This is a genomic window from Streptomyces sp. R-07 (genome assembly GCF_049913175.1).
GTDB lineage: Bacteria > Actinomycetota > Actinomycetes > Streptomycetales > Streptomycetaceae > Streptomyces.
In genome coordinates this window covers 5,307,116-5,361,950 of the sequence record NZ_CP183978.1, presented here as the reverse complement: position 1 = coordinate 5,361,950, position 54,835 = coordinate 5,307,116, and the positions used below count along the sequence as shown (strand labels likewise).

The window sequence follows — 54,835 nt, the reverse complement described above, 5'->3', positions numbered from 1 at the left end:
CCGGGCCCCAGTCGGTATCGTTCCCCGCCACGCTGTCGCGGCTTCGGGTGCCGGAGCTGTCCGTCTCGTTCCAGTCGGCGGCGGCGAGTTCGGACCAGGTGACCCACGTCGTGCCGTGGACATCAGGAGAGCCGCCGTAGGTGGCGTACTCGGTTCGCAGGGCCTCGGACGCGTCAGCCGGAAAGCCCCGTCCTTCGGCCAGGGGGCGGAAGCCGACGTGGTTTCGGATGCCGAAGAGGCAGGCGAGGGCGTCATACGCGTTGCCGTTGTTGAGGAGGAAGAGGTCGATGGCGGTCCACCAGACGGAGTCCTCGTCGTCGGGGCCCCAGAGACGGGCGCCCGGGCGGCACTCGATCATCCCGGCGACTTCGGTGGACATGGTGGGATCGTTCCTGACCGGCACCTGACTCGGCAACCGCATTCGCGTCAGCTTCTGCTTCTGCTTCTGCTTCTGCTTCTGCTTCTGCTTCTGCTTCTGCTTCTGCTTCTGCTTCTGCTTCTGCTTCTGCTTCCAGTGACGTCGTCACCGATTTCGCGCGATTTCTCGAAGACCCCGGAAAGGCACCAGAACTCTGGCCAGTTCCCCGTCCCCCGACCGGCACATCGTCGTCCGGAACGCGGAGCACGGCAGCCCCTTGGAGCAGGGACTCCGCCGCGCGCCGGTCCTGTTCCTACTGCTCCGTCGGAAGTGTGTAGCGGCGCTTCTCCTTCGACGTGGCGCCCAGGCGGTCGTAGAAGCGGATCGCGCTCTCGTTCCAGGCGGGGGTCTGCCACTGGAGTTCCGGGAGGCCCAGGGTGCGGGCCTCGGTGCGGATCGCCGTCATCAGGAGGGGGCCCAGGCCGTGGCCGCGGGAGGTCTCCGTGAGGTAGAGGCAGTCCATGTGGAGGTACTCGGTGCCGTCCCAGGTGGACATCTCCGGAGCGCAGGTGGCGTAGCCCGCGAGGGTGCCGTCGGGGAGGGCCGCGACGAAGCAGCGGAGGCGGGGCGGTTCGGGGCCGAAGAGGAGGCCGCCGAGGCGGTCCGCCAGGCCGGGTGCCGGGGCCGCGGCCTTCTCGTACACGGCGTGCTCGGCGATGAGTTCGACGACCCGGGGCAGGTCCTCGGGGCGTGCGTGGCGTACCTCTGCCCGGCCGGGGGCTTCCTCGCGTTCGGTCATGCGGTCATCATGCACGGTCCCACCGGCAGCGTGGCCGTCGTGCCCTGCCGGCGGAGCCACTCGCGGTACGGGGCCGCCCGCAGGGCCACCTCCCGGTAGGCCGCCGCGAGTTCGGCGTACAGCGCGTCGAGCGGCGCTCCCGGGCGCGCGTACAGCAGCAGCCGGACGCCCAGCGGGTCGCCGCGCAGCGGCCTGATGGCCATGTCCTCGCGCGGGCCCGACGTGGGCTGGCAGGGGGCGACGGCCTCGCCGAGGACGATGAGCGAGGCGGCCGTGTGGTAGTCGCCGTGCAGCAGGGGCGGGTCGATTCCGGCGGCGCCGAGGACCCGTCGGAGACCGTCCCATTCGCCGTCGACGGTCGGGTCGACCATCCAGTGGTCGGCGGCGAGGTCGGCGAGGTCCACGACGGGGCGCCCGGCGGCCGGGTGGTCGCGGGCCATGGAGATGAACTGCGGTTCGCGGGCGACCAGGACCCGGCCCGTGAGGCCCTCGGGCACCCTCAGCGGACAGCCCTCCACCTCGTGGACGAAGGCCACGTCGAGCTGCCCGGTGGCGACCGTGCGCAGCAGGGCGTTGGCGGAGACGTCCACCCGGAGGCCGACGTCCGTGCCGGGCAGCCGCTGTCGGAGGCGGCGCAGCCAGCCCGGCAGCGCCCGGCTCGCGGTGGAGCCGACGCGGAGTCCGGGTCCGTCGGCGCGGGCGACCGCGGCACGGGTCTCGGTGACGAGCGCGGCCATGTCGGCGACCAGGGGGCGGGCCCGGCTGAGCAGGGATCGGCCGAGCGGGGTGGGGCGGCAGCCGGTGCGGCCGCGGGAGAAGAGTTCGGCGCCGAGGGAGTTCTCGATCCGGCGCAGCTGGGTGGTCAACGAGGGCTGGCTCATGCCCAGTTGACGGGCGGCCTTGTGCAGGCTGCCCGTGTCCGCGATGGCGCAGAGCGCGCGCAGGTGTCTCACCTCCAGCTCCATGCCCCGAGGGTAGGGCGGTCACCGGAGTCGCACCAGACGCCCGGAACCCCTCAATCACCTTTGATTCCAAGGGAGTTGAGGGTTGATGCGCCTCGGTGATGCGGTGAGGTTATCGGCGGTTGACATCATCCCGGCGCGGCCCGGCTCCCCCGAGACTCTCCCCGAAACCCCAACAGGAGGAGCCCCCCATGCGTCACCCCAAGGTCCTCACCTCCGTACTGACCGCCGCCCTCGGCCTCGGCCTCGCCGCCTCCCTCGGTACGGCCCCGGCGGCGGCGGTCGGCACGGTCACCGCCGGCAACGCCGCCGTGGCGTACGCCGGTTCCGCCGAGGAGGCCAAGGCCAACCAGGCCTTCTTCGACGCCGTCGTGAAGTCGGTGGCGAAGAAGCGGGCCGCCACCCCGGGCGCGACCGCCGTCACCGTCGTCTACAGCACCGCCAACGCGCCGAGCTTCCGCACGCAGATCTCCCGCTCGGCTCAGATATGGAACAGCTCGGTGGTGAACGTCCGTCTCGTCGAGGGCAGCAACCCTGACTTCGCGTACTACGAGGGCAACGACTCCCGTGGCTCGTACGCCAGCACCGACGGCCACGGCAGCGGCTACATCTTCCTCGACTACCAGCAGAACCAGCAGTACAACTCGACCCGGGTCACCGCCCACGAGACCGGGCACGTCCTCGGGCTCCCGGACCACTACAGCGGCCCGTGCAGCGAGTTGATGTCGGGCGGCGGCCCCGGCACGTCCTGCCAGAACGCCCAGCCGAACGCGCAGGAGAGGTCCCGCGTCGACCAGCTGTGGCGTTACGGCCTCGCCTCCGCGTTCAAGAACTGACCCGCGGTCGCGTACGACGGCCACACGGCCCTGTACGACGCCCCACGCGGCCCCCCGTACGACGGCCACGCGGTCCCGTACGACGACGGCGGCGGCGCCCCCTCCCCGGGGCGCCGCCGTCGGCGCGTCTCGGCTCAGGCCGCCTGGAGGAGCCGGCGGCCGAAGTCCGCACCGGGCGGCAGCTGGCGCCGTACCCGCTCCAGGGCTCCCTCGAAGTCACCCCCGGCGACGCAGGACTCGAAGGCGGCGCCGCCGTAGTGCAAAGTGAGGCTGAGGTCGGCGCGTTCACCGAGCGTCAGCAGGCAGGCCAGCGTGGCCGGCTGGGCGACGCCGTCCACGACGACGGGGAGCGGCAGGTCCCATTCCAGGACACAGCCCGTGAGGGCGCTCCCGCCCTCGTCGGCGGCACCGAGCGCGGCGAAGCCCTCGCCCGCGTACTCGATCCCCCTGATCCGGGTGGCGACGCGCCGCCCGTCGGCCGTGATGACGATCGCTTCCGCGCCGCTGCGGTCCCGGTACCAGCCGGTCCAGACTTCTGTCGACTCCGATGACATGCGCGGACTGTAGCGGTATGACCGGCTCCGCCGCGCGCCCGGTCACCCCGGGGCCGGACTTCTCCCGATCTCGCCGTTCTTGCCGGTCACGTGCGTGGTAGCGGCTTCCGCCCCCTCGTAGAGCGGGCATTCCGGGTTGCCGCAGGGCCGCGCCTCCCACTCCGGCACCCAGGCCCCGAGGACCTTGTGCCGGGTGGCCACCATGCCGAGCGGTTCGCCGCAGGCCGGGCAGTGGCGCTCGGCCAGGGGGTCCCGTGTCGTGCGAGACGCCTCGTCACCCATGCATCCAGGGTAGGTCGCCCCGCACGCGAGCGCTTCCCGCCGCCGGGGGCGGCCCCGCGAGCCCGGCCTGAGGCGGAAGACGGGACCTACCGCTTCCTGGTGTACGTGCGGACGATCACGCCGTTGTCGAAGACGCGGACGCCGCCCAGTTCGAAGTCGCGGGGCTCGAAGCCGGCGCCGAACATCGGCATGCCGGTGCCGTAGACCTGCGGGTAGGTCTTGATGATCAGCTCGTCGATCTCCTCGATGAGCTCGCCCGCGATGGTGGAGCCGCCGCAGAGCCAGACGTCCAGGGGGCCGTCCTCGGCCTTGAGCTCGCGGACGCGGCCGACGAGGTCGTCGGCGATCAGCTCGACGTCGGGGTGGGGCGACTCGGTGAGCGAGCGGGTGGCGACGAACTCGCGCAGGTGGCTGTAGGGGCTGGTGACGCCGATGTCCAGCGCGAGCCGGTACGACCCCAGTCCCTGGATCACCGTGTCGAAGTGCTTGTTGTCGCCGTCGATGCCGAGCATCTCCCGGCCCTGCGTCGGAATGGTCTCCGGGTATTCGGTGCCCATCCAGGCCATGTACGGCCCCTGCGAGTACGCGAACATGGAGCTGGCATCGCCCTCGGGGTCACCGATGAAGCCGTCGATGGTGCAGGCGATGTAGTAGGTGAGCTTGCGCAAACCGGTCCTCTTCGTCCGGGGAAGTGGGCTGCGGACGCAACCACGACAGCTATAGTGCTTCATCTGTAGTGGTTGCGCAAGGCCCTTTTCGCGCAAGACCTCTTCTCGAAGGAGCCCGACGTGGCGAGAAACCCGGAACGCCGTACGGCCCTGCTCGACGCCGCGATCGAGGTCCTGGCGGACGAGGGTGCCCGTGGGCTGACCTTCCGGGCGGTCGACGCCCGGGCGGGGGTCCCCACGGGCACCTCCTCCAACTACTTCAGCGACCGGGACCAGCTGCTCTCCCAGGTCGCCGACCGGATCTTCGTACGGCTGACCCCGGAGCCCGGAGCCATCGACGCCGCGCTGCTGCCGGCGCCCAGCCGCGCCCTGGTCGTCGAGCTGATGCGCTGGCTCGCCCGGCGGATGACGGCCGAGCGCACCTGCTACCTGGGCCTCTTCGAACTGCGCCTGGAGGCCGCGCGCCGCCCGGGGCTGCAGAAGCGGTTCACCGAGGTGCTCCGGGCGGACCTCGACCTGAACATCCGGCTGCACCTCGACTCCGGCATGCCGGGGGACGCGGACACCGTCCGGGTGCTCTACGTCGCCCTCACCGGACTGCTCCTCGACCACTTCACCGTCCCGGGGCTCCTCGGCGACCGGGACCTGGACGACATGATCGAGACCGTCGTCTCCCGGATCGTCCCCGAGGCCTGAGCACCCGCCCCGTGGATCAGCGCGTACGCCGGGTGACGAACTCCGCGAGGGCGAGCAGATCCTCCGCCGCCGCCAGATCCGGGACCGCCTGGGCCAGGTGTTCGACGGCCCGGCCCATGCGCTCGGCCGCCTGGGCCTGTGCCCAGTCGCGTCCGCCGGCCCGCTCGACGGCGTCCGCCGCCGCCCGTACGGCCTCCGCGTCGAGGGCCGGGCGGGCGTACAGCGCGGCCAGCTCCGCGCCGGCGGGGGTGCCCGAGGTGAGCGCCGCCACCACGGGCAGCGACTTCTTGTGGGCGACGAGGTCGGCGCCGGCCGGCTTGCCCGTGCGCTCCGGGTCGCCCCAGATGCCGATGAGGTCGTCGATCAGCTGGAAGGCGAGGCCCGCCTCCCGGCCGAAGGCGTCCATCGCCGCGACCTCCTCCTCCCCCGCGCCCGCGTAGAGCGCGCCGAGGGCGCAGGCGCAGCCGAGCAGGGCGCCGGTCTTGGCGGTGGCCATGGCCAGACACTCGTCGAGGGAGACCTCGCGCGGGTCGCGCTGCTCGAAGGCGCAGTCCGCCTGCTGGCCGGCGCAGAGCTCGATGATGCAGGCGGCGAGACGCGCGGAGGCCGCCGCGGACGCCGGGTGCGGGTCCTCGGCGAGCAGCCGCAGGGCCAAGGCGCTCATCGCGTCACCGGCCATGAGGGCGTCGGGGATGCCGAAGACGGTCCAGGCGGTGGGTCGGTGCCGCCGGGTGGGGTCCTCATCGACGATGTCGTCGTGGAGCAGGGTGAAGTTGTGCGCGAGCTCCACCGCCGCCGCGGCCTTCACGGCCCGGGTCTCGTCGGCGCCGAGGGCGCGGGCCGCCGCGAGGACCAGGGCGGGCCGGATCGCCTTGCCCTGCTGCCCGGCGTCCGGGGTGCCGTCGGCGCGCTCCCAGCCGAAGTGGTACATCGCCACCCGTCGTATGGAGCCCGGCAGGGACTCGACGGTCGAGCGCAGTTGGGGATCGACGGCGGTGCGCGTCCGGTCCAGGAGGGTCACTGCCCCCTGGCCGTCGGTGCCGGCATCCGCGCTGGTCATGGTCACGGTCGTTTCCTTCGCATCCTGCGCGGCGGGTCGGCCGCGGCGATCGGCCACGGCGGCCCTTCGCCGTGACGGGCCGGGGAGCGCCCGGGGGCGGGCGGGTTCGGTGCCCGCCCCCGGGCGCCGGCGGCTCAGCGCCAGCGGCTGACCTCGACGTTCTCCAGGACGCCGAGCGCGTCCGGGACGAGGATGGCCGCCGAGTAGTAGGCGGTGACCAGGTAGGAGATGATCGCCTGCTCGTCGATGCCCATGAAGCGGACGGAGAGGCTGGGCTCGATCTCGTCGGGGAGGCCGGTCTGGTGCAGACCGATCACGCCCTGGTCGGCCTCGCCCGTACGCATGCAGATGATCGAGGTGGTCCGGGCGTCCGAGACCGGGATCTTGTTGCACGGGTAGATCGGCACACCGCGCCAGGTCGGGATGCGGTTTCCCGCGATCTCGATGGTCTCGGGCACCAGTCCGCGCTTGTTGAGCTCGCGGCCGAAGGCGGCGATGGCGCGCGGGTGGGCGAGGAACATCTTGGAGCCCCGGCGGCGGGAGAGCAGCTCGTCCATGTCGTCCGGGCTGGGGGCGCCGTCGTGCGGCTGGAGCCGCTGCCCGTAGTCGCAGTTGGAGAGGAGGCCGAACTCCTTGTTGTTGATGAGCTCGTGCTCCTGGCGCTCGCGGAGCGCCTCGACCGTGAGCCGCAACTGCTGCTCGGTCTGGTTCATCGGCTGGTTGTAGAGGTCGGCGACGCGGCTGTGGACCTTCAGCACGGTCTGGGCGACGCTCAGCTCGTACTCGCGGGGCGAGGCGTCGTAGTCGACGTAGGTGTGCGGGACGACCGCCTCGCCGACGTGGCCGGCGGAGAGGTCGATGGCGGCCTCGCCGTAGGTGTTGGTGCGCTGGTCGGGCATCGACGCCACGCCCGAGAGGTGGGCGGCGAGCGAGCCGGCCCGCTCCGCGAGGTTCCGTACGTCGTCCCGGGTGAGCTCCAGCACCGTGCACGCGGTGGCGGCGCGGGCGGTCCAGTCCCAGGTGGCGTCCTCGCGGACGAGGGCGGACTCGCCGAGGTAGGCGCCGTCGGCGAGGACCCCGAGGACGGCCTCGTCGCCGTAGGGCCCCTCGCCGATCTGCTCGATGCGGCCGTGCGCGAGGAGGTACACCCGGTCGGTGGGGGCGCCCGCGACGGCGATGACCTCGCCCGCCGCGTACTCCCGCTGGGTGCAGCGGGCCGCGAGCTCGGCCAGCGCGCCCTCGTCCTCGTAGCCGCGCAGCGCGGGGAGTTCGCCGAGTTCGGCGGGGATCACCGCGACGCGCTCTCCGGTCTGGACGAAGGTGACGCGGCCGTCACCCACGGAGTAGCTGAGCCTCCGGTTCACCCGGTACGTGCCGCCCTGCACCTGGACCCACGGCAGCGTCCGCAGCAGCCACCGGGAGGTGATCTCCTGCATCTGCGGAGCCGACTTGGTGGTCGTGGCGAGGTTCCGCGCGGCGGCGGTGCCGAGACTCTGCTGCGGCGCCTGCTGCCCCGCGAGGACCTCGTCGCCAACCGAACCAACGGACATGGAACTCCCTCTCGTATGACTGACTTGCGAGAGGAAGCCTTTCAGCACTGAGCGTGTCGGCGCCATTACACATTCGGGTGGGACTGTTCGACGATCTTCGGGGCATGTCACGTGATTTCCATCCGAACAGCGCAGCCCCACCCGTCTCCTGACGTTCTGTCCGGATCGGCTCGCACACGGTCCGAACGGATGGCGGCGGAGCGGCGGACTCCGGTACTCCGGAGGCTCACCCCGTCCTCCGGAAGGAGTCGGTCATGGCCACACCCATGTCCGCGAACAGGTTCCTCCGCGCGCTGCGCGGCGAGGGCCTCGCGGTCGTCCAGGTCGGCGACTGGACCACCCACAACCGCAACCACAAGGGCCCCTGGGGCCCGGTGAACGGTGTGCTGATCCACCACACCGTGACCCGCGGCACCGCCAACACCGTCCGGATCTGCCGGGACGGTTACGAGGCCCTGCCGGGGCCGCTGTGCCACGGCGTGATCGCCAAGGACGGCACGGTCCACCTCGTCGGCTACGGTCGCGCCAACCACGCGGGGCTCGGCGACGACGAGGTCCTCCGGGCGGTCATCGCCGAGCGGCGGCTGCCACCGGACGACGAGGCCACCACGGACGGCAACCGGCATTTCTACGGCTTCGAGTGCGAGAACCTCGGGGACGGCGAGGACCCCTGGCCGAAGGTCCAGCTGGAGGCCATCGCGAAGGCGGCGGCCGCCCTGTGCCGGGTGCACGGCTGGACGCACCGCTCGGTCATCGGTCATCTGGAGTGGCAGCCGGGGAAGGTGGACCCGCGCGGGTTCACGATGGCGTCGATGCGGGAACGCATCGCCGACCTGCTGCGCTGACCTGCCGCACCGACCTGCCGTGCCGGCCCCCGGGCCGCACCAACCTGCTGTGCCGGCCCCCGGGAGGGCGGCGAGAATGGCCGGGTGAACGCGTTCGACCTCTCCCGCCTGCGGCCCCGGCTCCCCTCGCCCCTGGAGCCGGTGGAGGACGAGCGCTTCGCCCGGCGCGGTCTCACGCTGCTGCTGAAGCGCGAGGACCTCATCCACCCCGACCTGCCCGGCAACAAGTGGCGCAAGCTCGCGCTCAACCTGCGCGAGGCGGCCGGCCGGCCCGTGCTCACCTTCGGCGGCGCGTACTCCAACCACCTGCGGGCGACGGCCGCCGCAGGGCGGCTGCTCGGCTTCCCGACGGTCGGGGTGGTCCGGGGCGACGAGCTGGCCGGGCGCCCGCTCAACCCCTCCCTCGCGCGGTGCGCGGCGGACGGGATGCGGCTGGAGTTCGTGGACCGGGCGACGTACCGCGCGAAGAGCGACCCCGGAACGCTCGCGGCGCTCCTGGAGCGGGCCCCCGCGGGCGCGTACGTGGTGCCGGAGGGCGGCAGCAACGCGCTCGCCGTCCACGGGTGCCTGGAGCTGGGCCGCGAGCTCGCCGGGGCGGCGGACACGGTCGCGGTCGCCTGCGGCACGGGCGGCACCCTGGCGGGGCTCGCGGCCGGGCTCTCCCCGGGGCAGCAGGCACTGGGCGTCCCGGTGCTCAAGGGCGGCTTCCTCGGCGGGGAGGTCCGCGCGCTCCAGGAGGCGGCCTTCGGCGGCCCGCGCGGCGACTGGGCGCTGGAGGAGCGTTTCCACTGCGGGGGCTACGCGCGCGTACCCCCCGTCCTGGAGGAGTTCGCACAGGACTTCGAGGCGCGGCATGGACTCGCCATCGAGCGGCTGTATGTCGCCAAAATGCTGTACGGCCTGACGACCCTCGCGGAGGAGGGCGCCTTCCCGGCCGGCACCCGGCTCGCGGCGGTGATCACGGGAGCGCCGGAGGCCGCCGCCGACTAGTCGGTCTCGCGGAACGCCGCGGCCTCCTCCAGGTCGAGGCGGCGGAGCAGGGTACGCATCATCTCGTCGTCGATCCGGCGGGCGTCGCGCAGCTGTACGAAGACCTCGCGCTCGGCCTCGATCATCTCGCGCGAGAGACGCCGGTAGGTGTCGTCCGCGGTCTCCCCGGTGATCTCGTTGACCGCGCCGAGGCGTTCCCACACGGCGTTGCGGCGCCGCTCCAGGACCGTGCGCAGCCGGTCGGCGAGGGGTTTCGGCAGGGCGTTGCGCTCGTCGGTGAGGAGCGCGTCGAGGCGTTCCTCGGCGGCCCGCGAGGCCTCGCTCTGGGCCTGCGCCTCGGCCAGGGTCTCGGCGTACCGGTCCCGTCCGGGGAGCTTCAGGAGCCGGATCAGGGGCGGCAGGGTGAGGCCCTGCACCACGAGGGTGCCGATCACGGTGGTGAAGGTGAGGAAGAGGACGAGGTTCCGGGCCGGGAACTCCGTCCCGTCGGTGACGACGGGGATGGAGAAGGCGATGGCCAGGGAGACGACGCCGCGCATCCCGGCCCAGCCGACGACGAGCGGCGCCCTCCAGTCCACCTCCGGCTCCCGCTCCCGGATCCGCGCGGACATCCAGCGGGGCAGGAAGGTCGCCGGGTAGACCCAGACGAACCGGACGACGACCACGGCGACGAAGACCCCGACCGCGTACCAGGCCGCCTCGCCCATGCCGTACCGGCCGAGTCCCTTGACGACGTACGGCAGCTGGAGGCCGATCAGGGCGAAGACGGCGGACTCCAGGACGAAGGCGACCATCTTCCAGACGGCCTCCTCCTGGAGTCGGGTGGCGAAGTCGACCTTCCAGTTCTTGTGCCCGAGGAAGAGGCCGACCACGACGACCGCGAGCACGCCGGAGGCGCCGACCTCCTCGGCGGCGGCGTACGCGATGAACGGGATGAGCAGGGAGAGGGTGTTCTGGAGGAGGGCCTCGCGCAGATGGGTGCGGAGCCAGTGGATCGGGACCATGAGGATCAGGCCGACGCCGATGCCGCCGATCGCGGCGAGCGCGAACTCCCCCAGGCCGCCGGCCCAGCTGATGCCCTCGCCCACGGCGGCCGCGAGGGCGACCTTGTACGCGGTGATCGCGGTGGCGTCGTTCACGAGGGACTCGCCCTGGAGGATCGTGGTGATGCGGTTCGGCAGACCGAGCCTGCGGGCGATGGCGGTGGCGGCGACCGCGTCCGGCGGGGCGATCACGGCGCCGAGCACCAGGGCGGCGGTGAGCGGCAGGTCGGGCACGAGGACGTACGCGAGCCAGCCCACGGCCACGGTGGCGAAGAGGACGTACCCGACGGAGAGCAGCGCGACGGGCCGGATGTTGGCCCGCAGGTCGAGGTACGAGGAGTCGACGGCGGCCGTGTAGAGGAGCGGGGGAAGGATCAGCGGCAGCACGATGTGCGGGTCGAGGGTGTAGTCGGGAACCCCCGGGAGGTACGAGGCGGCCAGGCCGACGGCGACCAGGAGCAGCGGGGCCGGCACCGGCGTCCTGCGGGCGAACCCGGCCACGGCGGCGCTCGCCGCCACCAGTGCCACCAGTTGTAGTGCGTCCATCCCCGACCCCGTCCCGTGCCGCAACGTAACCTGGCCATCATGAGCGAGTGCCCGCACGTAGCCGAAATGCCGCGCCCCGAACCGGCGCCGCTGGCCGACACCTGTCCCGAGTGCCTGGCGGACGGCACGCACCCGGTCCAGCTGCGGCTCTGCCTGAGCTGCGGGCACGTGGGCTGCTGCGACTCCTCGGCGGGGCGGCACGCGACGGGGCACTTCTCCTCGACCGGGCATCCGGTGATGCGGACCTTCGAGCCGGGCGAGGCCTGGCGCTGGTGCTTCGTCGACGGTTCGATCGTCTGACGGCGCGGACGACCGGTGGCCGGTGCGGGTCGCGGACGGCGGGTGCGGTCACGGGTCGTGCGCGCGGGCGCGGACGGCCGGTGCGGTCACGGACGGTTCGATCGCCCGGACGCTGGGTACGTCACCCCTCCGCGGGTCTCCCGCGGCTGCCGGGGGCGGGAGCGGGGAACCCTCAGTCTTCAGGAGGTCTCCGGGGCTCACGGCGACACGGCAGGATGGATCGCGATAGCGTCACGGCGGACCGCGCAGGCTCCCTGCGTACCGCCCGGTTCGGGGGCCTCTCCCCCGAGCCCCGAATGAGCTTGTGCCACCTTGGAGGTGAGGGTGTCCCAGATCGCAGGCGAGCCCGGGACCCAGGACTTCGTGGAAGTCCGGCTGCCCGCTGCGGGTGCCTATCTGTCCGTGCTGCGTACGGCCACGGCCGGCCTCGCGGCGCGCTTGGACTTCACCCTCGACGAGATCGAGGACTTGCGGATCGCGGTCGACGAGGCCTGCGCCATCCTGCTCCAGCAGGCCGTGCCGGGGTCCGTCCTCAGCTGTGTCTTCCGGCTGGTCGACGACTCCCTCGACGTGACGGTCTCCGCCCCGACCACTGACGGCAGGGCGCCCGAGCGGGACACCTTCGCGTGGACCGTGCTGTCGGCGCTGGCCGGGAAGGTGGAGTCGTCGGTGGCCGAGGACCGTACGGTCTCGATCAGCCTGTACAAACAGCGCGGCGCGGGGCCAGGCCCGGCGTGAGGAGCGGGGACGCGACGGCCGGCATCCCTGAGCAGCAGGCGCGGCCGAACAGGGTCGCTACGGAGCAGGCGGACCAGATGAGCGAGCACGAGCAGCACCACGAGGTTCCCGAGACACCGGGAGTCTCCGAGGCCCCCGCGAGTTCCGAGGGCTCCCCCGAGGCTCCCGAGGCGCGGACCGCCGACGAGGCCGAGGCGGCCCGGGTGGCGGAGAAGGCCGAGGACGGCGACGAGGACGACGAGGGCCCTGACGCCCCCGCCGTTCCGGACCCGCACGACCGGAGCGGCGCCCGCGCCCTCTTCGTCGAGCTGCGCGAGCTGCCCGAGGGCTCCCCGGAGAAGGCGGAGCTGCGCAACCGGCTGGTGCGCATGCACCTGCCGCTGGTGGAGCATCTGGCCCGGCGCTTCCGCAACCGCGGCGAGCCGCTGGACGACCTGACGCAGGTGGCGACGATCGGCCTGATCAAGTCGGTCGACCGCTTCGACCCGGAGCGCGGGGTGGAGTTCTCCACGTACGCGACCCCGACGGTCGTCGGCGAGATCAAGCGCCACTTCCGTGACAAGGGGTGGGCGGTCCGCGTGCCGCGCCGGCTCCAGGAGCTGCGGCTCTCGCTGACCACGGCGACGGCGGAGCTCTCGCAGCAGCACGGCCGCTCGCCGACGGTGCACGAGCTGGCGGAGCGGCTCGGGATCTCGGAGGAGGAGGTCCTGGAGGGTCTGGAGTCGGCCAACGCCTACTCGACGCTCTCCCTGGACGTCCCGGACACCGACGACGAGTCGCCGGCGGTGGCGGACACGCTGGGCGCGGAGGACGAGGCCCTGGAAGGGGTCGAGTACCGCGAGTCGCTCAAGCCGCTCCTGGAGGACCTGCCGCCCCGGGAGAAGCGGATCCTGCTGCTTCGTTTCTTCGGGAACATGACCCAGTCGCAGATCGCGCAGGAGGTCGGCATCTCGCAGATGCACGTCTCCCGGCTGCTGGCACGGACGCTCGCCCAGCTGCGGGAGAAGCTCCTCGTCGAGGAGTGATCCCCGTCAGGCCTCCTGGCCGGGGCGCCGGATGCCGAGCGCCTCGGTCGTGGCCGGGTTCACGAGGAGGACGAGCCCGGTCACGGCGAGGACGGCCAGGACGATGCCGGCCGGGATCATCGCGCTGTTCGCCTGGAGCATCTGCCAGGCGACGGGCAGGGCCAGGATCTGGGTGATGACGGCCGGGCCCCGGCTCCACGAGCGGCGCAGCCACAGGCCGCGGGCGGCGGCGAGCGGGATCAGGCCGAGCGCGACGAGCGTCAGAGCTCCGGTGAGACCGCTGGTGAGGTCGCCGCCGTCGGTGAGGCTGCCCACCAGCATGTACACACCGCCGGCGACGAGCCCGAGGGCCTCGATGCCGGCGACGGCCGCCGCCGCGGCGAGACGGGTGGGCCGGGACCCCTGCTCCGTGCCGCCGCCCTGTTCCGTGCTTGTCTGCTCCGTACCGCTCATGGGGGCAGGGTAGCCGGGGCGCACCGGGGGCGAGGGGTCCGGTATCGGGCAGGCTGGGCTGGGATAGGTACCGCCGGGTAGGTACGCTGGCGCTCATGCGCGCACTTCTCGTGGTCAACCCGGCAGCCACCACCACCAGTGCCCGCACCCGTGACGTGCTCATCCACGCGCTGGCCAGCGAGATGAAGCTGGAGGCCGTCACCACCGAGTACCGCGGGCACGCCCGCGACCTGGGCCGGCGGGCCGCCGACGCCGGGAACATCGACCTGATCGTGGCCCTCGGCGGGGACGGCACGGTGAACGAGGTCGTCAACGGACTGCTCCACGACGGGCCGGATCCGGAGCGGCTGCCGAGCCTCGCGGTCGTCCCCGGCGGCTCGACCAACGTCTTCGCCCGCGCCCTCGGACTGCCGAACGACGCCGTGGAGGCGACCGGCGCCCTGCTCGACGCGCTGCGTGAGCGGCGGACACGGACGGTGAGCCTCGGGCTCGCGTCCGGGACGCCGGGCACCGAGGACGAGGCCGTGCCCGAACGCTGGTTCACCTTCTGCGCCGGACTCGGTTTCGACGCGAGCGTCATCGGCCGGGTCGAACAGCAGCGCGAGCGCGGGAAGAGGTCGACGCACGCCCTCTATCTGCGCCAGGTGGTGCGCCAGTTCCTGGAGGAGCCGCACCGCCGGCACGGCACGATCACCCTGGAGCGGCCCGGCGCGGAGCCGGTCGAGGATCTCGTCCTCTCCATAATCTGCAACACCTCCCCCTGGACCTACCTGGGCAATCGTCCGGTGTACGCGTCCCCGGAGGCCTCCTTCGAGACCGCGCTCGACGTGCTCGGACTGCGCCGGCTCTCCACCCCGGCGGTGGCCCGTTACGGCACCCAGTTGCTCACCTCGACCCCCGAGCGGGGTCCGCGCGGCAAGCACGCCGTATCTCTGCACGACCTGACCGACTTCACCTTGCATTCGAAGGTTCCCCTCCCCCTGCAGATGGACGGAGACCACCTCGGACTGCGTACGAGCGTGACGTTCACAGGCGTACGCCGTGCACTGCGTGTGATTGTGTGAGTGGAAGGGCCCAAAGTCCTTTCACTCGAACGTTTAGGCGCGCATCCACCCCTTAGAAGTACGGCTGTGACCTAGCCGACACCGAGGAATCAAAAAAAACTTTCCGGAAGGGGTTGTATCCGTTGCTGGGGTTTGGGAGTCTCTTCTTGGCGATCGGGACGGCCCGCAACACCGGCCTCCACTGAGAGCCAGAACCCCTCCTCAGTAACAAGGACCACACCAGTTCAGCTGGCAGTCGGCCCTTCCCTTGCGGGGGGATTCGTGAAAGCGTTCACATTCACAAGCAACTCGCACGTAACACTGAGAGAGGTAGCAGCCATGGACTGGCGTCACAACGCCGTTTGTCGTGAGGAAGACCCCGAGCTGTTCTTCCCCATCGGCAACACCGGTCCTGCGCTGCTGCAGATCGAGGAAGCCAAGGCCGTCTGCCGCCGCTGCCCCGTCATGGAGCAGTGCCTGCAGTGGGCGCTCGAGTCCGGCCAGGACTCCGGCGTCTGGGGTGGCCTCAGCGAGGACGAGCGCCGCGCGATGAAGCGCCGTGCCGCTCGCAACCGGGCGCGTAACGCCAGCGCCTGAGCCACCTGCACAGCCTGAGGCACGCGGCGCGTACACCGCGTACGCAATCACCGCCCCCGAGCCGCAGCGCGCAGCAGTAACCCACAGCATTCGAGCCCCGGACCGATTCCCTTCGGTCCGGGGCTCGCTGCTGTGCGCGCCTGTCTCTTTTCCGCGGCGCTTACTTCTGCGGCTGTACGGGAATGTCGAGGACCACCTTCGTGCCGCGCACGGCGCCCGGCAGCATGTCGAAGGAACCGCCCAACTCCCCTTCCACCAGGGTCCGTACGATCTGCAGGCCGAGGTTGCCGGCCCGCTGCGGGTCGAATCCCTCGGGCAGACCGCGGCCGTCGTCCTGGACCGTGATCAGGAGCCGGGCGTCCGACCGGGTCTCGCCACGGACGGCGCTGACCTCGACCGTGCCCTGCTCCCCCTGCGCGAAGGCGTGTTCGAGGGCGTTCTGCAGGACCTCGGTGAGGACCATGGAGAGCGGGGTGGCGACCTCGGCGTCGAGGATGCCGAAGCGGCCGTTGCGCCGGCAGGTGACCTTGCCCGGGGAGATCTCGGCGACCATCGCGATGACCCGGTCGGCGATCTCGTCGAACTCCACCCGCTCGTCCAGGTTCTGGGACAGCGTCTCGTGGACGATGGCGATCGAACCGACGCGCCGCACGGCCTCGTTGAGGGCCTCGCGGCCCTGGTCGGAGTCCATCCGTCGGGCCTGGAGCCGCAACAGGGCGGCCACCGTCTGGAGGTTGTTCTTCACCCGGTGGTGGATCTCCCGGATGGTGGCGTCCTTGGTGATCAACTCGCGCTCGCGACGGCGCAGTTCGGTGACGTCGCGGAGCAGGACGAGTGAGCCGATCCGGGTGCCCTTGGGGCTGAGCGGGATCGCCCGCAGCTGGATCACCCCGCCGTTGCCCTCGACCTCGAACTCGCGGGGCGCGTAGCCGGAGGCCAGCTTGACCAGGGCCTCGTCCACCGGGCCGCGGGAGGGGGCGAGTTCGGCGGTGATCTGGCCGAGGTGCTGGCCGACCAGGTCGGCGGCGAGGCCGAGCCGGTGGTAGGCGGAGAGGGCGTTGGGCGAGGCGTACTGGACGACGCCCTCGGCGTCCAGGCGGACGAGGCCGTCGCCGGCGCGCGGCGAGGAGTCCATGTCGACCTGCTCGCCGGGGAAGGGGAACGTTCCGGCGGCGATCATCTGGGCGAGGTCGGAGGCCGACTGGAGGTAGGTGAGCTCCAGGCGGGAGGGGGTGCGGACGGTCAGCAGGTTGGTGTTGCGGGCGATCACGCCGAGGACCCGGCCCTCGCGGCGCACGGGGATGGACTCGACCCGCACCGGGACCTCCTCGCGCCACTCCGGGTCGCCCTCGCGGACGATCCGGCCCTCGTCGAGGGCGGCGTCGAGCAGCGGGCGCCGGCCGCGCGGCACCAGATGGCCGACCATGTCGTCCTGGTAGGAGGTGGGGCCGGTGTTGGGCCGCATCTGGGCGACGGAGACGTACCGCGTGCCGTCGAGGGTCGGGACCCAGAGGACGAGGTCGGCGAAGGAGAGGTCGGAGAGCAGCTGCCACTCCGACACCAGCAGGTGGAGCCACTCGAGGTCGGAGTCGCTCAGGGCGGTGTGCTGGCGGACGAGGTCGTTCATGGAGGGCACGGTGCGAGCGTACCTGCGGAATTGCAGGGGCGGTGAACCTGGATCTCCGGGGCTCCGTGTTGGAGGATGGGCCCGGAAACACCGCGTTCCTGTGGATGGACAGACAAGAATGGTCTAGTCCACAATGAATGCAACAGAACCTCCATCCTCCCCGCACAGGAGGATGGAACGAGGTACCCGACGCTCTCTGCCCTGACTGCGTCGGCACCTCCCACACGGCCGAGGGACCGCACACCCCCGGCCGGGAAGCTCCGGGCTGCGGTGCCGGGCGGGCTGAGGGTCCCGCCAGGCGCCGCGGCCCGCGGGTGTTTCCGGGGGCTCTGCGGGTGCGCTCCGGGCCTTTCCTGGATCCCCTCCGGGGCTCATTCGGGGCTTCTTCCGGGGCTTTTCCGGGGTCTCCCCCCTCCCCTCCCCCTCCTCAGGGCGTCGGCCAGGCTCGCATCGCCGCCTCCGCCACCGCCGTCAGCTCCTCCGCCGTCGCCCCGTCGCGGGCCTGCAGGGACATGCCCTGGAGGACGGCGCCGGTCAGGCGGGCCAGTGTGCGCGGGTCGGTGTCCGGCGGGAGCTCGCCCGTCTCCACGTCACGCCGGATGTGGTCCTCGAACGCGGCCAGATTGCTGTTCCGCCGGGCCCGCAGGGCCTCCTCGACCTCGGGGGTCGAGCAGTTCACGGCGGCGGAGATCATCAGGCAGCCGTGCGGGTGCCCGGACTCCGTGAAGAGCACGGCGGCCTCGCGCAGCATGCGCCCCAGGGCGGCGCGGGCGGTCGGCTCCTCGGCGAAGGCGCGGCTGCCGTAGGCCCCGTAACTGAGGGCGTACGCCTCGACGACCTCCTCGAACAGCGTCTTCTTGTCGCCGAAGGCCGCGTAGAGGCTGGGCGCGCTGATGCCCATGGCGCGGGTGAGGTCGGAGACGGAGGTCGTCTCGTAGCCGTGCTCCCAGAAGGCCATCGTCGCCTGCTCCAGGGCCGTGAGCCGGTCGAAGGAGCGGGGGCGGCCGCGCTGTCTCGTCACCATGGAGTGAATTCTATAGCGGCCACTACGGATCATGGGGTACGGTCTTTGCGTAACGACCGCTACAGAAATGAGGGGGGCGTCGCCATGGGCGTGCTCGACGGAAAGCTGGCAGGCAAGACGGCACTGGTCACAGGCGGCAGCCGGGGCATCGGACGGGGGATCGCCGAGCGGCTCGGCCGCGAGGGCGCGCGGGTCGCGGTGCACTTCGGGACGAACGAGGGGGCGGCGAAGGACACGGTCGCCACGATCGAGGCGGCCGGGGGTTCCGCCTTCGCCCTGGGCCAGGAGCTGGGGGTGCCGGGGGACGCGGCGGCGCTGTGGCGGGCCTTCGACGCGCACGCGGACGGCCTGGACATCCTGGTGAACAACGCGGGGATCGGGGCGTCGCAGCCGTTCGCGACGATCGATGACGAGGAGTACGACCGGATCTTCGCGGTCAACACGAAGGCGCCCTTCTTCCTGGCGCAGCTGGGTGCGGAGCGGCTGCGGGACGGCGGCCGGATCATCAACATCTCGACGGGCCTGAGCAGGGCGGCGGCCATGCCGGACCTGATCGCGTACGCGATGTCGAAGGGCGCCCTCGACGTCTTCACCCGCTATCTGTCGAAGGTGCTCGGCCCGCGCGGGATCACGGTCAACGCGGTGGCGCCGGGGATCGTGGACACGGACATCAACGCCGGGTGGCTGCGGGGCAACGAGGAGGCCTGGGCCGGGGCGGCGGCGATGGCGACGCTGGGCGCGGTCGGGACGCCGCCGGAGATAGCGGACGTGGTGGCCTTCCTGGCCTCCGACGACGCGCGCTGGGTGACGGGCGACTGGATCGACGTGACGGGAGGCTCGCTGGCCTGAGCGGACCCGCCGAGGGCGGTCATTGCGGGCCGGCGGGGGCGGTCGGGGGGCGACCGCTGCGGGCCGGCGGGGGCGGTTGGTGCGGGACTGCCGGGCCCGGTTTCCTGGGGTTCGAGTGGCTGGGGGGACGGGTGCGGCCGACGATGGAGGCGGTGCCGTCCGCGGGGCGGAACGGCATGAGGGGAAGGCCTCCCCTCTGCTAGATTTGGACCTAGATTGGTCTATACCACACGGTCCTTCAGCAGCCCCTCACCAGATCGGCAGGCACAGCGTGGAAGTTGTCATCGTCAAGGACGCCAAGGCGGGCGGCGAGCTCATCGCGGACGGCATCGCCGACCTCCTGCGCCGCAAGCCCGACGCGCTGCTCGGCGTGGCCACGGGCTCGACTCCGATCCCGATCTACGACGCCCTTGTCGCCCAGGTCTCCGCCGGCGCCGTGGACGCCTCCCGGGCGCGGATCGCCCAGCTGGACGAGTACGTCGGCCTGCCCGCCGGGCACCCGGAGTCGTACCGCTCCACCGTGCTCCGCCAGGTCGTCGAGCCGCTCGGGCTCTCCCCCGAGGCCTTCATGGGCCCCGACGGCTCCGCCGAGGACGTCCTGGCGGCCTGCGAGGCGTACGACAGGGCGCTGGCCGAGGCCGGTGGCGTGGACCTGCAGATCCTCGGCATCGGCACCGACGGGCACATCGGCTTCAACGAGCCGTGCTCCTCGCTCGCCTCCCGCACCCGGATCAAGACGCTCACCGAGCAGACCCGCGTGGACAACGCCCGCTTCTTCGACGACGACATCGAGCAGGTGCCGCACCACGTCATCACCCAGGGCATCGGCACCATCCTGGAGGCCCGTCACCTGGTGCTGCTCGCCACCGGCGAGGGCAAGGCCGAGGCCGTGGCGCAGACCGTCGAGGGCCCGGTGGCGGCGCTCGTGCCGGCCTCCGCGCTCCAGCTGCACCCGCACGCCACGGTCGTCGTGGACGAGGCCGCCGCCTCCAAGCTGAAGCTCGCGGACTACTTCCGCCACACCTTCGCGAACAAGCCCGCCTGGCAGGGCATCTAGGACGTACGGAGAAGGGCCCGGCACCTGTTCAGGTGCCGGGCCCTTCTCCGTACGTCCGTCCCGTCAGGAACCGGTCCCGACGACGGCCTCGGCGGCCGCGCGGCCGCAGACCCGCGCCGCGCCGTGCGTCGCGATGTGCAGGGCCCCGCGGGGCTCCGCCTCGTTGAGGCCCATCTCGACCACGACGGTGTCGGGGCGGGCCGCGAGCAGGCCGTCGAGGGCCCGGGTCATCCACGGGTGCCGGTGGGCGTCCCGTACGACCGCGACGATCCGCCGCTCCCCCGCGGCGGCCAGGACGGCGTCCACGGACGACTCGTCGTACGAGCCGGTCTCCGTGCCGGGGAGCAGGCGCTCCAGCTCGGCCGCGACGCCCCAGGGCGTCTCGTCGCCGACCGCGAAGTTCGCGACCGGGGTGAAGGAGGCCACGTAGGGAGCGCCGGCCATCGGCGTGTGGGGGTGCTCCCCCCGGGTCACCTTGAGGGCCCGGCGGGCCGCCACGAGTCCGATGTCGGTGCCGGGCGCGGTCCCCTCCTGCACTGCCGCGCCCGGCACCGATCCAGCCCCCCTGGCCCGGTGCGCCTGGGTCCATGCCGCCAGGGCGCGCACGCGCGCCGCGGCGTCGGCCAGCCGCTCCTCGGGCAGTTCACCGGTCCGTACCGCGTTCACCAGCGCGTCGCGCAGCTGCAGCACGGTGTCCTCGTCGCACAGCCCGCCGCCGACGCAGATGGCGTCGGCGCCCGCCGCGATCGCGAGGACGGATCCGCGCTCGATGCCGTACGTCGCCGCGACGGCCTGCATCTCCATGCCGTCGGTGACGATCAGCCCCTCGAAGCCCAGCTCCTGGCGCAGCAGACCGGTGAGGATCTGCGGGCTCAGGGTGGCCGGACGGTGGGGGTCGAGCGCGGAGAGCAGAATATGCGCGCTCATGACCGCTTTGGTACCCGCGGCGACGGCCGCGCGGAAAGGCACCAGCTCACGGGCGTGCAGTGTGGCGAGGTCCACATCGATCCGGGGCAGCGCGTCGTGGGAATCCACGTTCGTGTCGCCGTGTCCGGGGAAGTGCTTCGTGCAGGCCGCGACCCCGACGCCCTGGAGGCCGTCGACGTACGCCACGGTGTGCCGGGCGACCAGGTCCGGGTCCGGTCCGAAGGAGCGGACGCCGATGACCGGGTTCTCGGCGTTGGAGTTCACGTCCGCCGAGGGCGCCCAGTTCAGGTCGACGCCGCACTGCACGAGCCGGCGGCCGAGCTCGCGGGCGACGGCCCGGGTGAGTTCGACGTCGTCGACGCTGCCGAGCGCGTAGTTGCCGGGGAAGGACGAGCCCTGCTTGACCTCCAGGCGGGTGACGTCCCCGCCCTCCTCGTCGATGGCGACGAGGACGTCGTCCCGCTCGGCGCGCAGCTGCGCGGTCAGCGCGGCGAGCTGCTCGGGGGCGACGATGTTCCGGCCGAAGAGGCCGACCGACGACAGGCCCTCGCCGATGCGGCGGAGCAGCCAGTCGGGGGCGGTGGTGCCGACGAAGCCGGGCTGGAGGACCGTGAGCGCGTCACGGGTCAGGGTGTCCGAGCCGTGTACGAGTGTGGTCATGGGGAGCCGTTATCCCTTCACCGCGCCGGCGGTCATGCCGCCGACGGCCTTGCGCTGGAGGAAGAGGAAGACGATGAGCACGGGGAGGGCGAAGAGCGTGGAGGCGGCCATGGTGGCGCCCCAGTCGTTGCCGAACGCGGTCTGGAACTGGGTCAGCCAGAGCGTCAGGGTCTGCGACTCCTTGTCCTTGTTCAGCATGAGGATCATGGCGAACTCGTTCCAGGCGGTGATGAAGCCGAAGAGCGAGGTCGACATCAGGCCGGGCGCGAGCAGCGGGAAGATCACCTTGCGGAAGGCCTGGCCCCGGGTGCAGCCGTCGATCTGCGCGGCCTCCTCCAGCTCGACCGGGACGGCGGCGATGAAGCCGCGCAGGGTCCAGATCGTGAAGGGGAGGACCATGACGAAGTAGATGAGCGTGAGCATCGGGATGCTGTTCAGCAGGTCGTTCTCACGCGAGATCATGTACATCGCGATGACCATGACCTCCCAGGGGGCCATCTGCGCCATCATCACGATGAGGACGATGCCCTTGCGCCCCTTGAACCTGAGGCGGGCGATCGCGAAGCTCGCGGCGAGGGCGACGACCAGGGCGAGCAGGACGGCCCCGATGGTGACCATGAGGCTGTTGGTGACGTACGTCCAGAACAGGTCGACGCCCGTGGCGGTCTTGTAGTTCTCGAACGTCGGCGTGAAGACGAAGACCGGATCCTTCGTCATGATCTCGTGCTGCGGCTTCAGCGAGGACGCGAACATCCAGTAGACCGGGAAGACGAACACGACCGCGATCAGGAGGGCGCCGACGTTCTTGGCGACCGCACCGACCGTGAGCGGCTTCCTGGTGCGCAGCTTCTGCGGGGTCCGGGTGGTGGCGGCGCTCACAGCTCCTCCTCCTCCTTCAGGATCAGGCGGAAGTAGAAGGACATGACCGCGATGAGCATCACGATCGTAAGGATGGAGATGGCGGCGGCGACACCGTAGTGGAACTGGCCGACGCCCTCGATGTAGGCGAAGACGGGGAGCGTCTCGGAACCGCGGTCGGGACCACCCAGGTTCATGGCGTAGACCTGGGCGAAGGCCTTGAAGATCCAGATGATCTCCAGGAACGTCGTGATCATGAAGAAGGACCTGAGGTTCGGGAAGACCACGGCCCAGAAGGTGCGCCAGCCGCTGGCGCCGTCCATCTTCGCGGCCTCGTACAGCTCGGACCCGATCGTGGTCAGGCCGGCGTACATGTTGAGGGCGACGAACGGGACGGAGCCCCAGACGAGCAGGATCAGGACGATGACCAGGGTGGAGAAGCCGGTCTCGAACCAGTTGTGCTGGTCGTAGCCCGAGAAGCCCAGCGTGCGCATCAGCCAGTTCACGACACCGAACTGCTCGTCGAAGAGCCAGCGGAAGACGGTGACGGAGGCGACGATCGGCATGGCCCAGGCGAACATCAGGGCCAGCGAGAGGACCAGTCGCATCTTCTTGCCGAGGCGGTTCAGCAGCAGGCCGATGCCCGTGCCGATCGCCATGATGAGGGCGACGTTGACGGCGGTGAAGACGACGCTTCGGACGACGACGGTCCAGAAGTCCGCGTCACCGAGGAGCTCGGTGTAGTTGTCGAAGCCCGTCCAGACCGTCTCGCGGGTGATGAACTCCTTCCGGTTGAGCTGCTGGAAGGAGAGGATCACATTGCGGATCAGCGGGTAGAGCAGCAGCACCGCCATGGACAGCAGGGCCGGCGCGACGAGCAGGTAGGGCAGCACCCCGCTGGGCAGGGAGCGTCTGCCGCGTGGAGGCTGAAGGACTTCCTTCGGGCCCGAAGAGGGTGGCGGAGTCTGAGACTTCCCTGCCGCCCTCCCGGGCGCGTCCTGGGGACCGGCGGTCGCCGTCCCCTGGGAGTCCACGGTCATGGTCTTATTCCTCGCGGTTCTGGGGCTCCCGCGCCCACCGGGGCACGGCCCGGGGGAGCGGGCCGCTGATCACTGCATCACTGCGACGCGCCGGTGGTGCGACCGGTGCGAAACCGGCCGCACCACCGGGGCTACGGATTACTGCTGGTTGATGCGCTCGTTGATGACCTTGTCGGCCGCCTCGCCGGCCTTCTTGGCGTCCTCACCCTTCAGGACCTTGGTCATGTAGTCCTTGATCGGGTTCGGGGCGGTCTCGACGTTCGCCCAGCCCGGGGTGACCGGGGTGACCTTGCCGGAGGCGGAGGAAGCGGCCATGGCCTCGGCGAAGGAGCCCGCGGCCGGCTTGAACTGCGCGGCGTCGGTGTTGGGAAGCAGCGCGCCCTCGGTGGCGGCGGCGTACTTCGTCATGAAGTCCTTGCCGGCGGCGAGCGCCAGCCACTCCTTCGCGAGGTCCTTGTTCTTGGAGCGCTCGGCGATGGCGAGGTTCGAGCCACCGAGGAAGACGGAGCCCGGCTTGTCGGCGGTCTTGCCCGGGATCGGGAAGTAGCCGAAGTCGGCGGTCTTGCCGGCCTTCTTCATGGCGTCGATCGCGCCGCCGGCCTCCCAGCCGAGACCGATCCAGGACGACACGCCGCCCTTGGGGACGATGTCGGTGGACTGCTGCGGGGTCGCCTCGTCCTTGTCCTTCGGAGCGGTCGAGTAGGACGCCAGCTCCTTGTAGAAGTTCATGGCGCTGGCGGCCTCGGGGGAGGACAGGTTGCCCTTCCACTTGTCGCCGTCCTTGACCGCCAGGTCGCTGCCCTCGTCCCAGATGAGGCCGGCGAGGACGTACCAGGACTGACCCGGCAGGTAGATCGCCTGCGACTTGGGGTCGGACGCCTTGAGCTTCTTCAGACCGTCGATCCACTCGGCGCGGGTCTTCGGCGGGGTGACACCGGCCTTCTTGAAGGCGGCCTTGTCGTAGACGACGACGCGGTTGGCGGCGTACCACGGGGCGGAGTAGAGCTTTCCGTCCAGCTCGTTGGAGGCGACCATGCCCTTGTTCCAGGCGTCGTAGCCGAGCGTGGCCTTGTCGCCGGACAGGTCGGCGAGACCGCCGGTGACCGCGTAGCCCGCGGTCTGCGTGTTGCCGAGCTCCAGGACGTCCGGCGGGGTGTCCTCGGAGAGGGCGGTGGTGACCTTCTCCTGGATGCCGTTCCAGATCTGCTTCTCGACCTTGACCTTGACGCCCGGGTGCTTGGCCTCGAAGGCCTTGTTCACCTCGGCCATCCAGGCGTCCGGCGCGGAGCCGTCCATGACCCAGACGGTCAGGGTCTTGTCGCCCCCGGCCGTGGCCTTGCCGCCGTCCTTGCCGCTGTCGCTGTCCGAACCACACGCAGCGATGGAGACCATCATGCCTGCGACGCCGATCGCCGCGATGAGCTTGCGCTTCACGCCACCCTCCTCAGGGATGCCTGCAACCCCTGCCCACCGCGCGAAGACATACGTCGGGTAGTGCTCGTGGGGCTGGGACCTGGTCTTTAATGGTTTAGACCAGTACCCGGAGCTTGGCCTAGACCTTTAGGGGTGTCAAGGGTGTATAAGAAGGGCAGTCGCGTCCGTTATCGGACCGACACCTGAGGGAGGGCGACGACCCGTGACCGGTCCGTGCCACCATGTGAGCCGCGACAGACGGAGGAGCCGGTGACGGCAGCAGCACAGGAGTCGGGAAGGCAGGCCATGGCCACGGACGCGGGCAGTACGGAGACAGAGAGCGGGACACCGACCCGCACCGCGCGCGTGCCCAAGTACTACCGGCTGAAGCGGCATTTGCTCGACATGACGGAGACCCTGCCGCCCGGCACACCGGTCCCGCCGGAGCGCACGCTCGCCGCCGAGTTCGACACCTCGCGCACCACCGTGCGCCAGGCGCTCCAGGAGCTGGTCGTCGAGGGCCGCCTGGAGCGCATCCAGGGCAAGGGCACGTTCGTGGCCAAGCCCAAGGTCTCGCAGGCCCTGCAACTCACCTCCTACACGGAGGACATGCGGGCCCAGGGCCTGGAGCCCACCTCGCAGCTCCTCGACATCGGGTACGTCACGGCCGACGACACCCTCGCCGGGCTGCTCGACATCTCGGCCGGCGGCCGGGTGCTCCGCATCGAGCGCCTGCGCCTCGCGAGCGGCGAGCCGATGGCGATCGAGACCACGCACCTGTCGGCGAAGCGCTTCCCCGCGCTGCGCCGCTCGCTGGTGAAGTACACCTCGCTGTACACCGCGCTCGCCGAGGTCTACGACGTGCACCTCGCCGAGGCCGAGGAAACCATCGAGACCTCCCTCGCCACCCCGCGCGAGGCCGGGCTGCTCGGCACGGACGTGGGCCTGCCGATGCTGATGCTCTCGCGCCACTCGCTGGACGCCCAGGGCGAGCCGGTCGAGTGGGTGCGGTCCGTGTACCGCGGCGACCGGTACAAGTTCGTGGCGCGCCTGAAGCGCCCCAACGGCTGAGCTTCCTCTCGTACGGCATGAATCGTCAGGCATGAACGGCCGCACCCCGGCGGGGGGTGCGGCCGTTCGGCGTTTCCGGAGGCCGTACGAGGCTTCCGCCGGGCCGCACGAGCCGGGCGGTACGAGCCGGGCCGCACGAGCCGGGCGGTACGAGCCGGGCCGCACGAGCCCGGCCCCGGGCAGACGTGACGGGCCCCCGGCACCTTCCGCCTGGCAGGAACGTGACGCCTCCCGGAAACCCGCTGGTGGGCGGCGCGCGGCGGCCCGTGGCACGGACTGGCCCCTAACGGCCACGCGGTTGGCGCCAGCCGGTTTCCGGTGACAGGGCACCCCCGGCAGGCCAGTCTTGGACATGTCGAAGCCGCCCGGCAGAGCCCGGGAGCGGCCCCGGGGACCCCACCCCCGCGACCTCCACTCCGCACCGTCCAGAAAGGCAGCCCCGCCATGCCCAGCAGCGCCCGATTCGCCACCTTCGCCCGCATTCGGATCCGTGCCGCCGTCGCCCTGGCCGTCCCCGCCGCCGCCGCGCTGACCCTCGTCCTCGCCGCCCAGCCGGCGCCCGCCGGGACGGCCGCCGTCACCGCCTCGGACGTGACCGCGACCGCTCAGCCCACCGACGGCGACGACGGCTTCTCCTGGGGCTGATCCCCATCTACCTCATCGGCGTCTCGATGAGGGAACCGGACGACGACCCCGCACCGGACACCGACCCCCCACCGGCCCCGTCCGCCGCACGACTCGTCGAGACGCTGCACCGCGTCGCCCGGCCGCAGGACCGCTTCGAGTCCGCCCGGGCGCTGGTCCTGGACCGGACCGTCCGTCTCGCCCTGTACATCCGGGGCCCCGACGAGATCGAGGCCGTCGGCCACGCGCTGCTGCTCTGCCGGCTCCTCCTCGGCCACTCCCCCGAGCTCTCCCGCCACCGCATCGCGGACTTCCGGCTCCTCTGACGCCCCCCACCGCCCGGGGAGCCCCGCCCCAAGGAACCCAAGGAACCCCCATGCCCAGGGCCCGTCCCAGCGTGTCCGTCATCATCCCCAACTACAACTACGAGAAGACCCTGCGCGCCTGCCTCACCTCGGTCCTCGCGCAGACCCACGCCCCGCTCGACGTCATCGTCGTGGACGACGCCAGCACCGACCGGTCCCGGGACATCGCCCGCGAGTTCGGCGTCGTCCTCATCGCAAGCCCCCACAACCGCGGGGTGTCCGCCGCCCGGAACATGGGGGCCGCCGCCGCCCGCGGCGAGGTCCTCTTCTTCCTCGACTCCGACACCGCCCTCCACCCCGAGGCCCTCGCCCACGCCGCCGACCTGCTCGCGGACGACCCCGGGCTCGGCTGCGTCCACGGGGTCCTCGACCCCGAACCGCTCTTCGACGACGGGCCCGTGGAGCGCTACCACGCCCTGCACGCCCACTTCTGGCGCCGCCGCGCCGCCGGCGAGGTCCGTACCGCCTTCTTCGCCCTCGGCGCGATCCGCAAGGAGGTCTTCGAGGCCACCGGCCCCTTCGACGAGAACCTCCGGGACTCGGAGGACGTCGAGTACAGCGGCCGGCTCGTCCGGACCCACCGCATCCTGATGACCGAGGCGATCCGCGGCCGGCACGACGACGTGGACCGGCTCGGGGCGATGCTCTCGGAGCAGTACCGGCGCTCGCAGCTGCTGATCGCGGCGCTCGGGCAGATGCGAGAGGGCGGGCTCACCGCCAACCGGCCGCTCGGCGTCCTCGCCGCCGCGCTGACGCTGCCCACCCTGTTCCTCGGCCTCCTCTCCCCCTGGCTGCTGCTGCTCCCGGCGCTGTGCGCGCTGCTCTTCGCCTGCGCCGATCCGGGCCTGAGCCGGTTCGCGCTGCGGACGCGGGGGCCGTGGTTCCTCGTCTACTTCACGGCGGTCCACTTCGCGCTGCACCAGGCGATCGTCCTCGGCGCGGCCCGCGGCACCGTCCGCTGGCTCACCGAGCCGGACTTCGGCCCGAGCGTGCGCCGCCGGGACGTCACCGCCGCCCCCACCACCTCCGTATGACCTCCCGTACGACCCTCCCCACAGGAGTACGTCCATGGCCACGCCCACGCTCACCGGCCGAGAAGCGCCGGCGGTCCGTCCGCCGGCCTCCCGTCCCCCCGGTCGTCTCGCCGACCTCACCGCCCTCGTCCGCCCCGGACAGTGGACGAAGAACCTGGTCGTCGTCCCCCTCGGGCTGCTCGGCGCACCCCGGCTCGACGGCGGCGCGCTCGTCGGCGCGCTGGCCGCGATCGCCGTCTTCACCCTCGCGTCCGCGCTGATCTACCTGGTCAACGACATCGGCGACCGGGACCGCGACCGGCGTCACCCGGAGAAGCGGTACCGGCCGATCGCCGCCGGACGGATCGGCGTCGGGACCGCCGTGTCCTTCGCCGCCGTGCTCGCCGCCCTCCTCGCGGGGACCGTCGGCCTGACCGCGCTCACCGGCACGGCCGAGCTCGCGGACTGGTGGCCGGTGGCCGCGTACATCGCGCTCAACGCCGCGTACAGCAAGGGCCTCAAGCACGTCCCGCTGGTCGACGTCTTCATCGTGGCCCTCGGCTTCGTGCTGCGGCTTGCCCAGGGGTGCCTGGCGGCGGGGAACCCGGTGCCGGACTGGCTCGCGCTCTGCGTCTTCTCCCTCTGCCTGCTGCTCATCCTGGGCAAGCGGCGCCACGAGATGGCCGTCGGCGGGGTGCTGCACCGGCCGGCGCTGCGCGGCTACACCCTCGGCTTCCTCGACCAGCTGCTCGCCTTCACCGCGGTCCTCACGGCGGTCAGTTACGTCCTGTACGTCCAGGGCAGTACGGCCTTCGGGGCGCACGGCCCGCTCGTCGCCGTGCTCTCCGCCCCGTTCGCGCTGTTCGGGCTGGCCCGCTACCTCCAGCTGATCGTGGTCGACTCTGGCGGCGGCAACCCCTCGCGGGCCCTGTTCAGCGACCGGACGACCGTCTCCAACGCCCTGCTCTGGTCGGCGCTGCTCGCCGGCGCGTGGCTGCTCGGCCGGCTCGGCTCATGACGGCGGTCACCGTTCCCGCCCCCGGAGGGGTACGGCGCCTGCTCCCCGTCCTCTTCCCCGTCGCGGTCGTCACGGGCATCGGATTCGCCCTGTACGGCCGGGCCGGCGAGCTCGCCGCGCTCGTCCTGCGGCCCGGCTCCGTCCCGTACCTCCTGGCGGCGCTCGCGGCCAACGCCCTCGCCGTCCTGCTCTCCATGGCCACCTGGCGAACCCTCCTGTCCGACCTCGGGCCGCGGGTGCCGGGCCGGACCGCGACCCGGATCTACTTCACCTCCTACCTCGGCAAGTACGTGCCGGGCGCCGTCTGGGGCGTCCTCGCCCAGCTGCGGATGGGCGGTGCGGCCGGAGTGCCCGCGCCGGTCGTGCTCGCCGTCTTCCTGCTCAACCTGATCGTGGCCGTCCTCACCGGTCTCGCCGTCGGCCCGATCGCCGCGCCCTGGACGATCGGCGCCGAGGCCTGGTGGCTGGTGCTGCCGGGCGCGGTCACCCTCGCCTTCGCCGTACGGCCCGGACTGCTCCACCGCCTCGCCGCTTTCGCCGCGCGCCTTGCCCGCCGCCCGGCCCCGGAGGCGCGGGCGAGCGACCGGGGCATGCGCCGGGCCCTCGCCTCCGCGACCGGCTCCTGGGCGGTCGGCGGACTCCACCTGTGGGCGCTCGCCGTGATGCTGGGCGCCCCGCCGCTGACCGCGCTGCCGGTCTGCGTGGGCGGCTTCGCCCTCGCCACGGCCGCCGCCAGCCTCGTGGTGGTGCTGCCGGACGGCTGGGGCGCCCGCGAGGCCCTGCTGCTCCTGGCCCTGACCGCCGTCCTGCCCTGGCAGGAGGCGACCGCCGTCGCCGTCGCCAGCCGGGTGGTGTGCACCCTCAGCGAGGTCATCGTCGGCGGCGCCGCCCTCCTCCTGACCCTCCCCCACCGCACGACTCCCCCCACCGACCCGAAGGAACGGACATGACCGCCCTCTACACCGTCGACGACTGCGAGTCGCTGACGCCCAAGCAGGTCCACGGCCTGTACAAGGACCACGTCAACAAGAGCCAGGTCTCCCTGATGACCTCCTTCGGCTTCGGCCAGGAGCTCGTGGAGAGCGCCGAGGGCGTCTGGATCACCCAGCGCGACGGCCGCCGTGTCCTCGACTTCACCGGCGGTGTCGGCGTCCTGAACCACGGCCACAACCACCCCCGGATCCTCGCCGCCCGGCAGCGCTTCCAGGAGCGGAAGAGCATGGAGGTCCACAAGACGTACTTCTCGCCGTACGTCGCGGCCCTCGGCCACAACCTGGCGGAGCTGCTGCCCGGCGACCTGAACATGTCGTTCTTCCCGAACTCCGGCGCGGAGGCGGTCGAGGGCGCGGTCAAGCTGGCGTACAAGTACCACGGCGGCCGGCGCTCCCGGGTGCTGCGGGCCGACATCTCCTTCCACGGCAAGCTGCTCGGCTCGGGCAGCCTGACCGGCCAGAACCAGTCAGGGTTCCAGTTCCCCGGAATCCCGGGCGTGGGGATCTTCCGGTACGGGGACCTCGACTCGGTCCGGCAGCTCGTCGCCGAACTCCGCACCGACAAGGGCGGGTCGGACGTGTACGCGATCCTCATCGAGCCGCTGTCGGCGTCGACGATGAACGAGTGCTCGGAGGAGTTCCTGCGCGGGCTGCGGGAGCTGTGCACGGCCGAGGACATCGTGCTGCTCTTCGACGAGATCTACACCGGCTGGGGCAAGACCGGCACCCTCTTCCACTTCATGCGGTACAAGGGTCTGGTCCCCGACGTCCTCACCACCTCGAAGTCCTTCGGCGGCGGCAAGTCGTCCATCTCCGCCTTCGTCGCCCGGGAGCCGGTCTTCCGCAAGGCGTACGACAACCTCACGGACGCCCTGCTCCAGTCGACCTCCACCACCTACTACGGCTTCGGCGAGGAGGCGGTCACCGCGATCGAGGCCGTCAACGTGGCCGTCGAGGACGACTACCCGGCCCGCGCCCGGGACATCGAGCGGATCCTCGCCCCGGGTCTGGAGCGGATCGCGAAGGAGTACCCGGACGTGGTGGCCGAGGTCCGCGGCCACGGCGCGCTGCACGGCGTCTTCCTGCACAAGGGCCCGAAGATCCTGGAGCTGGTGACGAAGCTGGTGCCGGGCGCGATGACGAAGGACCCGCGCTTCCGCACCAAGCTCATCACGTCCTCGGTGGTCAACGCCCTGTACCGGGACCACGGGATCTACACGTACTACACGCTCAACGGCGAGAACCCGCTGATGGTCGCCCCCTCGCTGGTCGCCGAGCCGCACGAGGTCGAGTTCTTCCTGGACTGCCTCGACAAGACCCTGGCCCAGGGTCTGCCCCGTCTGCTCACCCGTTTCGTCAAGGAGAAGGTGTCGTCGCTGTGGTAGAGCGCATCGTGGTCACCGGCGGTGCCGGAATGCTCGGTTCGACCCTGATCGAGCGGCTGCTCGACGACGGCCGGCAGGTGCACTGCGTGGACCTGCGGGCCCCCCGCACGGAGCACGCCCACCTCACGCACACGGTCTCCGACGTCCGGGACACCGTGACGATGAAGCGGGTCACGGCCGACGCCGACGTGGTGGTGCACTGCGCCGCCGCCCTGCCCAGCTACCCGGCGGACACCATCCGCTCGGTGATCGTCGGCGGGACGGAGGCGGTCCTGACGGCCGCCGAGGCGAACGCCGTGCCCCGGGTCGTGCACATCTCCTCGACCGCCGTGTACGGCCTGCCGAAGGTGGTGCCGACCCCGGAGGAGTACCCGCGCGAACCGGTCGACACGTACAGCGCCGCCAAGGCGGAGGCCGAGGAGGTCGCCGAGCGCTTCCGGGGCCGGGAGATGTGCGTGCCGATCCTGCGGCCCAAGACCTTCCTCGGACCCGGCCGGATGGGGCTCTTCGCGATGCTCTTCGAGTGGGCCGAGGAGGGCCGGAACTTCCCCGTCCTCGGGCGGGGCGACGTCCGCATCCAGATGTTCGACGTGGCCGACCTGGTCGACGCGGTCGTCACCGCGATGGAGGCGCCGGCCGAGCGCGCCGACGACACCTTCAACCTCGGCGCCACCGAGTTCGGCACGATACGCGAGGACTTCCAGGCGGTCCTGGACGCGGCCGGGCACGGCAAGCGGGTCCGCTCGCTGCCCGCGAGGCCCGCGCTCGCCGCACTCAGCCTGCTCCAGCGCTCCGGGCTCTCCCCGGTCTACGGGCGCCTGCTCCACAAGCTCCTCGACGACAGCTTCGTCTCCACCGACAAGGCGCGGGACGTCCTCGGCTTCCGGCCGAAGCACTCCAACCAGGACGCGATCCTGCGCACCTTCGCCTGGTGGCGGGAGCAGCAGCGCACCGCCGTCGCCCGCCCCGCGAAGAAGAGCGAGGGCGTCACCAGTGTCGAACCGTGGCGGCAGGGGGCCCTCTCCCTCGCCAAGGTCCTCTTCTAGGAGCACCCGATCATGTCCCTCCCCCTGGTCTCCGTCATCGTCCCCAACTACAACTACGGCCGCTCGATCGGCCTGTGCGTCGAGGCCGCCCTCGCCCAGACGTACCCGAACATCGAGGTCGTCGTCGTCGACGACTGCTCCACCGACGACTCCGCGGCGATCGCCGCCGCGGCCGGCGCCCGGGTGGTCTCCACCGGCGTCAACAGCGGGGTCGCGGTCGCCCGCAACCTCGGCGCGGAACTCTCCTCCGGCGAGATCCTGGTCTTCCTCGACTCCGACGTCGCCATGCACCCCGACGCGGTCGCCAAGTCGGTCGAACTGCTCGCCTCCGGGCAGGGGTACGGCGCGATCTGCGGCACCTACGAGCCGGAGCCGCTGATCCGGGACAGCCTCATCGAGGAGTACCGCTCGCTCCAGCAGTACTACCTGCTGCTGAAGTCGGAGGGGGTCATCGACACCGTCCACACCGCGATCCTGGCCATGCCCCGGCGGGTCTTCGACGAGGTGGGGCCGTTCAACCCGATCCTGCGGCACACCGAGGACCAGGACTACGGGCGGCGGATCTCCGAGCGGTACACGGTGCTGAGCTCCCTGGAGGTGCGCGGCCGGCACGACCACGACGACACCGTGCGGATCGTCCTCGACAAGGTCTTCGCCCGCGCCCGGCTCGCCGTGCCGCTCATCCTCGGCAGGCGCCACCTCCAGGGCGGCTTCGTCACCGGCCCGCGCGCGGGCGCCAGCCTCGCCGCGCCCCTGACGGTCGCCGCGCTGGCCGCGCCGCTCCTGTGGGGGGCCGCGTGGGCGCTCCTTCCGCTCGCGCTGTTCGTCCTCGGCGTCTGGGGCGACCTGGACATGTACCGGGAGGTGCGACGCCACCGGGGGCGGCTGTTCCTCGGCTACTTCGTGGCCGTCAACTTCCTGGTGAACCTGACGGTGTTCGCGGCGATCGGCGTCGCGGGCATGCAGTGGCTGTGCTCGAAGCGGTTCCGGCACCTGTACGACCCGCAGCCGCGCCCCGACCTCGCGCGCGTGGGCGTGGGTGCCTCGGCGGCCGACCATGGCTGACACGCTCGCCCCGGCGGAGGCCGTCCGAGCCGGCCCGGCCCGGCGCCGCTGGAACGGGCCGGTCCTCGGCTCGGCCCTCGCCTGGCTCGTGCTGCTCCTCGTGGAGTGGGCGGCGGACGGCCGGATCTGGCTCGGGCACCTGGTCGGCATCGTGCCGCCGGCGGTCTTCGCCCTCGTGCCGCTCGGGCTCGCGGCCCTCGCCCCGCTCGCCCGGGGCGCCGCCCGGTGGCGGAGCCTCGCGGCCGCCGCGCTCGCCCTGATCCTGGGCTTCGGGCAGTCGGGCTTCGACCCGGCGGCGCTGTGGCGGGCGGAGCCGCGGCCCGGCCCGGAGGCGGTACGGGTCTTCGCCTGGAACACCAACTCGTGGAACCAGCTCCTCGGCACCCAGGACCACTTCTACGCCTTCCTGAAGGCGAAGGACGCGGACGTGTACCTGCTGCACGAGTACCAGCACGTCACCGCCGACCGGAAGGGCAAGCTGCCGGTCGACGACCTGGCGCGGCTGCGGCGGGAGTTCCCCGGCTACCAGGTGGCCGTCCGGGGCGAGCTGGTGACGCTCTCCCGCTTCCCGATCCTGCGGCAGCCGGCGGTGGGCCCGGCCCGGGAGGTGCCGCCGGGCGCCGACTGGCCGACGGAGTACCTCGCGAACAAGGTGCTGCGGACGGACGTGCTGGTCAGGGGCCGTGCGGTGTCCTTCTACAACGTGCACATGCCGGTGTGGAACAGCATGCCGGACGGCCTCCTCTCCGCCGCCTTCTACCGCCACATGCGGGAACGGTTCGCCCCGCGCCGGGCGCAGTACGAGGGCCTGGAGGCCGACCTGGCGGCCAACCGCAACCCGGTGGTGGTGGCCGGCGACTTCAACGCGACGGCCGCGATGGCGGACCTCGACCCGCTCCGGGAGCGCCTCGACGACGCGGCGGAGGTGAGCACCGACCCGTACCCGACGAGCTGGGAGGAGGGCGGCTGGAAGCCCTTCTGGCGGACCGACTGGGCGTTCACCGGGAACGGGGCGCGGGCCGAGCGGTACGAGTTCGGCGCGCCGGAGAAGCTCTCCGACCACGCCGTGCAGGACCTGTGGGTGTCGCTGCCGGGGAGTGGATGACGGCGATGGTGCTGTCCTGCGCCCTGGTCTGGGCGGTGTTCCTCGCGCTGCACCTCGCGCTCAACGGCCGCTGGTGGCCGTGGCTCGCGGTCTCGCTGCTGCCGCCGGTCGTCTTCGCGGCCGTGCCGCTCGTCCTGCTCGCCGCCGCGCTCGTCACCGGAGACCGGCTCGCGGCGGCGCTCGCCGCGGGCTGCCTGCTGGCGGCCTGGCCGCAGAACGGGATCAATCTGCGGGCCCTCGCCCCGCGCACGGAGGCCCCGGACGGGCTGCGGCTCGTGTCCTGGAACACCCAGCACTGGAACCAGGGCGGCGACCCCGACCGCTTCTACGCCTTCCTGGGCTCGCTCGACGCCGACGTGTACGTCCTCCAGGAGTACCTGAACGGCTTCGAGGGCGGCGAGGTCTGGGACATCGACGACGGGGACCGGCTGCGCGCGGAGTTCCCCGGCCACCACCTGGCCGTCGACAACAACTCCGTGACGCTGTCCCGGTTCCCGCCCGCCGGGCCGCCCGTGCCGGTCGGCGCCTGCTCGCTCCGGGTGGACCTGCGGGTCGGGGACGGCGTCCTGTCGACGTACAACGTGCACATCCCGGTCCAGCTCACGGTGATGAACCCGCTGCGGCCGGCCTTCCTCCGGGACATGCGGCGCCGGGCGGCCGCCCGCGACCGGGAGTACGCGGCGCTCGTCGCCGACCTGCGGGGCAACCCGCACCCGGTCGTGGTGACCGGGGACTTCAACACCAGCGCCGCCATCGGCGACATCCGCCGGATGCCCCGCTCGCTGCGCGACGTGATCGGCGCGTGCCGCTCGCTCTGCCCGGCCAGCTGGAACGCCCGCGCGCGGCTGCGGCTGTGGCGGATCGACTGGGCGTTCACGGGCGGCGGCGCCCGGGTCGGCTCGTACCGCTTCCGCGACGCGGAGGGCCTCTCGGACCACCTGGTCCAGGAGCTGACCGTCACCGTACGAACCGTTCGAGAGAGAGGGAAGTAGCCATGGAGTACACGAACCTGGGCGGCCCTGAGGGCCCCCGCGTCAGCACGCTGTGCCTCGGCACCCTGCCGTTCGGCACCCGGATCGACGAGGCCGCGGCCTTCGCCGTCCTCGACCGTTTCCACGAGGCCGGCGGCACCTTCATCGACACCGCGAACACGTACGCCTTCTGGGAGCCGGGCGCGACCGGCGCCGAGAGCGAGCTGCTCATCGGCCGGTGGCTGCGCAGCCGGGGCGTCCGGGACGAGATGGTGCTCGCCACCAAGGTCGGGGCGCTGCCGGACCCGCCGGGTTCGGCCTGGCCGGAGTGCGCGGAGGGGCTGTCGGCGCCGGTGATCCGCCGCCAGGTGGAGGAGAGCCTGCGGAACCTGGGCACGGACCGGATCGATCTGTACTACGCGCACATCGACGACCGGAAGACGCCGGTCGCGGAAACGATGGGCGCCTTCGGCGAGCTCGCGGACGTCGGGAAGATCGGCCGGGCCGGCTGCTCGAACTTCGCGGCCTGGCGGATCGAGGAGTCGCGGGGCGCGGCGGCCGCCGCCGACGTGCCGGACTACGCGGCCGTGCAGCAGCGGTACACGTATCTGCGGCCGCGCCCCGGCGCGGAGTTCGGGGTGAACCCGCATGCCTCGGAGGAGCTGCTGGACTATCTGGGGACGCGGCCGGAGCTGACGTTCACGGCGTACACGACGCAGCTGACGGGGGCGTACACCGATCCGGGCAAGGAGATCCCGGAGCAGTACCGGCACGAGGGTTCGGAGCGGCGACTGAAGGTGCTCGCCGAGGTGGCGGGCGAGCTCGGGGTGACCGCCGGCCAGGTGGTGCTGGCCTGGGCGCTGGGCGGCGGGCTGCCCGTCCTGCCGGTGATCGGGGCGAGTTCGCCGGAGCAGCTCGACGAGTCGCTGGCCGCGGCGGGGCTGCGCCTGGACGACGAGTTGAGGAAGCGGCTCGACGATGTGGACTGAGCGGGTGCGGGCCGTCGTGCTGCGGCACCGGGTGGCGGTCGGGGTGGCGTGGCTGCTCGTGCTGGTCCTGGGCGGGGCGGCGGCGGTCCTGGGCCTGGGGCGGCTCGACCAGTCGTTCACCGCCTCCGGCGGGCCGGGCCACCGGGCGAACCAGGCGATCCAGGAGCGGTACGGGAACGGGGCCGCGGTCGCCCCGCTGGTCGCGGTCGTGACGTGGCCGGCGGGGACGGACGTACGGGCCGGGGGGACCCGGCTGGCGGATGCCCTGGAGCGGGCGGCGGGCCCGGGCGCGCGGACGGTCTCGTACGCGGGGACGGGCGACGAGGGGTTCCTCGGCGCGGACGGGCGGACCGTGTACGCGCTGGTGTACCCGGCGGCGGGGAAGCCGGACCTGGCGGGCCTGACGGCCGTCGAGGAAGCGGCGGTCACGCTCCGGGCGGGGCTGCGGTCGGCGCTGCCCGAGGCCCGGGTCGAGGTGACGGGGGTGCTGCCGCTCCAGCACGACAGCGCGCTCGCGGGTCCGGGCCCGGTGGCTCTCGCGGCGAAGGCCGTCTGTGCCCTCGGGCTGCTGCTCGTGCTCGTCCTGGCGTTCCGCTCGGCGCTCGGGGTCCTGGGGCCGCTGCTGCTCGCCGCCGTGACCTCGGTGGGGGCGCTCGTCCTGGTGGAGGCGGTGGCCGGGTTCACCGAGATCGGCTTCGTCGTGGTGTACCTGGTGCCGGTGACGGCGCTCGTGGTGGCGGTGCACCGCTGGGCGCAGCCGCCGGGGACCGCCGCACGGTCGGCGGTGACGGGCGGCGCGGCGGGCGCGGCGGCCTGCGCGGTCCTGGCGCTCTTCCCCGCCGCGTTCCTGCGGTCGGTCGGGGTGGCGGGCCTCGCGGTCTGCGTGGTGGGCACGGCGGCGGCCGTGACGCTGGGGCCGGTGCTGCGGTCGGTGTCCCGGCCGGTGGTGCGGAGGCCCGTACGGGGCACCCGGACGGTCCCGGCGACCGGTCTCGTCCTCCTCGTCCTCCTCACCGGGGCGGCCACCCAGCTGCGGGTCGGCAATCCGGAGGCCCGTGCCCTGGTGGCGAGCGGTCCGGCCCGGGACGGTCTCGACCGGCTGACGGCGGCCGGGGTGCCGTCGGGGGTGCTGAACCCGCTGGAGGTCCTGGTGCCCGGGGGCACGGACCCGGCGGCGGTGGCCGCGCGGGCGGCGCGGGTCCCGGGTGTGCTGCTCGCGGCGGCGCCCGCCGACTGGCGCCGCCCCGGATCCGCGGTGGTGGTCGTCGTGCCGGAGGAGGAGCCGATGACGGCGGCCGGGGCCGTCACGGTGACGGCGCTGCGGTCGGCGCTCGTGGACACGGGCGCCGTGGTGGGCGGTTCGGGTGTGGTGGACCGCGATCTGGTGGACGGGGTGTACGGGCTGCTTCCGTTCGCGGTCCCGGTGGCGGCCCTGGCGGCGTTCGGGGTGCTCACCCGGCGGCTGGGGCCGGGCGCGGCGGGGCGGGCGGTGATCGGCGGGCTGCTCGCGGCGGGCGCGGCGGCGGGGGCGCTGGTGGTGCTGTGGCAGTGGGGCCCGGCGGGGACCGGCGCGGTGACGGGCTGGGTGCCGCTGGTGGTGGGCGCCTTCGCGTTCTGTGTGTCCCTGGAGCGGGCGGCGGCCTCGGCGGCGGGCGGGCCCGGCTGGGCCGGTCCGGTGGCGGCGGGCGCGGGCGCGCTGGCGGTGCTCGCGGTGGGGATCGGCCCGCAGGTCGAACTGGCCCTGCTGGTCTCGGGGTTCGCGGCGGGCGCGGTGTGCGACGCGCTGGCCGGCGTACGGACGGGAGCGCATCCCGGAGTTCACCTCGATTGGTCTAGACCTAGACCGCTCCTCCCCTCTAGCATCGACGACCGCGATCACGAGTACGACCGGTCGCGCGACGGAACGTGACGAGGGGGAGATACCTGATGCTGGAGGCGCTCGGCATAAAGGAGTCGACGGAGGCCGTCTACCGCCTGCTCCTGGAGCGGCCCGAGTACGACGTGACGGAGATGGCCGCCCATCTGGGCCGCCCCGAACCGGAGGTCCGCGAGGCTCTCGCCTGTCTCGCGGACCTCAAGCTCGTCCTCATGGACGACTCCTCGGGCCAGGCCGAACCCTTCAACCCGGACGTCGGCTTCTCCTTCCTGCTCTCCCGCGCCGAGGCCGAGCTGAGCAAGCGCAAGCGCCAGGTCGAGCAGGCGGGCCGGGCCGTGGCCGGCATCCTCGCCTCGTACGCCGACTGCCCCGAACCGGGCGTCCGGCACGACCTCGTGGACCGCATCACGGGACTCGACCAGGTCCGCGAACGGCTGGAGGACCTGGCCGCGAACGCCCGCACCGAGTGCCTCTCGCTGCTGCCCGGCGGCGCCCAGCTCCCGGACACCATGGACGCGAGCCAGCCGCTCGACCAACTCGCCCTGGAGCGCGGGGTGAAGATCCGCTCGATCTACCAGGAGAGCTTCCGCAACGACCCGCCGACCGTCGAGTACGTGCGCTGGTACTGCGACCTCGGCGGCGAGGCGCGGACCGTGCCCGTGGTCCCGATGCTCATGGTGATCGTCGACCGCGAGGCCGCGCTCGTCCCCGTCGACCCGGAGGACGGCCGCGCGGGCGCGCTCGAAGTGCGCAGCCCCGGCCTGGTCCACGCGCTCGTGGTGCTCTTCGACCGGCTGTGGGACGCGGGCACCCCCTTCGGCGAGGCCCCGCGCCGCGACGCGCACGACCTCTCCCCGCAGGAGCGGGAGTTGCTGATGCTCCTGGGCATCGGCTGCACGGACGACATCGCGGCCCGGCGGCTCGGGGTCTCGCTGCGGACCGTCCGCCGGATGAGCTCGGAGCTGATGAACCGCCTGGGCGCGCGCAGCCGGTTCGAGGCGGGCGTGCGGGCGGCGAAGGAGGGCTGGCTCTGAAGCGGCGAGGGGGCCGGCTCCGACGAAGCCCCGAAGAATCGCTTCCGTTATGCGGACAGGGGTTCCCAGCACGGGAGCAGTCCCCTAGATTTCCCCAGCATTACCGAGGTGATCAGCGAGGGGACGGGAATCGCCATGTCAGACACGCCAGATGCGACACAAGGGAAACAACCGACCATCACAGCCCTGCGGGTGGTGATCGCGCTCTGCCTGTTCGCCCCGTTCGTGGCGATGCTCTGGGTGAGCTCCTACGCGAAGGTCGAACCGCTCTTCGCCGGCATCCCGTTCTTCTACTGGTACCAGATGCTCTGGGTGCTGATCTCCACGGTGCTCACCATGGTCGCGTACAAGCTGTGGCAGCTGGACCAGCGTGCCCGCAAGGGAGGTGACGCGCGATGAAGGACGTGACCGGCGTGAACGGCGTGGCGCTCGGCGTCTTCGTCTTCTTCTTCCTGGCCGTCACGGTCATGGGCTTCCTGGCCGCGCGCTGGCGCAAGGCCGAGAACGAGCACAGCCTCGACGAATGGGGTCTGGGCGGCCGCTCGTTCGGCACCTGGGTCACCTGGTTCCTGCTCGGCGGCGACCTCTACACGGCGTACACCTTCGTCGCCGTCCCCGCGGCCATCTACGCGGCGGGCGCGGCCGGCTTCTTCGCCGTGCCGTACACGATCCTGGTGTACCCGCTGATCTTCACCTTCCTGCCGCGCCTCTGGTCGGTCTCGCACAAGCACGGATACGTCACCACCTCCGACTTCGTGCGCGGCCGCTTCGGTTCCAAGGGCCTCTCGCTCGCGGTGGCGGTCACCGGCATCCTCGCCACCATGCCGTACATCGCGCTCCAGCTCGTCGGCATCCAGGCCGTCCTGGACGTGATGGGCGTCGGCGGCGGCGAGGGCACCAACTGGTTCGTCAAGGACCTGCCCCTGCTCATCGCCTTCGGTGTCCTCGCGGCGTACACGTACTCCTCCGGCCTGCGCGCCCCGGCGCTCATCGCCTTCGTCAAGGACACCCTGATCTACATCGTCATCGCGGTGGCGATCATCTACATCCCGATCAAGCTGGGCGGCTTCGACGAGATCTTCGCCAAGGCCGGCGAGGCGTACGCGACGGTCAACCCGGCCACCGGCAAGCCGAAGGGCGCGCTCGTGCCCGGCGAGGCGGGCCAGTGGACGTACGCGACGCTCGCGCTCGGCTCGGCGCTCGCGCTCTTCATGTACCCGCACTCCATCACGGCGACGCTGTCGTCCCGGAGCCGCAACGTCATCCGCCGCAACACCACGATCCTGCCGCTGTACTCGCTGATGCTGGGCCTGCTCGCGCTGCTCGGCTTCATGGCGATCGCCGCCGGGATCAAGGTCAAGAACGGCCAGCTCGCCATCCCGCAGCTCTTCGAGACCATGTTCCCCGACTGGTTCGCGGGCGTCGCGTTCGCCGCGATCGGCATCGGCGCGCTCGTCCCGGCCGCGATCATGTCGATCGCCGCGGCCAACCTCTTCACCCGCAACATCTACAAGGACTTCATCAAGCCGGACGCCACCCCGGCCCAGGAGACCAAGGTCTCCAAGCTGGTGTCCCTCCTGGTGAAGGTCGGCGCGCTCGTCTTCGTCCTGACCATGGACAAGACGGTCGCGATCAACTTCCAGCTGCTCGGCGGCATCTGGATCCTGCAGACCTTCCCGTCGCTCGTCGGCGGTCTCTTCACCCGCTGGTTCCACCGCTGGGCGCTGCTCGCCGGCTGGGCCGTCGGCATGGTCTACGGCACGCTCGCCGCGTACGGCGTCGCCAGCCCGACCCAGAAGCACTTCGGCGGCTCCTCCGCCGAGATCCCGGGCATCGGCGAGATCGGCTACATCGGTCTCACCTCCTTCGTGCTCAACGTCGTCGTCACGGTCGTCCTGACCTTCGTCCTCAAGGCCGTCAAGGCCCCCGAGGGCGTCGACGAGACCTCCCCGGAGGACTACACGGCGGACGCGGGCGACGCCGGGGTCAAGGACCTCCCGACGGTCGGCGCCGCGGTGCACTGACCCACGGACGCGCACCAGAGGGGCCCGGAGAAACTCCGGGCCCCTTCGCGTGCGGCGGAGGCAGACTGGGGCGCATGGACTTCACGATCAGGGCGGTACGGCCCGAGGAGTACGAGGAGCTCGGCGACCTGACCGGGCTGACCTATCTGAACGACGGGCTGCTGCTGCACGGCGAGGACGACTTCTATCTGGACGTGCTCCGCGACACGGCCCGGCGGGCGCGCGAGAGCGAGGTGCTCGTCGCCGTCGACGCGGAGGGCGGGATCATCGGCGGGGTGACCTTCGCCCCCGGCGGCACCACCTGGGCGGACATCGGCGTCACCGGCGAGGCCGAGTTCCGGATGCTCGTGGTGGCACCCGGGGCCCGCGGCAGGGGCGTCGGGGAGGCGCTCGTACGCGCGTGCGTGGACCGGGCGAGGGCCCTGCCGGAGTGCGCGCGGCTCGTGCTCTCCACGGACTCGAAGATGGTCTCGGCGCACCGGATCTACGAGCGGATGGGCTTCGTCCGCACCCCGGACCGGGACTGGCAGCCGATCCCCGACCACTCTCTGCTGACGTACGCCCTGGAGCTGTGACTGCCGGGACCGACACAACATGTGGGGGGTGCCACGAGCGGCGCCCCCCACATGTATGCTCATGCTCGCTGTCGACGCAGGGGAATCCGGCGCGAATCCGGAACTGTCCCGCAACGGTGTGCTTCGTGCGGTTTCGTACGGGGTGAGTCCGAGGACCTGCCGGCAGCGCGCCCGGTCCGTCCGGTCCGGGTGCCACAGACGTCCGGGCCTCGCGGAGTTGGGTCGGTGGACGCGGTGCCGCCGTGCGTACGGCCGCCCCGTTCCCGCCTCCCCGCCCTGGCCCCGAGCCGAGCGAGGGAGAGCCCCCACGTGACCATCGCGCCCGCCGATCCGGCCGCAGCGATCGAGACCGACGGACCCGGGACCGTACTCCTGCGGACCCTGACCGATCTCACCGCCGACCTCCCGGACACCGACCCCGGCAAGGTCGCCGCCGCCGCGCTGCGCGGCCGCAGCGCCACGTCGGACGAGGCGGAGCTGCGCGAGCTGGCCACGGAGGCGGCCGCCGGTCTGATCGCCGACGACCCGGCGTACTCCCGGCTCGCCGCCCGGCTCCTCACGATCACCATCGCCGACGAGGCGGCCGGCCAGGGCGCCGTCTGCTTCTCGGCCTCCGTCGCCGTCGGTCACCGCGAGGGCCTGATCGCCGACCGCACCGCCGAGTTCGTCGCGCTGCACGCGGAGCGGCTCGACGCGACGATCGACGCGGCCGGCGACGACCGCTTCGGCTACTTCGGTCTGCGCACCCTCTACTCGCGCTACCTGCTGCGCCACCCGATCACCCGCAAGGTCGTCGAGACCCCGCAGCACTTCATGCTGCGCGTCGCCTCCGGCCTGGCCGAGGACGACTCGGTGCGCGCGCTCGACGAGGTGGCCGCGCTGTACGGCCTGATGAGCCGTCTGGACTACCTGCCGTCCTCCCCCACGCTCTTCAACTCCGGCACCCGCCACCCGCAGATGTCCTCCTGCTACCTCCTGGACTCCCCGCAGGACGAGCTGGACTCCATCTACGACCGCTACCACCAGGTCGCGCGCCTCTCGAAGCACGCGGGCGGCATCGGCCTCTCCTACTCCCGCATCCGCGCCCGCGGTTCGCTGATCCGCGGCACCAACGGGCACTCCAACGGCATCGTGCCGTTCCTGAAGACCCTCGACGCCTCCGTCGCCGCCGTGAACCAGGGCGGCCGCCGCAAGGGCGCCGCCGCGGTCTACCTGGAGACCTGGCACGCGGACATCGAGGAGTTCCTGGAGCTCCGCGACAACACGGGCGAGGACCAGCGCCGTACGCACAACCTGAACCTGGCGCACTGGATCCCGGACGAGTTCATGCGCCGGGTCAACGCCGACGCCGAGTGGTCGCTGTTCTCCCCGGCGGACGTGCCCGAGCTCGTCGACCTGTACGGCGAGGAGTTCGACGCCGCCTACCGCAAGGCCGAGGCGGCGGGCCTGGCCCGCAAGACGATGCCGGCCCGCGACCTGTACGGCCGGATGATGCGGACCCTCGCGCAGACCGGCAACGGCTGGATGACCTTCAAGGACGCGTCCAACCGGACCGCGAACCAGACGGCCGAGCCCGGCACGGTCGTCCACTCCTCGAACCTGTGCACCGAGATCATCGAGGTCACGAACGACGGTGAGACCGCGGTCTGCAACCTGGGCTCGGTCAACCTGGGCGCCTTCGTGTCGGGTTCGGACATCGACTGGGAGCGCCTGGACGAGACCGTCCGCACGGCCGTCACCTTCCTCGACCGGGTCGTCGACATCAACTTCTACCCGACCGAGCAGGCCGGGCGTTCCAACGCCCGCTGGCGCCCGGTCGGCCTGGGCGCGATGGGCCTCCAGGACGTCTTCTTCCAGCTGAAGCTGCCGTTCGACTCCCCCGAGGCGCGCGCGCTGTCCACCCGGATCGCCGAGCGGATCATGCTGGCGGCGTACGAGGCGTCCGCCGACCTCGCCGAGCGCAGCGGCCCGCTCCCCGCCTGGGACAAGACCCGCACCGCGCGGGGCGTGCTGCACCCCGACCACTACGACGTGGAGCTCAACTGGCCGGAGCGCTGGGCCGCGCTGCGCGAGCGCATCGCCGCCGTCGGCATGCGCAACAGCCTCCTCCTCGCCATCGCGCCGACCGCGACGATCGCCTCGATCGCGGGCGTCTACGAGTGCATCGAGCCGCAGGTCTCCAACCTGTTCAAGCGCGAGACGCTGTCCGGCGAGTTCCTCCAGGTCAACTCGTACCTCGTCGACGAGCTGAAGAAGCTCGGCGTGTGGGACGCGCAGACCCGCGAGGCGCTGCGCGACGCCAACGGCTCGGTCGCCGGCTTCACCTGGGTCCCGGCCGAGGTGCGCGAGCTGTACCGCACGGCCTGGGAGATCCCGCAGCGCGGCCTCATCGACATGGCCGCCGACCGGACCCCGTTCCTGGACCAGTCGCAGTCGCTGAACCTGTTCATGGAGACGCCGACGATCGGCAAGCTGTCGTCGATGTACGCGTACGCCTGGAAGCAGGGCCTGAAGACGACGTACTACCTGCGCTCCCGCCCGGCGACCCGGATCGCCCGCGCGGCACAGGCCGCCGCCCCGATCCCCGTCCAGCAGGCGGCCCCCGACGCGGACGCCGTCGCCTGCTCCCTGGAAAACCCCGAGTCCTGCGAGGCCTGCCAGTAATGAGTACCGAGAAGAAGAACCTCCTGGATCCGGGCTTCGAGCTCACGCTCCGTCCCATGCGCTACCCGGACTTCTACGAGCGCTACCGGGACGCCATCAAGAACACCTGGACCGTGGAGGAGGTCGACCTCCACTCGGACGTCGCCGACCTCGCCAAGCTCACCCCCGGTGAGCAGCACATGATCGGCCGGCTGGTCGCGTTCTTCGCGACGGGCGACTCGATCGTGTCGAACAACCTGGTGCTGACGCTCTACAAGCACATCAACTCCCCGGAGGCGCGGCTGTACCTGAGCCGTCAGCTCTTCGAGGAAGCGGTCCACGTCCAGTTCTATCTGACGCTGCTCGACACCTACCTGCCCGACCCGGCCGACCGCGCGGCGGCCTTCGACGCGGTCGAGGAGATCCCCTCCATCCGCGAGAAGGCGCAGTTCTGCTTCAAGTGGATGGACTCGGTCGAGAAGATCGAGAAGCTGGAGACGGCCGCCGACCGCCGCCGCTTCCTGCTGAACCTGATCTGCTTCGCGGCGTGCATCGAGGGCCTGTTCTTCTACGGCGCCTTCGCGTACGTGTACTGGTTCCGCTCCCGCGGCCTGCTGCACGGCCTGGCGACCGGCACCAACTGGGTGTTCCGGGACGAGACGATGCACATGAACTTCGCCTTCGAGGTCGTGGACACCGTCCGCAAGGAGGAGCCGGAGCTCTTCGACGACGCGCTCCAGCAGCAGGTCACGGACATGCTGAAGGAGGCCGTCGAGGCGGAGCTGCAGTTCGGCCGCGACCTGTGCGGCGACGGACTGCCGGGCATGAACACCGAGTCGATGCGCGAGTACCTCCAGTGCGTCGCCGACCAGCGCCTCCAGCGCCTCGGCTTCCCGCCGGTGTACGGCTCGGAGAACCCGTTCGCGTTCATGGAGCTCCAGGGCGTCCAGGAACTGACCAACTTCTTCGAACGCCGCCCGTCCGCCTACCAGGTGGCGGTCGAGGGCTCGGTGGACCTCGACGAGGACTTCTAAGGCCGGTACGGCGAAGGGCCCCGCACTCCTCGGAGTGCGGGGCCCTTCGTCATGGGGTCAGGCGTTGGGGACCGTCTCGTAGCGCGGGGTGCCCTCTTCCATCTGGCGCAGGGCGTCCTTGCGGTCACGCTTCGACAGCTTGTCGATGTACAGGAAGCCGTACAGGTGGTCCGTCTCGTGCTGGAGGCAGCGGGCGAAGTAGCCGGTGCCGCGCACCTTGATCGGGTTGCCCTGGGCGTCCTGGCCGTGGACCTCCGCGTAGTCGGGGCGCGCCAGCTCGGCGTACGCCGTCGGCACGGACAGGCAGCCCTCGTTGGACTCGTCCAGGACGCGCAGCTCGGCCGGGAGCTCCTGGAGGACCGGGTTGATCACGACACCGGTGTGCCGGACGCCCTCGTCGTCGGGGCAGTCGTAGACGAAGACCTTGAGGTCCACACCGATCTGGTTCGCGGCGAGGCCCACGCCCTCGGCGGCCTTCTGGCTGGCGAACATGTCGTCGATGAGCTGCGCGAGCTCGTCGTCGAACTCGGTGACGTCCTTGCACTCGCGGTGGAGGACGGGGTTGCCGACGACCGTGATCGGGCGGGCCGTGCCGCGCTCGCGGTAGGCGAGCTCACGCGCCTCGCAGTCCTCCGTGTCCACGACGAAGCCGTCGTTGATCGTCTGCTCGTCCGTCTCCTGCTGCGCCATGTCCGGCCGCGCCCTTCTGAAAACCCGATTCCGTCGAAGACAGCCTACGGGGCTGGGGGCAGACGATCAGCAGACCTCTTCCAGATCACGCCACTCGCGGCTGTCCGGGCTGTCCGCCACCCACCCGTCGAGGAGTCCCCGCACCAGGCCCGCCGGGGCGGCGATGCCGCACTCCCGCTCCGGGACCCACAACTCGCCCGGCGAGCGGTGGCCGAGCGGCCCGGGGTGCCCCGGCTCGCTGTGGTCGTGCGGGTCGGAGTGCTCGCCCTCGCCCTCGGCGCTCGGCATGGTCGACTCGGAGCAGGCACGGCAGAGCAGCCGCACGGAGGACGACCAGTCCTCGGCGGCGAAACCGGCCTCGGCGGCCAGCTGCTCCAGGGCGTCCCGGTCGGCCTCGGTGGCGGCCTCCAGGAGGACGACCCAGGTGGGGACGGGCGAGGGCGCCCACAGCTCGATCTCGTCGAAGACCGGGTAGGAGGGGCCGGCGGTGGTGGTCCGCTCGCCGTTCGGCACGCCGTCGTGGAGGACGACCTCGCCCCAGCGGCGGCCGGAGGACGGCAGCGGGATGGAGAGGACCTCGATCCGGGCCGGGTCGAGCCGGCGGCCCCACACGACCTCGGCCTCGCCCTCGGGCGAGAGGCGGACGGCGGCGCTGCCCAGCTCCATGCCGGCGGGCTCACCGGTGCCGGCGGCGGCGCCGGGCACCTTGAGGCCGTACGCCTGCCAGGCGCGGCGGGCCAGCGGCCAGTCCTGGAGGGCGGTGGCGGCGATGCCCACGTTCCACCAGTCGGGGGCGCCGGTCTCCTTGTCGAGGAGCGCGACGGCGCGCAGCCCGGCGGCCCGCGCCTGCTCCCAGTCGTGCCGGAACTTGTGCAGCAGCGCCAGGTTGAACCAGGACTCCGAGAGCCAGGGCTCCAGGTCCGCCGCGCGCGTCAGGAGTGCGCCCGCGTCCTCGTACCGGCCGTCGCCGATCAGCGTGAACGCGCGGTCGGTGGCCTGCCGCCACGAGGCGGAGGGCCGATGCCGTACCTTCCCGAAGATCTTCACGATTCCCGCCTGCCGGTCGCTTCACCCTCTTGTTCGCATCCAACCATGCCCGGTCGGACGCGCGCTCATTACCCATGGGTTACCCAGGGACCGCGGAGGTCACCCCAGCGGTTCCGCCCCGTGCCAGGACCCTGGCCAGGCATTCGACGACATCCGGGTGATAGTCGCGGGCGGTGCCCAGCCTGAGCCGCTCCAGGGCGCCGAGGGCGGCGACCGCCCCCTCGCCCGCGCCCTTGCCCGCTCCGGCGCCCGCGAGGTCGTCGTAGGCGTTCACGGCCCGGACGATCCGGGCGGCCGGCGGCTGCTCGCGGTACGGGTCGGCCTGCCGCTCCACGACGACGGCGACGGCCTCGGGGACCCCGGTCCTGCGGACGACCTCGGCGCCCAGGAGCGCGATCCGGCGCTGCTCCTCGGCGGGCAGGAGGGCGGTGGCACCGTCGGCGACCGGGTCGACGAGGGACAGCTGCCCGATGTCGTGCATGAGCGCCGCCTGCTCCAGGACGGTGAGCTCGGCCCCGGAGAGGCCGAGCTCACGCCCGACGGCCGCGCTGAGGGCGGCGACCCGGCGGGCGTGGCCGGGCGGGGTGCAGCCGGCGATCTCGGTGGCGCGGGCGAGGGAGGCGATGGTCTGCCGGTTGACGGTCCGCACGGCCGCGTACCGACGGAAGGAGACCTGGGTGAGCAGGAGCGGGACGGCGAGCACGGGCAGGGCCCACAGTCCGGCGGCGGCGACGCCGAGCGCCATGACGGTGCCGGTGGCGCAGACGGCGGAGCCGATGCCGAGGAGGGCGCGGAGTTCGTCGCGCAGGAGGGGGCCGTACGGGAAGCCGGTGCGGGCGCGCAGGACGAGGGCGCCGAGTACGGCGTCGCACAGGGCGGTCAGGAGGAGCAGGAGGACCGGGAAGAGGGCGTACTCGGGGCCCTGGCCGAGGTGCTCGGTGACGGCGCCCGAGTTGTAGAGGGGCTGGAAGCAGAGCGCTGCGAAGCCGACGGTGAGGACGCGGCGGGCGAGGTGGTCGGGGCCGGGGCCCCGGCCCCGGGCGATGTGCGGGACGATCCCGGCGAGGCCCGCGGCGACGACGACGGCGACGGTCTGGAGGACGCCGTGGGTGGTGGCGTTGCCGGCGCTGGTCCCGAGCAGGGCGTAGGCGAGGGCTCCGGCGGCGGAGAGCGGTGCGGGCTCGCTCCCTCCTGGTGCTTCGCGGACGGGAGGTGCCCCCGCGCCGGGTGCGGAGCCCCAGCGGGCGAGCTCGCCGAGGGTGATGAGGGTGCCGAAGGCGAGGGCGTTGCCGGGTTCGTCGATGCCGTGCCAGAGGGTGTGGCCGAAGCCGGCGAGGCCGAGGAGGAGCGCCGCGCCGTGCACGGCGCCGACGGTGAGCGCCCCGGGCCTCAGGCGTGGCCCGATCCTCAGGCGTGGACCGGGCCTCACGCGCGCTCCTTCGGTCTGGCGGTCAGGGGCACGTCCGTGCAGGCGGGCGGCGCGGCGTCTTCCGCCGGCCCGGTGGGGCCGTCGGCCGGTTTCGGGTCCACTTCGCGCGGCGGGGGCACGTGCGCGCCGGCCGGGCCCGGCAGGGCCTCGTCGGCGGTGACGGCGGGCTGCCAGCCGTGCCGGTCCAGGGCGTGGGCGAGGGCGGCGACCATCCGGGGGTCGAACTGGGTGCTGGCGCAGCGCTGCAGTTCGGCGAGGGCGGTGGGCACCGGGCGGGCCCGGCTGTAGGAGCGGGTGGAGGTCATGGCGTCGAAGGCGTCGGCGACGGCCACGACCCGGGCGAACTCGGGGATCTGGTCCCCGCGGAGCCCGTACGGGTAGCCGCTGCCGTCCATGCGTTCGTGGTGGTGGAGGATCGCGGCCCGCGCCTCGCCGAGGAAGCCGATGCCGCGGACCATCTCGTGGCCGTACTCGGGGTGCAGTTCGATGACCCGGCGCTCCTCGGGGGTGAGGGGCCCGTCCTTGCGGAGCACCCGGGTGGGGACGCCGAGTTTGCCGACGTCGTGCAGGATGCCGGCGAAGCGGACGACGTCGAGGCGGTCCTCGGCCATGCCGAGCTCACGGGCGATCAGGACGGAGGCGTGGCCGACGCGTTCGCTGTGGCCGCGGGTGTACCGGTCCTTGATGTCGACGGCCTGGACGAGGGCCCGGATGGTGGCCTGGTGGGCGGCGCGTTCGCGGTGGTACTGGGCGAAGACCCAGCAGGAGATGTACATGGGCAGCAGGACGAAGAGCGCCGCGATCGGCCCGTACGTGCTGCGCCAGAGGACGGCCATCATCAGTCCGGCGAGTCCGTGGACGGTGTGCGGGGCGAGTGCCCGGCCGAGGAGGCCGCGCCAGGCGGCCCGGAGGGGGAGTCCGCCGGCGGTGGCCCGGATGCCGCCGTCGAGGGCGGTGAGGACCAGGCAGAAGGCGAGGGCGGCGGCGCCCGCGGGCAGCAGGGCGTACGGCAGGTCGGGGGCGTCCGGGCCGCGGCCGAGGGCGGTGGGGCCGCCGAGGGCGCCGGCGGTGAGGGCGGCGGCCCAGACGGCGAGGGTGGTGGCGGCGGCCCGCCAGGCGCGGCGGGGCGCGGCGGGGGCTTCCTCGACGCGGGCGAGGAGGCTGCCGGGGACCGCGGTGAGCGCGGCGGCGGCGGGCGGCAGGAGCAGTGCGGCGGCGAGGAGGACGGGGAAGAAGGAGCCGGTGCCCATGGGGACGGAGCCGCCGAGGGCGCGACCGATGAGGCGGCAGCGGGCGGGCAGCTCGCAGAGCGCGTACAGGGCCGCGAGGAGGGCGACCGTGCCCCAGGGGACGGCGGCGCCTGGGCGCAGCGCGGGCAGGGTGCACGCCCCGGCGCCGAGCAGCGCGCAGCCGATGTACCCGCGGGCCGCTCGCGGAATGCCGTTGACGCCCATCACGCCCGTCACGCTAGCGAGTTGGGCGGCCGGGGGCGGCCCGGTGCCAGTGATTCGCACCATCGGGTGATACAAGCTGATATATGCGCGAGGCCGCCGCGAACCGATCGCGACGGCCTCGTTCCCCGGGTACGGGAGAGGGGTGCTACTCCTGCGGGGCCGGTGTCGTCGGGGCGCTCACCGTGATGTCCTGCTCGGGCACCAGGTGTCCGGCGCGGATCAGGTCGATCCGGCCCATGACCTTGGCGCGCAGGTCGGTGGGGACGTCGTCACTGCCGCAGCAGCGCTTGACGAGCTTCTTCACCGCCTGCTCCAGGCCGTACTTCTCCAGGCACGGGGAGCACTCCTCGAAGTGCACCTCGAACTTGGTGCAGTCACTGTCGGGCATCTCATGGTCGAGGAACTCGTAAAGATGATCCAGGACCTCTGAGCAATCCGTCTCGTGCGGCTCTCCGCAGCTCATGAGCCCGAGCCTTTCAGATCGTTCGACGACTCTCCGGCGCCCGCGGGAACCAGCCCGCGGTCGCGAGCGTAGTCCTCGAGCATGCCGCGCAGCTGGCGGCGGCCCCGGTGCAGTCGGGACATCACCGTACCGATGGGTGTCCCCATGATGTCCGCGATCTCCTTGTACGCAAAGCCCTCGACATCGGCGAGATAGACGGCGATGCGGAACTCCTCGGGAATCGCCTGGAGCGCTTCCTTCACGTCCGAGTCGGGAAGGTGGTCGAGCGCCTGCGACTCGGCGGAGCGCAGACCGGTCGACATGTGCGACTCGGCGCGGGCGAGCTGCCAGTCCTCGATCTCCTCGGCGGCGCTGCGCTGGGGCTCACGCTGCTTCTTGCGGTACGAGTTGATGAAGGTGTTCGTGAGGATGCGGTACAGCCACGCCTTGAGGTTGGTGCCCTCACGGAACTGGTGGAAGGATCCGTACGCCTTGGCGTAGGTCTCCTGCACCAGGTCCTCCGCGTCCGCGGGGTTGCGCGTCATGCGCAGCGCGGCCGAGTACATCTGGTCGAGGTAGCCGAGGGCGTCCCGCTCGAAGCGCGCGTTGCGCTCCGCGGTCGTCTCCTCGGGGCCGTCGTCGGTCCCTGTGTCGGTCCCAGTGACCGGACCCACCTCCTCCAGCGCGGCGGCGAGCCCGAGGGCGGACCCGCTCGTTTCGGAGGATAGACGAGGAACCGCTCCGCCCGCCGCCCGAATAGGGGTGGCCTTGGGCGCGGGCAGCACTGTCCAGTCGAGGTCAGCGGCCTGCGCACGCTCCGGGCAGATGGTCGAACCCATGCGACGGACTCCCTCTTCCTTGCTCTCACACCGACGCTCTCCACAACAGTGGTCCCCCGCTCAACATTCCCGGTACGGAGGCCCGGTGCGGGGCGCGGGTCAGCGGAGCGCGGAGATCCACTCGACGACCCCGTCCACCAGGAGGGCGAGGGCCTCGTCCTGGCCGAGCGGGGCGCGCTTGGGGACGGCGAAGCCGTGGTCGCCGTGCGGGATCTCCAGGAGTTCGTACGGGCCTTCCGGGTACTCCCCCGGCCGGCCGAAGGGGTCGTTGCCGCCCTGCACGACGAGGGTGGGCAGGCCGGTGGAGAGCAGCTCCTCGGCGCGGGACTTCTCGGGCCTGCCCGGCGGGTGGAGCGGGAAGCTCAGGGCGAGGACGGCGAGCGCGCCCAGCTCCCGTCCGGTCCGGCAGGCGACCCGGGCGCCGGCGCTGCGGCCGCCCGCGATCACCGGGAGGCCGGGCTTCGCGAGGGCCGGCCAGAGACCGCGCCAGCCGGTGTCGAGGGTCTTGGGCGCGGGCGCGACCTTCTTGCCGGCGACCCGCCAGGGCTGCTCGACGAGGGCGACGGTCACGCCGTGCGCGGGCAGCGCCCCGGCGAGGGCCTGGAGGTCGCGGGCCTCGACGCCGCCGCCGGCGCCGTGCCCGAGGGCGAGGACGGCCCACGGCTTCGTCCCCGCGCGCCACGTGATGCGTGCCTCACCGGCGTCGGTGGAAACGGTCTCGTACTGTGTCACGTCCCCATCCTGCCGTCCGGTGCGGCTCGCGCGTCAGAAGAGGGTGCCGACTTCCGGTCCCGACAGCTCCTCCAGCAGTTCGGGGCCGTTGTTGCGGACGTTGCTGACGGCGGTCGCGACCGGGTAGGCCCGCATCAGGCCCCCGGGCGGCGGGGCGAGGAGTCCGCGCAGCTCCTCGGGGTCGGTGCGCGCCGGATCCAGCCAGGCGTCCCAGCGGTCCTCCGTCAGCATGAGCGGCATCCGGGGGTGGATGTCGGCGAGCGTACGCGGGCCCTCGGCGGGGGCGACGCCCAGCGGGCCGGTCTCGGCCTCGGTGGTGACGACCGAGCAGGTCACCCACCAGGCGGAGGGGTGCTCGGAGGGCAGGGTGCGGTCCCGCCAGAACTCGTAGAGCCCGGCCATCGCGAAGACGGAGCCGTCCGCCGGGGTCACGAAGTACGGCTGCTTCCGGGGCCGCTTCTTCTTGCCCTCGACCTCCAGGTCGCGCTCGGCGGCGCCGGTCACCCACTCGTAGTAGCCGTCGGCGGGCAGGATGCACCGGCGCGACTGGAAGGCGCGCTTGAAGGAGGGCTTCTCGTCCACGGTCTCCGCGCGCGCGTTGATCATCCGGGCGGCGCCCTCGGGCGACTTCGCCCAGGACGGCACGAGGCCCCATTTCAGCGCGCGCAGCTGGCGAACCGGGCGCGGGGATCCGGCGTCTTTCACAGGACGCTCCAGAACGGCCCAGACCTCTTTGGTGGGCGCCACGTTCCAGTCGGGGGCCAGGGTCTCCTCCGGCTCCCACTTCTCGACCCCGAAGAGACCGACGAGGTCCTCGGGTCGCCGACTCGATGCATACCGTCCGCACATACGTGCCACACTGCCACGATCCCCGACCCTCCGAGGAGCGGCCCGAAAGATGGACTTCGCGATCGACCTCCTCAGCCCGCAGGCCGCCCCGGCCGAGTGGCTGGTGATCGCCACCGGCGTCGCCGCCCTCGCCGTCACCGTGCCGCGCCGCGTCTGGCTCCTGGCCCGCAACGCGATCACCATCGCCCACGAGGGCGGCCACGGGCTCGTCGCCCTCGCCACCGGCCGCCGCCTGGAGGCGATCCGGCTGCACTCGGACACCAGCGGACTCACCGTGACCCGGGGCCGGCCGACCGGCACGGGTGTGGTCCTCACCCTCGCCGCCGGCTACCCGGCGGCCCCGCTGCTCGGTCTCGGCGGCGCCGCCCTGCTCGGCACGGGCCACGTCACCCTGCTGCTGTGGATCGCGACCGCCCTGCTGCTCGCGATGCTGGTGATGGTCCGCAACGCGTACGGGGTCCTCACCGTCCTCCTGACGGGCGCCGCGTTCCTCCTCGTCTCCTGGCTGACCGGCCCCGACGTCCAGTCGGTCTTCGCCTACGCGGTGGTCTGGTTCCTGCTCCTCGGCGGTGTCCGCCCGGCCTTCGAGCTCCAGGCGAAGCGCCGCCACGGCGGCGCCCCCGACTCGGACGCCGACCAGCTCTCACGGCTCACCCACGTGCCCGCCGGGGTGTGGCTCTTCTTCTTCCACGCGGTCGCGATCACCGCCCTGATCGGCGGCGGTCGCTGGCTCCTGGGCATCTGACTCCCCCGTACAGTGAGTCCATGACCGCAGCAGCTTCCGCGCACACCGACCCGCCCACCGACCTCTGGCCCGCCCCGTACGCCCGCGGTGCCGTCGACGCGACCGTCACCGTGCCCGGATCGAAGTCGGTCACCAACCGCGCCCTGGTCCTCGCCGCGCTCGCCGCCGAGCCCGGCTGGCTGCGGCGGCCGCTGCGCTCCCGCGACACCCTCCTGATGGCCGAGGCGCTCCGTACCCTCGGCGTGAAGATCGAGGAGGGCGTCGGCCCCGAGGGCTCCGGCGAGGCCTGGCGGATCATCCCGTCCCCGCTGCGCGGCCCCGCGACCGTCGACGTCGGCAACGCGGGCACGGTCATGCGCTTCCTGCCTCCGGTCGCGGCGCTCGCCGACGGCCCGGTGCGCTTCGACGGCGACCCCCGCTCCCACGAGCGCCCGCTGCACGGCGTGATCGACGCGCTGCGCGCGCTCGGCGCCCGGATCGACGACGACGGCCGGGGCGCGCTGCCCCTGACCGTGCACGGCGGCGGCGGTCTGGACGGCGGCACGGTCGAGATCGACGCCTCCTCGTCCTCCCAGTTCGTCAGCGCCCTGCTGCTCTCCGCGCCCCGCTTCAACCAGGGCGTCGAGGTGCGGCACGTGGGCAGCCGGCTCCCCTCGCTCCCCCACATCCGGATGACGGTCGACATGCTGCGCGCGGTCGGCGCCCAGGTCGACGAGCCGGAGCACGGCGGCGCCCCGAACGTGTGGCGCGTGGCGCCCTCCGCGCTGCGCGGTCGGGACCTCGTCGTCGAGCCCGACCTGTCGAACACCCAGCCGTTCCTGGCGGCGGCCCTGGTGACGGGCGGCCGGGTGACGGTCCCGGACTGGCCGGAGCGGACCACCCAGCCGGGCGACGAGCTGCGGCGGATCTTCACCGAGATGGGTGGCTCCTGCGAACTCACCGACGCGGGCCTGACCTTCACCGGCACGGGCCGGATCC

The 54,835-nt window shown here is 72.2% G+C and carries 56 protein-coding genes and 1 riboswitch (2 of these 57 cut by a window edge); of the genes, 32 read left to right on the top strand and 24 right to left on the bottom strand.

Features of this window, described 5'->3' with window-relative positions:
• The 3 genes from ACN9M0_RS24705 to ACN9M0_RS24695 all read right to left on the bottom strand — a co-directional run.
• Positions 1–379: the 5' portion of a hypothetical protein gene (locus ACN9M0_RS24705; protein ID WP_426404204.1), read on the bottom strand. It extends 74 nt beyond the left edge of the window; the window shows 379 of its 453 coding nt (coding positions 1–379); it begins with the start codon at positions 377–379; the stop codon falls past the left edge of the window.
• Between the two features lie 292 nt (positions 380–671).
• On the bottom strand, positions 672–1,157 hold the full coding sequence (locus ACN9M0_RS24700; protein ID WP_366040036.1) for a GNAT family N-acetyltransferase: 486 nt from the start codon (positions 1,155–1,157) through the stop codon (positions 672–674).
• The gene (locus ACN9M0_RS24695; RefSeq protein WP_426404203.1) at positions 1,154–2,122 is read right to left on the bottom strand and encodes a LysR family transcriptional regulator; all 969 of its coding nucleotides are present in this window, start codon (positions 2,120–2,122) and stop codon (positions 1,154–1,156) included. The genes ACN9M0_RS24700 and ACN9M0_RS24695 overlap by 4 nt, the downstream gene beginning before the upstream one ends.
• Before the next feature lie 188 nt (positions 2,123–2,310).
• On the opposite strand from ACN9M0_RS24695, the gene snpA reads away from it, so the two are divergent.
• On the top strand, positions 2,311–2,955 hold the full coding sequence (gene snpA / locus ACN9M0_RS24690; RefSeq protein WP_366040038.1) for a snapalysin: 645 nt from the start codon (positions 2,311–2,313) through the stop codon (positions 2,953–2,955).
• A 134-nt stretch (positions 2,956–3,089) separates the two neighbouring features.
• On the opposite strand, the gene ACN9M0_RS24685 is transcribed toward snpA, so the two are convergent.
• From ACN9M0_RS24685 to ACN9M0_RS24675, 3 genes are all read right to left on the bottom strand, one after another.
• A complete protein-coding gene (locus ACN9M0_RS24685) occupies positions 3,090–3,509 on the bottom strand; it encodes a DUF6304 family protein (protein ID WP_366040039.1) in 420 nt (139 codons plus the stop codon).
• 42 nt (positions 3,510–3,551) lie between these two features.
• The gene (locus ACN9M0_RS24680) at positions 3,552–3,791 is read right to left on the bottom strand and encodes a hypothetical protein (RefSeq protein WP_366040040.1); all 240 of its coding nucleotides are present in this window, start codon (positions 3,789–3,791) and stop codon (positions 3,552–3,554) included.
• An 86-nt stretch (positions 3,792–3,877) separates the two neighbouring features.
• The gene (locus tag ACN9M0_RS24675; protein WP_366040041.1) at positions 3,878–4,459 is read right to left on the bottom strand and encodes a dihydrofolate reductase family protein; all 582 of its coding nucleotides are present in this window, start codon (positions 4,457–4,459) and stop codon (positions 3,878–3,880) included.
• A 120-nt stretch (positions 4,460–4,579) separates the two neighbouring features.
• On the opposite strand from ACN9M0_RS24675, the gene ACN9M0_RS24670 reads away from it, so the two are divergent.
• Positions 4,580–5,155: a TetR/AcrR family transcriptional regulator gene (locus ACN9M0_RS24670; RefSeq protein ID WP_366040042.1), complete on the top strand. Its 576-nt coding sequence runs from the start codon at positions 4,580–4,582 to the stop codon at positions 5,153–5,155.
• Positions 5,156–5,171: 16 nt separating this feature from the next.
• Here ACN9M0_RS24670 and ACN9M0_RS24665 read toward each other — a convergent pair whose 3' ends face one another.
• A complete protein-coding gene (locus ACN9M0_RS24665; RefSeq protein ID WP_366040053.1) occupies positions 5,172–6,215 on the bottom strand; it encodes a family 2 encapsulin nanocompartment cargo protein polyprenyl transferase in 1,044 nt (347 codons plus the stop codon).
• 134 nt (positions 6,216–6,349) lie between these two features.
• Positions 6,350–7,765 (bottom strand): family 2B encapsulin nanocompartment shell protein, encoded by a 1,416-nt coding sequence (locus ACN9M0_RS24660; RefSeq protein WP_366040043.1) that lies wholly within the window; start codon positions 7,763–7,765, stop codon positions 6,350–6,352.
• Between the two features lie 254 nt (positions 7,766–8,019).
• Between ACN9M0_RS24660 and ACN9M0_RS24655 the strand changes: the two genes are divergently transcribed.
• Entirely contained in the window at positions 8,020–8,610 is a 591-nt protein-coding gene (locus ACN9M0_RS24655; protein WP_426404202.1) for an N-acetylmuramoyl-L-alanine amidase, read from the top strand.
• Positions 8,611–8,694: 84 nt separating this feature from the next.
• A complete protein-coding gene (locus ACN9M0_RS24650) occupies positions 8,695–9,600 on the top strand; it encodes a 1-aminocyclopropane-1-carboxylate deaminase/D-cysteine desulfhydrase (protein ID WP_426404201.1) in 906 nt (301 codons plus the stop codon).
• Here ACN9M0_RS24650 and ACN9M0_RS24645 read toward each other — a convergent pair.
• Positions 9,597–11,189 carry a Na+/H+ antiporter gene (locus ACN9M0_RS24645; protein ID WP_366040045.1) on the bottom strand — a complete coding sequence of 531 codons (1,593 nt, stop codon included), beginning with the start codon at positions 11,187–11,189 and terminating at the stop codon, positions 9,597–9,599. The genes ACN9M0_RS24650 and ACN9M0_RS24645 overlap by 4 nt on opposite strands.
• A 39-nt stretch (positions 11,190–11,228) precedes the next feature.
• Between ACN9M0_RS24645 and ACN9M0_RS24640 the strand changes: the two genes are divergently transcribed.
• From ACN9M0_RS24640 to ACN9M0_RS24630, 3 genes are all read left to right on the top strand, one after another.
• Entirely contained in the window at positions 11,229–11,489 is a 261-nt protein-coding gene (locus ACN9M0_RS24640; RefSeq protein ID WP_329851676.1) for a UBP-type zinc finger domain-containing protein, read from the top strand.
• Between the two features lie 324 nt (positions 11,490–11,813).
• Positions 11,814–12,227: an anti-sigma regulatory factor gene (locus tag ACN9M0_RS24635; RefSeq protein WP_015036094.1), complete on the top strand. Its 414-nt coding sequence runs from the start codon at positions 11,814–11,816 to the stop codon at positions 12,225–12,227.
• Positions 12,224–13,252 carry an RNA polymerase sigma factor SigF gene (locus ACN9M0_RS24630; protein WP_399696107.1) on the top strand — a complete coding sequence of 343 codons (1,029 nt, stop codon included), beginning with the start codon at positions 12,224–12,226 and terminating at the stop codon, positions 13,250–13,252. Before ACN9M0_RS24635 ends, ACN9M0_RS24630 begins: the two co-directional genes overlap by 4 nt.
• A 6-nt stretch (positions 13,253–13,258) precedes the next feature.
• Here the strand turns inward: ACN9M0_RS24630 and ACN9M0_RS24625 are convergent, their stop codons facing one another.
• Complete coding sequence (locus ACN9M0_RS24625) at positions 13,259–13,705, bottom strand: hypothetical protein (protein WP_366040047.1); 447 nt, start codon at positions 13,703–13,705, stop codon at positions 13,259–13,261.
• A gap of 95 nt (positions 13,706–13,800) precedes the next feature.
• Between ACN9M0_RS24625 and ACN9M0_RS24620 the strand changes: the two genes are divergently transcribed.
• Both ACN9M0_RS24620 and ACN9M0_RS24615 read left to right on the top strand, forming a co-directional pair.
• On the top strand, positions 13,801–14,769 hold the full coding sequence (locus ACN9M0_RS24620; RefSeq protein ID WP_366040048.1) for a diacylglycerol/lipid kinase family protein: 969 nt from the start codon (positions 13,801–13,803) through the stop codon (positions 14,767–14,769).
• Positions 14,770–15,087: 318 nt separating this feature from the next.
• Positions 15,088–15,345 (top strand): WhiB family transcriptional regulator, encoded by a 258-nt coding sequence (locus ACN9M0_RS24615; protein WP_003953983.1) that lies wholly within the window; start codon positions 15,088–15,090, stop codon positions 15,343–15,345.
• Positions 15,346–15,505: 160 nt separating this feature from the next.
• Here the strand turns inward: ACN9M0_RS24615 and ACN9M0_RS24610 are convergent, their stop codons facing one another.
• Together ACN9M0_RS24610 and ACN9M0_RS24605 are read right to left on the bottom strand one after the other, a co-directional pair.
• The gene (locus tag ACN9M0_RS24610; protein WP_366040054.1) at positions 15,506–16,972 is read right to left on the bottom strand and encodes a sensor histidine kinase; all 1,467 of its coding nucleotides are present in this window, start codon (positions 16,970–16,972) and stop codon (positions 15,506–15,508) included.
• A 427-nt stretch (positions 16,973–17,399) separates the two neighbouring features.
• Positions 17,400–17,996, bottom strand: a complete 597-nt coding sequence (locus ACN9M0_RS24605; RefSeq protein WP_399696108.1) for a TetR/AcrR family transcriptional regulator — start codon at positions 17,994–17,996, stop codon at positions 17,400–17,402.
• Between the two features lie 84 nt (positions 17,997–18,080).
• On the opposite strand from ACN9M0_RS24605, the gene ACN9M0_RS24600 reads away from it, so the two are divergent.
• Positions 18,081–18,845 carry an SDR family oxidoreductase gene (locus ACN9M0_RS24600; RefSeq protein WP_399696109.1) on the top strand — a complete coding sequence of 255 codons (765 nt, stop codon included), beginning with the start codon at positions 18,081–18,083 and terminating at the stop codon, positions 18,843–18,845.
• A 271-nt stretch (positions 18,846–19,116) separates the two neighbouring features.
• The gene (gene nagB / locus ACN9M0_RS24595) at positions 19,117–19,902 is read left to right on the top strand and encodes a glucosamine-6-phosphate deaminase (RefSeq protein ID WP_426404200.1); all 786 of its coding nucleotides are present in this window, start codon (positions 19,117–19,119) and stop codon (positions 19,900–19,902) included.
• Between the two features lie 63 nt (positions 19,903–19,965).
• On the opposite strand, the gene ACN9M0_RS24590 is transcribed toward nagB, so the two are convergent.
• The 4 genes from ACN9M0_RS24590 to ACN9M0_RS24575 all read right to left on the bottom strand — a co-directional run bounded on the left by ACN9M0_RS24590 (position 19,966) and on the right by ACN9M0_RS24575 (position 24,821).
• Positions 19,966–21,489 (bottom strand): glycoside hydrolase family 3 protein, encoded by a 1,524-nt coding sequence (locus ACN9M0_RS24590; RefSeq protein WP_426404199.1) that lies wholly within the window; start codon positions 21,487–21,489, stop codon positions 19,966–19,968.
• Between the two features lie 9 nt (positions 21,490–21,498).
• Complete coding sequence (locus ACN9M0_RS24585) at positions 21,499–22,368, bottom strand: carbohydrate ABC transporter permease (RefSeq protein ID WP_399696110.1); 870 nt, start codon at positions 22,366–22,368, stop codon at positions 21,499–21,501.
• Entirely contained in the window at positions 22,365–23,387 is a 1,023-nt protein-coding gene (locus ACN9M0_RS24580) for a carbohydrate ABC transporter permease (RefSeq protein WP_366040952.1), read from the bottom strand. The genes ACN9M0_RS24585 and ACN9M0_RS24580 overlap by 4 nt, the downstream gene beginning before the upstream one ends.
• Before the next feature lie 138 nt (positions 23,388–23,525).
• A complete protein-coding gene (locus ACN9M0_RS24575; protein WP_366040953.1) occupies positions 23,526–24,821 on the bottom strand; it encodes an extracellular solute-binding protein in 1,296 nt (431 codons plus the stop codon).
• Between the two features lie 285 nt (positions 24,822–25,106).
• Between ACN9M0_RS24575 and ACN9M0_RS24570 the strand changes: the two genes are divergently transcribed.
• The 19 genes from ACN9M0_RS24570 to ACN9M0_RS24480 all read left to right on the top strand — a co-directional run bounded on the left by ACN9M0_RS24570 (position 25,107) and on the right by ACN9M0_RS24480 (position 45,630).
• On the top strand, positions 25,107–25,871 hold the full coding sequence (locus ACN9M0_RS24570) for a GntR family transcriptional regulator (RefSeq protein WP_053649500.1): 765 nt from the start codon (positions 25,107–25,109) through the stop codon (positions 25,869–25,871).
• Positions 25,872–26,315: 444 nt separating this feature from the next.
• Complete coding sequence (locus ACN9M0_RS24565) at positions 26,316–26,516, top strand: hypothetical protein (RefSeq protein ID WP_366040954.1); 201 nt, start codon at positions 26,316–26,318, stop codon at positions 26,514–26,516.
• A 26-nt stretch (positions 26,517–26,542) separates the two neighbouring features.
• Positions 26,543–26,821: a hypothetical protein gene (locus ACN9M0_RS24560; RefSeq protein ID WP_382867254.1), complete on the top strand. Its 279-nt coding sequence runs from the start codon at positions 26,543–26,545 to the stop codon at positions 26,819–26,821.
• Between the two features lie 50 nt (positions 26,822–26,871).
• Positions 26,872–27,894, top strand: coding sequence for a glycosyltransferase family 2 protein (locus ACN9M0_RS24555; protein ID WP_399696111.1), 1,023 nt, complete (start codon positions 26,872–26,874; stop codon positions 27,892–27,894).
• 34 nt (positions 27,895–27,928) lie between these two features.
• Positions 27,929–28,891, top strand: coding sequence for a UbiA prenyltransferase family protein (locus ACN9M0_RS24550; RefSeq protein WP_426404198.1), 963 nt, complete (start codon positions 27,929–27,931; stop codon positions 28,889–28,891).
• The gene (locus ACN9M0_RS24545) at positions 28,888–29,841 is read left to right on the top strand and encodes a lysylphosphatidylglycerol synthase domain-containing protein (protein WP_366040958.1); all 954 of its coding nucleotides are present in this window, start codon (positions 28,888–28,890) and stop codon (positions 29,839–29,841) included. Before ACN9M0_RS24550 ends, ACN9M0_RS24545 begins: the two co-directional genes overlap by 4 nt.
• On the top strand, positions 29,838–31,268 hold the full coding sequence (locus ACN9M0_RS24540; protein WP_426404197.1) for an aspartate aminotransferase family protein: 1,431 nt from the start codon (positions 29,838–29,840) through the stop codon (positions 31,266–31,268). Before ACN9M0_RS24545 ends, ACN9M0_RS24540 begins: the two co-directional genes overlap by 4 nt.
• Positions 31,262–32,314 carry an NAD-dependent epimerase/dehydratase family protein gene (locus tag ACN9M0_RS24535; protein WP_366040960.1) on the top strand — a complete coding sequence of 351 codons (1,053 nt, stop codon included), beginning with the start codon at positions 31,262–31,264 and terminating at the stop codon, positions 32,312–32,314. Before ACN9M0_RS24540 ends, ACN9M0_RS24535 begins: the two co-directional genes overlap by 7 nt.
• Positions 32,315–32,326: 12 nt before the next feature.
• The gene (locus ACN9M0_RS24530) at positions 32,327–33,379 is read left to right on the top strand and encodes a glycosyltransferase family 2 protein (protein ID WP_426404196.1); all 1,053 of its coding nucleotides are present in this window, start codon (positions 32,327–32,329) and stop codon (positions 33,377–33,379) included.
• Positions 33,372–34,484, top strand: coding sequence for an endonuclease/exonuclease/phosphatase family protein (locus ACN9M0_RS24525; RefSeq protein WP_399696114.1), 1,113 nt, complete (start codon positions 33,372–33,374; stop codon positions 34,482–34,484). Before ACN9M0_RS24530 ends, ACN9M0_RS24525 begins: the two co-directional genes overlap by 8 nt.
• Positions 34,481–35,476 carry an endonuclease/exonuclease/phosphatase family protein gene (locus tag ACN9M0_RS24520; protein ID WP_399696115.1) on the top strand — a complete coding sequence of 332 codons (996 nt, stop codon included), beginning with the start codon at positions 34,481–34,483 and terminating at the stop codon, positions 35,474–35,476. The genes ACN9M0_RS24525 and ACN9M0_RS24520 overlap by 4 nt, the downstream gene beginning before the upstream one ends.
• Positions 35,477–35,478: 2 nt before the next feature.
• Positions 35,479–36,444, top strand: a complete 966-nt coding sequence (locus ACN9M0_RS24515) for an aldo/keto reductase (protein ID WP_399696116.1) — start codon at positions 35,479–35,481, stop codon at positions 36,442–36,444.
• Positions 36,434–38,353: a hypothetical protein gene (locus ACN9M0_RS24510; protein WP_426404195.1), complete on the top strand. Its 1,920-nt coding sequence runs from the start codon at positions 36,434–36,436 to the stop codon at positions 38,351–38,353. Before ACN9M0_RS24515 ends, ACN9M0_RS24510 begins: the two co-directional genes overlap by 11 nt.
• 17 nt (positions 38,354–38,370) lie before the next feature.
• The gene (locus tag ACN9M0_RS24505; protein ID WP_366040966.1) at positions 38,371–39,354 is read left to right on the top strand and encodes a LuxR C-terminal-related transcriptional regulator; all 984 of its coding nucleotides are present in this window, start codon (positions 38,371–38,373) and stop codon (positions 39,352–39,354) included.
• A gap of 135 nt (positions 39,355–39,489) precedes the next feature.
• The gene (locus tag ACN9M0_RS24500) at positions 39,490–39,753 is read left to right on the top strand and encodes a DUF3311 domain-containing protein (protein WP_366040967.1); all 264 of its coding nucleotides are present in this window, start codon (positions 39,490–39,492) and stop codon (positions 39,751–39,753) included.
• Complete coding sequence (gene mctP, locus ACN9M0_RS24495) at positions 39,750–41,378, top strand: monocarboxylate uptake permease MctP (protein WP_366040968.1); 1,629 nt, start codon at positions 39,750–39,752, stop codon at positions 41,376–41,378. The genes ACN9M0_RS24500 and mctP overlap by 4 nt, the downstream gene beginning before the upstream one ends.
• A 74-nt stretch (positions 41,379–41,452) precedes the next feature.
• The gene (locus ACN9M0_RS24490; protein WP_366040969.1) at positions 41,453–41,953 is read left to right on the top strand and encodes a GNAT family N-acetyltransferase; all 501 of its coding nucleotides are present in this window, start codon (positions 41,453–41,455) and stop codon (positions 41,951–41,953) included.
• Positions 41,954–42,008: 55 nt separating this feature from the next.
• A riboswitch (cobalamin riboswitch) is annotated at positions 42,009–42,131 on the top strand.
• A 131-nt stretch (positions 42,132–42,262) separates the two neighbouring features.
• The gene (locus tag ACN9M0_RS24485) at positions 42,263–44,617 is read left to right on the top strand and encodes a ribonucleoside-diphosphate reductase subunit alpha (RefSeq protein WP_366040970.1); all 2,355 of its coding nucleotides are present in this window, start codon (positions 42,263–42,265) and stop codon (positions 44,615–44,617) included.
• Positions 44,617–45,630 (top strand): ribonucleotide-diphosphate reductase subunit beta, encoded by a 1,014-nt coding sequence (locus ACN9M0_RS24480; RefSeq protein WP_366040971.1) that lies wholly within the window; start codon positions 44,617–44,619, stop codon positions 45,628–45,630. Before ACN9M0_RS24485 ends, ACN9M0_RS24480 begins: the two co-directional genes overlap by 1 nt.
• 57 nt (positions 45,631–45,687) lie before the next feature.
• Here ACN9M0_RS24480 and def read toward each other — a convergent pair whose 3' ends face one another.
• The 8 genes from def to ACN9M0_RS24440 form a co-directional block, all read right to left on the bottom strand.
• Positions 45,688–46,320, bottom strand: coding sequence for a peptide deformylase (gene def / locus ACN9M0_RS24475; RefSeq protein WP_366040972.1), 633 nt, complete (start codon positions 46,318–46,320; stop codon positions 45,688–45,690).
• A gap of 66 nt (positions 46,321–46,386) precedes the next feature.
• On the bottom strand, positions 46,387–47,367 hold the full coding sequence (locus ACN9M0_RS24470) for a tetratricopeptide repeat protein (RefSeq protein ID WP_017236276.1): 981 nt from the start codon (positions 47,365–47,367) through the stop codon (positions 46,387–46,389).
• A gap of 79 nt (positions 47,368–47,446) precedes the next feature.
• Complete coding sequence (locus ACN9M0_RS24465) at positions 47,447–48,760, bottom strand: HD-GYP domain-containing protein (RefSeq protein ID WP_426405322.1); 1,314 nt, start codon at positions 48,758–48,760, stop codon at positions 47,447–47,449.
• Positions 48,761–48,792: 32 nt separating this feature from the next.
• Positions 48,793–50,250, bottom strand: a complete 1,458-nt coding sequence (locus ACN9M0_RS24460; RefSeq protein ID WP_426405321.1) for an HD-GYP domain-containing protein — start codon at positions 50,248–50,250, stop codon at positions 48,793–48,795.
• Between the two features lie 145 nt (positions 50,251–50,395).
• Entirely contained in the window at positions 50,396–50,713 is a 318-nt protein-coding gene (rsrA, locus tag ACN9M0_RS24455) for a mycothiol system anti-sigma-R factor (RefSeq protein WP_366040973.1), read from the bottom strand.
• A complete protein-coding gene (locus ACN9M0_RS24450) occupies positions 50,710–51,366 on the bottom strand; it encodes a sigma-70 family RNA polymerase sigma factor (protein WP_352186978.1) in 657 nt (218 codons plus the stop codon). Before ACN9M0_RS24450 ends, rsrA begins: the two co-directional genes overlap by 4 nt.
• Positions 51,367–51,630: 264 nt before the next feature.
• The gene (locus ACN9M0_RS24445; RefSeq protein WP_366040974.1) at positions 51,631–52,263 is read right to left on the bottom strand and encodes an alpha/beta hydrolase family protein; all 633 of its coding nucleotides are present in this window, start codon (positions 52,261–52,263) and stop codon (positions 51,631–51,633) included.
• A 33-nt stretch (positions 52,264–52,296) separates the two neighbouring features.
• Positions 52,297–53,112 (bottom strand): SOS response-associated peptidase, encoded by an 816-nt coding sequence (locus ACN9M0_RS24440; protein WP_366040975.1) that lies wholly within the window; start codon positions 53,110–53,112, stop codon positions 52,297–52,299.
• Between the two features lie 49 nt (positions 53,113–53,161).
• Between ACN9M0_RS24440 and ACN9M0_RS24435 the strand changes: the two genes are divergently transcribed.
• Positions 53,162–53,857 carry a M50 family metallopeptidase gene (locus tag ACN9M0_RS24435; RefSeq protein WP_366040976.1) on the top strand — a complete coding sequence of 232 codons (696 nt, stop codon included), beginning with the start codon at positions 53,162–53,164 and terminating at the stop codon, positions 53,855–53,857.
• A 20-nt stretch (positions 53,858–53,877) separates the two neighbouring features.
• Positions 53,878–54,835 carry the 5' portion of a 3-phosphoshikimate 1-carboxyvinyltransferase gene (gene aroA, locus ACN9M0_RS24430; protein WP_426404194.1) on the top strand. Its footprint extends 374 nt past the window's final position, so only the first 958 of its 1,332 coding nucleotides appear in the window; the start codon lies at positions 53,878–53,880; its stop codon lies off the right edge, out of view.

Excerpts from the sequence above, each read along its gene's own strand:
- ACN9M0_RS24620 (WP_366040048.1), top strand. The coding sequence starts at position 13,801 with ATGCGCGCACTTCTCGTGGTCAACCCGGCAGCCACCACCACCAGTGCC.
- ACN9M0_RS24500 (WP_366040967.1), top strand. The coding sequence starts at position 39,490 with ATGTCAGACACGCCAGATGCGACACAAGGGAAACAACCGACCATCACA.
- ACN9M0_RS24520 (WP_399696115.1), top strand. The coding sequence starts at position 34,481 with ATGACGGCGATGGTGCTGTCCTGCGCCCTGGTCTGGGCGGTGTTCCTC.
- ACN9M0_RS24665 (WP_366040053.1), bottom strand. The coding sequence starts at position 6,215 with ATGACCAGCGCGGATGCCGGCACCGACGGCCAGGGGGCAGTGACCCTC.
- ACN9M0_RS24600 (WP_399696109.1), top strand. The coding sequence starts at position 18,081 with ATGGGCGTGCTCGACGGAAAGCTGGCAGGCAAGACGGCACTGGTCACA.
- ACN9M0_RS24615 (WP_003953983.1), top strand. The coding sequence starts at position 15,088 with ATGGACTGGCGTCACAACGCCGTTTGTCGTGAGGAAGACCCCGAGCTG.
- ACN9M0_RS24480 (WP_366040971.1), top strand. The coding sequence starts at position 44,617 with ATGAGTACCGAGAAGAAGAACCTCCTGGATCCGGGCTTCGAGCTCACG.
- ACN9M0_RS24580 (WP_366040952.1), bottom strand. The coding sequence starts at position 23,387 with ATGACCGTGGACTCCCAGGGGACGGCGACCGCCGGTCCCCAGGACGCG.
- ACN9M0_RS24565 (WP_366040954.1), top strand. The coding sequence starts at position 26,316 with ATGCCCAGCAGCGCCCGATTCGCCACCTTCGCCCGCATTCGGATCCGT.
- ACN9M0_RS24590 (WP_426404199.1), bottom strand. The coding sequence starts at position 21,489 with ATGACCACACTCGTACACGGCTCGGACACCCTGACCCGTGACGCGCTC.
- ACN9M0_RS24695 (WP_426404203.1), bottom strand. The coding sequence starts at position 2,122 with ATGGAGCTGGAGGTGAGACACCTGCGCGCGCTCTGCGCCATCGCGGAC.
- def (WP_366040972.1), bottom strand. The coding sequence starts at position 46,320 with ATGGCGCAGCAGGAGACGGACGAGCAGACGATCAACGACGGCTTCGTC.
- ACN9M0_RS24685 (WP_366040039.1), bottom strand. The coding sequence starts at position 3,509 with ATGTCATCGGAGTCGACAGAAGTCTGGACCGGCTGGTACCGGGACCGC.
- ACN9M0_RS24510 (WP_426404195.1), top strand. The coding sequence starts at position 36,434 with ATGTGGACTGAGCGGGTGCGGGCCGTCGTGCTGCGGCACCGGGTGGCG.
- ACN9M0_RS24560 (WP_382867254.1), top strand. The coding sequence starts at position 26,543 with ATGAGGGAACCGGACGACGACCCCGCACCGGACACCGACCCCCCACCG.
- ACN9M0_RS24490 (WP_366040969.1), top strand. The coding sequence starts at position 41,453 with ATGGACTTCACGATCAGGGCGGTACGGCCCGAGGAGTACGAGGAGCTC.
- ACN9M0_RS24605 (WP_399696108.1), bottom strand. The coding sequence starts at position 17,996 with ATGGTGACGAGACAGCGCGGCCGCCCCCGCTCCTTCGACCGGCTCACG.
- ACN9M0_RS24610 (WP_366040054.1), bottom strand. The coding sequence starts at position 16,972 with ATGAACGACCTCGTCCGCCAGCACACCGCCCTGAGCGACTCCGACCTC.
- ACN9M0_RS24700 (WP_366040036.1), bottom strand. The coding sequence starts at position 1,157 with ATGACCGAACGCGAGGAAGCCCCCGGCCGGGCAGAGGTACGCCACGCA.
- ACN9M0_RS24530 (WP_426404196.1), top strand. The coding sequence starts at position 32,327 with ATGTCCCTCCCCCTGGTCTCCGTCATCGTCCCCAACTACAACTACGGC.
- ACN9M0_RS24440 (WP_366040975.1), bottom strand. The coding sequence starts at position 53,112 with ATGTGCGGACGGTATGCATCGAGTCGGCGACCCGAGGACCTCGTCGGT.
- ACN9M0_RS24645 (WP_366040045.1), bottom strand. The coding sequence starts at position 11,189 with ATGGACGCACTACAACTGGTGGCACTGGTGGCGGCGAGCGCCGCCGTG.
- ACN9M0_RS24550 (WP_426404198.1), top strand. The coding sequence starts at position 27,929 with ATGGCCACGCCCACGCTCACCGGCCGAGAAGCGCCGGCGGTCCGTCCG.
- ACN9M0_RS24515 (WP_399696116.1), top strand. The coding sequence starts at position 35,479 with ATGGAGTACACGAACCTGGGCGGCCCTGAGGGCCCCCGCGTCAGCACG.
- ACN9M0_RS24505 (WP_366040966.1), top strand. The coding sequence starts at position 38,371 with ATGCTGGAGGCGCTCGGCATAAAGGAGTCGACGGAGGCCGTCTACCGC.
- ACN9M0_RS24680 (WP_366040040.1), bottom strand. The coding sequence starts at position 3,791 with ATGGGTGACGAGGCGTCTCGCACGACACGGGACCCCCTGGCCGAGCGC.
- rsrA (WP_366040973.1), bottom strand. The coding sequence starts at position 50,713 with ATGAGCTGCGGAGAGCCGCACGAGACGGATTGCTCAGAGGTCCTGGAT.
- ACN9M0_RS24545 (WP_366040958.1), top strand. The coding sequence starts at position 28,888 with ATGACGGCGGTCACCGTTCCCGCCCCCGGAGGGGTACGGCGCCTGCTC.
- ACN9M0_RS24525 (WP_399696114.1), top strand. The coding sequence starts at position 33,372 with ATGGCTGACACGCTCGCCCCGGCGGAGGCCGTCCGAGCCGGCCCGGCC.
- ACN9M0_RS24435 (WP_366040976.1), top strand. The coding sequence starts at position 53,162 with ATGGACTTCGCGATCGACCTCCTCAGCCCGCAGGCCGCCCCGGCCGAG.
- snpA (WP_366040038.1), top strand. The coding sequence starts at position 2,311 with ATGCGTCACCCCAAGGTCCTCACCTCCGTACTGACCGCCGCCCTCGGC.
- ACN9M0_RS24540 (WP_426404197.1), top strand. The coding sequence starts at position 29,838 with ATGACCGCCCTCTACACCGTCGACGACTGCGAGTCGCTGACGCCCAAG.
- ACN9M0_RS24555 (WP_399696111.1), top strand. The coding sequence starts at position 26,872 with ATGCCCAGGGCCCGTCCCAGCGTGTCCGTCATCATCCCCAACTACAAC.
- ACN9M0_RS24460 (WP_426405321.1), bottom strand. The coding sequence starts at position 50,250 with ATGGGCGTCAACGGCATTCCGCGAGCGGCCCGCGGGTACATCGGCTGC.
- ACN9M0_RS24660 (WP_366040043.1), bottom strand. The coding sequence starts at position 7,765 with ATGTCCGTTGGTTCGGTTGGCGACGAGGTCCTCGCGGGGCAGCAGGCG.
- ACN9M0_RS24625 (WP_366040047.1), bottom strand. The coding sequence starts at position 13,705 with ATGAGCGGTACGGAGCAGACAAGCACGGAACAGGGCGGCGGCACGGAG.
- mctP (WP_366040968.1), top strand. The coding sequence starts at position 39,750 with ATGAAGGACGTGACCGGCGTGAACGGCGTGGCGCTCGGCGTCTTCGTC.
- ACN9M0_RS24570 (WP_053649500.1), top strand. The coding sequence starts at position 25,107 with ATGGCCACGGACGCGGGCAGTACGGAGACAGAGAGCGGGACACCGACC.
- ACN9M0_RS24655 (WP_426404202.1), top strand. The coding sequence starts at position 8,020 with ATGGCCACACCCATGTCCGCGAACAGGTTCCTCCGCGCGCTGCGCGGC.
- ACN9M0_RS24640 (WP_329851676.1), top strand. The coding sequence starts at position 11,229 with ATGAGCGAGTGCCCGCACGTAGCCGAAATGCCGCGCCCCGAACCGGCG.